57 protein-coding genes and 1 riboswitch (2 of these 58 cut by a window edge) are annotated in these 56,306 nt (G+C 68.3%); of the genes, 34 read left to right on the top strand and 23 right to left on the bottom strand.

Annotated features, from left to right (window positions below; translation table 11 throughout):
- Positions 1-895, top strand: the 3' portion of a protein-coding gene (locus MAY35_RS10115) for an XdhC family protein (protein WP_238421171.1). 200 nt of this gene lie to the left of the window's left edge; only the last 895 of its 1,095 coding nucleotides appear in the window; the start codon falls outside the window, past its left edge; it ends in the stop codon at positions 893-895.
- 6 nt (positions 896-901) lie between these two features.
- Here the strand turns inward: MAY35_RS10115 and MAY35_RS10110 are convergent, their stop codons facing one another.
- On the bottom strand, positions 902-1,633 hold the full coding sequence (locus tag MAY35_RS10110; protein WP_238421170.1) for an enoyl-CoA hydratase: 732 nt from the start codon (positions 1,631-1,633) through the stop codon (positions 902-904).
- 70 nt (positions 1,634-1,703) lie between these two features.
- Between MAY35_RS10110 and MAY35_RS10105 the strand changes: the two genes are divergently transcribed.
- From MAY35_RS10105 to MAY35_RS10085, 5 genes are read left to right on the top strand one after another with little or no spacing between them, the layout of a single operon-like run.
- Positions 1,704-2,873 carry an NAD(P)-binding domain-containing protein gene (locus MAY35_RS10105; protein WP_238421169.1) on the top strand — a complete coding sequence of 390 codons (1,170 nt, stop codon included), beginning with the start codon at positions 1,704-1,706 and terminating at the stop codon, positions 2,871-2,873.
- A gap of 46 nt (positions 2,874-2,919) precedes the next feature.
- Positions 2,920-3,243 (top strand): helix-turn-helix transcriptional regulator, encoded by a 324-nt coding sequence (locus tag MAY35_RS10100; RefSeq protein WP_238421168.1) that lies wholly within the window; start codon positions 2,920-2,922, stop codon positions 3,241-3,243.
- Positions 3,240-3,854 (top strand): hypothetical protein, encoded by a 615-nt coding sequence (locus MAY35_RS10095; RefSeq protein ID WP_238421167.1) that lies wholly within the window; start codon positions 3,240-3,242, stop codon positions 3,852-3,854. The genes MAY35_RS10100 and MAY35_RS10095 overlap by 4 nt, the downstream gene beginning before the upstream one ends.
- Positions 3,851-4,747, top strand: a complete 897-nt coding sequence (locus MAY35_RS10090) for an ABC transporter ATP-binding protein (protein ID WP_238421166.1) — start codon at positions 3,851-3,853, stop codon at positions 4,745-4,747. Before MAY35_RS10095 ends, MAY35_RS10090 begins: the two co-directional genes overlap by 4 nt.
- Complete coding sequence (locus MAY35_RS10085; RefSeq protein ID WP_238421165.1) at positions 4,744-5,973, top strand: ABC transporter permease; 1,230 nt, start codon at positions 4,744-4,746, stop codon at positions 5,971-5,973. The genes MAY35_RS10090 and MAY35_RS10085 overlap by 4 nt, the downstream gene beginning before the upstream one ends.
- 119 nt (positions 5,974-6,092) lie before the next feature.
- On the opposite strand, the gene MAY35_RS10080 is transcribed toward MAY35_RS10085, so the two are convergent.
- The 4 genes from MAY35_RS10080 to MAY35_RS10065 all read right to left on the bottom strand — a co-directional run bounded on the left by MAY35_RS10080 (position 6,093) and on the right by MAY35_RS10065 (position 10,184).
- The gene (locus MAY35_RS10080; RefSeq protein ID WP_238421164.1) at positions 6,093-7,379 is read right to left on the bottom strand and encodes a deoxyribodipyrimidine photo-lyase; all 1,287 of its coding nucleotides are present in this window, start codon (positions 7,377-7,379) and stop codon (positions 6,093-6,095) included.
- 17 nt (positions 7,380-7,396) lie between these two features.
- Positions 7,397-7,765, bottom strand: coding sequence for an FKBP-type peptidyl-prolyl cis-trans isomerase (locus tag MAY35_RS10075; RefSeq protein WP_238421163.1), 369 nt, complete (start codon positions 7,763-7,765; stop codon positions 7,397-7,399).
- A gap of 84 nt (positions 7,766-7,849) precedes the next feature.
- On the bottom strand, positions 7,850-9,172 hold the full coding sequence (locus tag MAY35_RS10070; protein ID WP_238421162.1) for a citrate synthase: 1,323 nt from the start codon (positions 9,170-9,172) through the stop codon (positions 7,850-7,852).
- A 61-nt stretch (positions 9,173-9,233) separates the two neighbouring features.
- Entirely contained in the window at positions 9,234-10,184 is a 951-nt protein-coding gene (locus MAY35_RS10065) for a carbohydrate kinase (protein ID WP_238421161.1), read from the bottom strand.
- A 154-nt stretch (positions 10,185-10,338) separates the two neighbouring features.
- Between MAY35_RS10065 and MAY35_RS10060 the strand changes: the two genes are divergently transcribed.
- The 6 genes from MAY35_RS10060 to MAY35_RS10035 all read left to right on the top strand — a co-directional run bounded on the left by MAY35_RS10060 (position 10,339) and on the right by MAY35_RS10035 (position 14,133).
- A complete protein-coding gene (locus tag MAY35_RS10060) occupies positions 10,339-11,025 on the top strand; it encodes an allophanate hydrolase subunit 1 (protein ID WP_238421160.1) in 687 nt (228 codons plus the stop codon).
- Complete coding sequence (locus MAY35_RS10055) at positions 11,022-11,894, top strand: biotin-dependent carboxyltransferase family protein (protein ID WP_238421159.1); 873 nt, start codon at positions 11,022-11,024, stop codon at positions 11,892-11,894. Before MAY35_RS10060 ends, MAY35_RS10055 begins: the two co-directional genes overlap by 4 nt.
- A gap of 122 nt (positions 11,895-12,016) precedes the next feature.
- Positions 12,017-12,412, top strand: coding sequence for a phage holin family protein (locus MAY35_RS10050; RefSeq protein ID WP_238421158.1), 396 nt, complete (start codon positions 12,017-12,019; stop codon positions 12,410-12,412).
- The gene (locus MAY35_RS10045; RefSeq protein ID WP_238421157.1) at positions 12,413-12,670 is read left to right on the top strand and encodes a DUF3618 domain-containing protein; all 258 of its coding nucleotides are present in this window, start codon (positions 12,413-12,415) and stop codon (positions 12,668-12,670) included.
- Between the two features lie 39 nt (positions 12,671-12,709).
- The gene (locus MAY35_RS10040) at positions 12,710-12,979 is read left to right on the top strand and encodes a DUF4235 domain-containing protein (RefSeq protein ID WP_238421156.1); all 270 of its coding nucleotides are present in this window, start codon (positions 12,710-12,712) and stop codon (positions 12,977-12,979) included.
- A gap of 44 nt (positions 12,980-13,023) precedes the next feature.
- Positions 13,024-14,133, top strand: coding sequence for an oxygenase MpaB family protein (locus MAY35_RS10035; protein ID WP_238421155.1), 1,110 nt, complete (start codon positions 13,024-13,026; stop codon positions 14,131-14,133).
- A gap of 69 nt (positions 14,134-14,202) precedes the next feature.
- Here MAY35_RS10035 and MAY35_RS10030 read toward each other — a convergent pair whose 3' ends face one another.
- A complete protein-coding gene (locus MAY35_RS10030) occupies positions 14,203-15,471 on the bottom strand; it encodes an MFS transporter (RefSeq protein ID WP_238421154.1) in 1,269 nt (422 codons plus the stop codon).
- Between the two features lie 217 nt (positions 15,472-15,688).
- Between MAY35_RS10030 and MAY35_RS10025 the strand changes: the two genes are divergently transcribed.
- Positions 15,689-16,135 carry a hypothetical protein gene (locus tag MAY35_RS10025; protein ID WP_238421153.1) on the top strand — a complete coding sequence of 149 codons (447 nt, stop codon included), beginning with the start codon at positions 15,689-15,691 and terminating at the stop codon, positions 16,133-16,135.
- Positions 16,136-16,156: 21 nt separating this feature from the next.
- Here the strand turns inward: MAY35_RS10025 and pdxH are convergent, their stop codons facing one another.
- On the bottom strand, positions 16,157-16,852 hold the full coding sequence (gene pdxH / locus MAY35_RS10020; RefSeq protein WP_245403910.1) for a pyridoxamine 5'-phosphate oxidase: 696 nt from the start codon (positions 16,850-16,852) through the stop codon (positions 16,157-16,159).
- Positions 16,853-17,018: 166 nt separating this feature from the next.
- On the opposite strand from pdxH, the gene MAY35_RS10015 reads away from it, so the two are divergent.
- The 5 genes from MAY35_RS10015 (at position 17,019) to MAY35_RS09995 (ending at position 22,509) form a co-directional block, all read left to right on the top strand.
- Positions 17,019-18,146, top strand: coding sequence for a citrate synthase 2 (locus tag MAY35_RS10015; protein WP_238421151.1), 1,128 nt, complete (start codon positions 17,019-17,021; stop codon positions 18,144-18,146).
- Positions 18,147-18,320: 174 nt separating this feature from the next.
- A complete protein-coding gene (locus tag MAY35_RS10010) occupies positions 18,321-19,217 on the top strand; it encodes a hypothetical protein (RefSeq protein WP_238421150.1) in 897 nt (298 codons plus the stop codon).
- Between the two features lie 154 nt (positions 19,218-19,371).
- The gene (serC, locus tag MAY35_RS10005; protein ID WP_238421149.1) at positions 19,372-20,517 is read left to right on the top strand and encodes a phosphoserine transaminase; all 1,146 of its coding nucleotides are present in this window, start codon (positions 19,372-19,374) and stop codon (positions 20,515-20,517) included.
- Between the two features lie 234 nt (positions 20,518-20,751).
- Complete coding sequence (sepH, locus tag MAY35_RS10000) at positions 20,752-21,747, top strand: septation protein SepH (RefSeq protein WP_238421148.1); 996 nt, start codon at positions 20,752-20,754, stop codon at positions 21,745-21,747.
- Complete coding sequence (locus MAY35_RS09995; protein ID WP_238421147.1) at positions 21,748-22,509, top strand: hypothetical protein; 762 nt, start codon at positions 21,748-21,750, stop codon at positions 22,507-22,509.
- A 43-nt stretch (positions 22,510-22,552) separates the two neighbouring features.
- Here the strand turns inward: MAY35_RS09995 and MAY35_RS09990 are convergent, their stop codons facing one another.
- Positions 22,553-22,867: a DUF2537 domain-containing protein gene (locus MAY35_RS09990; protein WP_238421146.1), complete on the bottom strand. Its 315-nt coding sequence runs from the start codon at positions 22,865-22,867 to the stop codon at positions 22,553-22,555.
- The gene (locus MAY35_RS09985) at positions 22,864-23,718 is read right to left on the bottom strand and encodes an RNA methyltransferase (protein WP_238421145.1); all 855 of its coding nucleotides are present in this window, start codon (positions 23,716-23,718) and stop codon (positions 22,864-22,866) included. Before MAY35_RS09985 ends, MAY35_RS09990 begins: the two co-directional genes overlap by 4 nt.
- Positions 23,719-23,867: 149 nt before the next feature.
- On the opposite strand from MAY35_RS09985, the gene MAY35_RS09980 reads away from it, so the two are divergent.
- On the top strand, positions 23,868-25,091 hold the full coding sequence (locus tag MAY35_RS09980) for a GNAT family N-acetyltransferase (RefSeq protein WP_238421298.1): 1,224 nt from the start codon (positions 23,868-23,870) through the stop codon (positions 25,089-25,091).
- Positions 25,092-25,125: 34 nt separating this feature from the next.
- Here the strand turns inward: MAY35_RS09980 and MAY35_RS09975 are convergent, their stop codons facing one another.
- Together MAY35_RS09975 and MAY35_RS09970 are read right to left on the bottom strand one after the other, a co-directional pair.
- Complete coding sequence (locus MAY35_RS09975) at positions 25,126-25,590, bottom strand: MarR family winged helix-turn-helix transcriptional regulator (protein WP_238421144.1); 465 nt, start codon at positions 25,588-25,590, stop codon at positions 25,126-25,128.
- A 107-nt stretch (positions 25,591-25,697) separates the two neighbouring features.
- Positions 25,698-27,200, bottom strand: a complete 1,503-nt coding sequence (locus MAY35_RS09970) for an NCS2 family permease (protein ID WP_374237938.1) — start codon at positions 27,198-27,200, stop codon at positions 25,698-25,700.
- A gap of 24 nt (positions 27,201-27,224) precedes the next feature.
- Here MAY35_RS09970 and MAY35_RS09965 point away from each other — a divergent pair, with 24 nt between their 5' ends.
- Positions 27,225-27,473: a DUF2530 domain-containing protein gene (locus MAY35_RS09965; protein ID WP_238421143.1), complete on the top strand. Its 249-nt coding sequence runs from the start codon at positions 27,225-27,227 to the stop codon at positions 27,471-27,473.
- Here MAY35_RS09965 and MAY35_RS09960 read toward each other — a convergent pair.
- Genes MAY35_RS09960 through MAY35_RS09950 form a run of 3 tightly spaced genes read right to left on the bottom strand, consistent with a single transcriptional unit; the run spans position 27,470 to position 31,313 of the window.
- A complete protein-coding gene (locus MAY35_RS09960) occupies positions 27,470-28,954 on the bottom strand; it encodes an APC family permease (protein ID WP_238421142.1) in 1,485 nt (494 codons plus the stop codon). The two genes, MAY35_RS09965 and MAY35_RS09960, sit on opposite strands and share 4 nt — an antisense overlap.
- A gap of 22 nt (positions 28,955-28,976) precedes the next feature.
- Complete coding sequence (locus MAY35_RS09955) at positions 28,977-30,047, bottom strand: phosphotransferase family protein (RefSeq protein ID WP_238421141.1); 1,071 nt, start codon at positions 30,045-30,047, stop codon at positions 28,977-28,979.
- A 15-nt stretch (positions 30,048-30,062) separates the two neighbouring features.
- The gene (locus tag MAY35_RS09950; RefSeq protein WP_238421140.1) at positions 30,063-31,313 is read right to left on the bottom strand and encodes an acyl-CoA dehydrogenase family protein; all 1,251 of its coding nucleotides are present in this window, start codon (positions 31,311-31,313) and stop codon (positions 30,063-30,065) included.
- Positions 31,314-31,705: 392 nt separating this feature from the next.
- On the opposite strand from MAY35_RS09950, the gene MAY35_RS09945 reads away from it, so the two are divergent.
- Complete coding sequence (locus MAY35_RS09945) at positions 31,706-32,965, top strand: HNH endonuclease signature motif containing protein (protein WP_238421139.1); 1,260 nt, start codon at positions 31,706-31,708, stop codon at positions 32,963-32,965.
- Positions 32,966-33,078: 113 nt separating this feature from the next.
- Here MAY35_RS09945 and MAY35_RS09940 read toward each other — a convergent pair whose 3' ends face one another.
- Positions 33,079-33,663 (bottom strand): phosphatase PAP2 family protein, encoded by a 585-nt coding sequence (locus MAY35_RS09940; RefSeq protein WP_238421138.1) that lies wholly within the window; start codon positions 33,661-33,663, stop codon positions 33,079-33,081.
- 232 nt (positions 33,664-33,895) lie between these two features.
- Between MAY35_RS09940 and MAY35_RS09935 the strand changes: the two genes are divergently transcribed.
- A complete protein-coding gene (locus MAY35_RS09935; protein WP_238421137.1) occupies positions 33,896-34,609 on the top strand; it encodes a hemerythrin domain-containing protein in 714 nt (237 codons plus the stop codon).
- A 28-nt stretch (positions 34,610-34,637) separates the two neighbouring features.
- Here MAY35_RS09935 and MAY35_RS09930 read toward each other — a convergent pair whose 3' ends face one another.
- Complete coding sequence (locus tag MAY35_RS09930) at positions 34,638-35,777, bottom strand: acyl-CoA dehydrogenase family protein (protein ID WP_238421136.1); 1,140 nt, start codon at positions 35,775-35,777, stop codon at positions 34,638-34,640.
- Between the two features lie 110 nt (positions 35,778-35,887).
- On the opposite strand from MAY35_RS09930, the gene MAY35_RS09925 reads away from it, so the two are divergent.
- The gene (locus tag MAY35_RS09925; protein ID WP_238421135.1) at positions 35,888-36,478 is read left to right on the top strand and encodes a TetR/AcrR family transcriptional regulator; all 591 of its coding nucleotides are present in this window, start codon (positions 35,888-35,890) and stop codon (positions 36,476-36,478) included.
- Here MAY35_RS09925 and MAY35_RS09920 read toward each other — a convergent pair.
- Complete coding sequence (locus tag MAY35_RS09920) at positions 36,441-39,260, bottom strand: sacsin N-terminal ATP-binding-like domain-containing protein (RefSeq protein ID WP_238421134.1); 2,820 nt, start codon at positions 39,258-39,260, stop codon at positions 36,441-36,443. The two genes, MAY35_RS09925 and MAY35_RS09920, sit on opposite strands and share 38 nt — an antisense overlap.
- Positions 39,261-39,307: 47 nt before the next feature.
- Positions 39,308-40,099, bottom strand: coding sequence for a DUF3027 domain-containing protein (locus MAY35_RS09915; RefSeq protein WP_238421133.1), 792 nt, complete (start codon positions 40,097-40,099; stop codon positions 39,308-39,310).
- Between the two features lie 230 nt (positions 40,100-40,329).
- Between MAY35_RS09915 and MAY35_RS09910 the strand changes: the two genes are divergently transcribed.
- Positions 40,330-42,162, top strand: coding sequence for an MFS transporter (locus MAY35_RS09910; RefSeq protein ID WP_238421296.1), 1,833 nt, complete (start codon positions 40,330-40,332; stop codon positions 42,160-42,162).
- On the top strand, positions 42,159-42,671 hold the full coding sequence (locus MAY35_RS09905) for a DUF2771 family protein (RefSeq protein WP_238421132.1): 513 nt from the start codon (positions 42,159-42,161) through the stop codon (positions 42,669-42,671). The genes MAY35_RS09910 and MAY35_RS09905 overlap by 4 nt, the downstream gene beginning before the upstream one ends.
- A gap of 6 nt (positions 42,672-42,677) precedes the next feature.
- On the opposite strand, the gene MAY35_RS09900 is transcribed toward MAY35_RS09905, so the two are convergent.
- Positions 42,678-43,091, bottom strand: a complete 414-nt coding sequence (locus tag MAY35_RS09900) for a cold-shock protein (RefSeq protein ID WP_055477138.1) — start codon at positions 43,089-43,091, stop codon at positions 42,678-42,680.
- A gap of 227 nt (positions 43,092-43,318) precedes the next feature.
- On the opposite strand from MAY35_RS09900, the gene MAY35_RS09895 reads away from it, so the two are divergent.
- The 5 genes from MAY35_RS09895 to MAY35_RS09875 all read left to right on the top strand — a co-directional run bounded on the left by MAY35_RS09895 (position 43,319) and on the right by MAY35_RS09875 (position 46,509).
- Positions 43,319-43,528 carry a hypothetical protein gene (locus MAY35_RS09895; protein ID WP_238421131.1) on the top strand — a complete coding sequence of 70 codons (210 nt, stop codon included), beginning with the start codon at positions 43,319-43,321 and terminating at the stop codon, positions 43,526-43,528.
- A gap of 5 nt (positions 43,529-43,533) precedes the next feature.
- Positions 43,534-44,079: a flavin reductase family protein gene (locus tag MAY35_RS09890; RefSeq protein ID WP_238421130.1), complete on the top strand. Its 546-nt coding sequence runs from the start codon at positions 43,534-43,536 to the stop codon at positions 44,077-44,079.
- A gap of 13 nt (positions 44,080-44,092) precedes the next feature.
- On the top strand, positions 44,093-45,181 hold the full coding sequence (gene moaA / locus MAY35_RS09885) for a GTP 3',8-cyclase MoaA (RefSeq protein WP_238421129.1): 1,089 nt from the start codon (positions 44,093-44,095) through the stop codon (positions 45,179-45,181).
- 11 nt (positions 45,182-45,192) lie between these two features.
- Positions 45,193-45,441, top strand: a complete 249-nt coding sequence (locus MAY35_RS09880) for a MoaD/ThiS family protein (RefSeq protein WP_238421128.1) — start codon at positions 45,193-45,195, stop codon at positions 45,439-45,441.
- Positions 45,442-45,665: 224 nt separating this feature from the next.
- Positions 45,666-45,882, top strand: a riboswitch (cyclic di-AMP (ydaO/yuaA leader).
- A gap of 6 nt (positions 45,883-45,888) precedes the next feature.
- Entirely contained in the window at positions 45,889-46,509 is a 621-nt protein-coding gene (locus tag MAY35_RS09875; protein ID WP_238421127.1) for a transglycosylase family protein, read from the top strand.
- Positions 46,510-46,596: 87 nt separating this feature from the next.
- Here MAY35_RS09875 and MAY35_RS09870 read toward each other — a convergent pair whose 3' ends face one another.
- Genes MAY35_RS09870 through MAY35_RS09855 form a run of 4 tightly spaced genes read right to left on the bottom strand, consistent with a single transcriptional unit; the run spans position 46,597 to position 48,344 of the window.
- Complete coding sequence (locus MAY35_RS09870) at positions 46,597-47,043, bottom strand: molybdenum cofactor biosynthesis protein MoaE (RefSeq protein ID WP_238421126.1); 447 nt, start codon at positions 47,041-47,043, stop codon at positions 46,597-46,599.
- Positions 47,043-47,531 (bottom strand): molybdenum cofactor biosynthesis protein B, encoded by a 489-nt coding sequence (locus MAY35_RS09865; protein WP_238421125.1) that lies wholly within the window; start codon positions 47,529-47,531, stop codon positions 47,043-47,045. Before MAY35_RS09865 ends, MAY35_RS09870 begins: the two co-directional genes overlap by 1 nt.
- On the bottom strand, positions 47,524-48,066 hold the full coding sequence (moaC, locus tag MAY35_RS09860; protein ID WP_238421124.1) for a cyclic pyranopterin monophosphate synthase MoaC: 543 nt from the start codon (positions 48,064-48,066) through the stop codon (positions 47,524-47,526). Before moaC ends, MAY35_RS09865 begins: the two co-directional genes overlap by 8 nt.
- A 5-nt stretch (positions 48,067-48,071) precedes the next feature.
- Positions 48,072-48,344, bottom strand: coding sequence for a hypothetical protein (locus MAY35_RS09855; protein ID WP_238421123.1), 273 nt, complete (start codon positions 48,342-48,344; stop codon positions 48,072-48,074).
- A gap of 101 nt (positions 48,345-48,445) precedes the next feature.
- On the opposite strand from MAY35_RS09855, the gene MAY35_RS09850 reads away from it, so the two are divergent.
- The 4 genes from MAY35_RS09850 to MAY35_RS09835 form a co-directional block, all read left to right on the top strand.
- On the top strand, positions 48,446-50,599 hold the full coding sequence (locus MAY35_RS09850; RefSeq protein WP_238421122.1) for a protein kinase: 2,154 nt from the start codon (positions 48,446-48,448) through the stop codon (positions 50,597-50,599).
- A gap of 114 nt (positions 50,600-50,713) precedes the next feature.
- Entirely contained in the window at positions 50,714-53,077 is a 2,364-nt protein-coding gene (locus MAY35_RS09845) for a protein kinase (RefSeq protein WP_238421121.1), read from the top strand.
- 113 nt (positions 53,078-53,190) lie between these two features.
- Positions 53,191-54,669 carry a hypothetical protein gene (locus MAY35_RS09840; RefSeq protein ID WP_238421120.1) on the top strand — a complete coding sequence of 493 codons (1,479 nt, stop codon included), beginning with the start codon at positions 53,191-53,193 and terminating at the stop codon, positions 54,667-54,669.
- A gap of 72 nt (positions 54,670-54,741) precedes the next feature.
- Positions 54,742-56,306 carry the 5' portion of a helicase-associated domain-containing protein gene (locus MAY35_RS09835; RefSeq protein ID WP_238421119.1) on the top strand. Its footprint extends 790 nt past the window's final position, so 1,565 of the gene's 2,355 nt are visible here — the first part of the coding sequence; the start codon lies at positions 54,742-54,744; the stop codon falls past the right edge of the window.

Raw genomic sequence — 56,306 nt, 5'->3', positions numbered from 1 at the left:
GGTCCTGACGAGCGGGACCGCCGTCGTCGAACACTACGGCGTGGACGATCCGGACGATCCCGCGCCAGGCCTCACCTGCGGCGGTCAGATCGAGGTCCTGGTCGAGCCCGTCGCGCCGACCGAGGAGCGTCGCCGGCATCTGTCACGGCTCGCCACGGCCCTCGACGCCGACGAGCCGGTCGCCTGGGCGACGACTCTCACCGACGAACCCGACTGGCACCTCGCGACCCAGGCTGCCCGCACGCCCTGGCTGCGCCTCGACCGCGACGTCGCCGACCTCCTCACCACCGGCCGCAGCGGCCTGATCGGGGTCGACGACTGCGACGCCCCGTCCGGCGAACGCCCCCGGACGTTCGTGCAGACCTTCGCGCCGCCGGCACGGCTGATCCTCGTGGGCGCCAACGACTTCGTCCGAGCTCTCAGTTCGCTCGGCGCGAGTCTCGGCATGCGGGTGACCGTCGTCGACGCTCGACCGGTGTTCGCCACCGCCGCACGGTTTCCCGACGCCGACGAGGTCGTGGTGGCCTGGCCCGATCGCTACCTGACCGATCAGCTCCGCGAGGGTTCGATCAGCTCCACCACGTCCGTCTGCGTGATGACCCACGACCCGAAGTTCGACGTTCCCACCCTGGGAATCGCGCTCGCGTCGGAGCAATTCGGATTCATCGGGGCACTCGGCTCCCGGCGAACGGTCGACGATCGGAATCGTCGCCTGCGTGAGGCCGGCGTCGCGGAGACGCACCTCGCCCGCCTGCGCTCACCCCTCGGCCTCGACCTCGGCGGGCACACCCCCGGCGAGGTCGCCGTGGCGATCGCGGCCCAGCTCATCGCAGAGCGCCACGACGCCTCCGCGACACCTCTGCACACCGGGGACGGGCCGATCCACCGGCGCTGACCGGCCTCAGGAGCCGGTGAACCGCGGCGGCCTCTTCTCGACGCGGGCCGCACGCCCTTCCTGCAGGTCGTCGCTCTCCCAGGCGCGCATCATCGCGGCGGCCCGGTCCTCGGGAGCCGCCTCGCGCGCTCCGTCGCCGTTCAGGACGAGCTTGTAGTGCTGCAGGGTGAGCGGTGCGAGGTCGGCGATCGTCTGCGCCCAGTGCTGGGCATCGGCGAGGTCGCCGATCCGGTTCGCGAAACCGAGGTCGTGGGCACGGTCCGCGCCGAGCGGGTCGCACCCGATCAACATGCCGCGCGCCTGCCCGGCACCCACCAGCGACACGAGGCGGCGAATCGTCCATTCGTCCACCGCGACGCCGATCTTGGCCGCCGGGATGCCGGCGATCGCATCGGGGGCCATGATCCGAAGGTCGGCGGCCATGGCCAGCTGTAGGCCCGCGCCGATCGCAGAACCGTTCAACGCCGCGATGACCGGCACCGGCGCGGTCTCGATCTGCTGAAGTGTCGCCACCAGCGTGTCGAGAAAGCCCTTGTCGTACACCGGCCCGGACAGATCGGCACCCGCACTGAACACCGGTCCCCTGCCCGTCAGCACGATGGCGCGCGCACCGGCGTCGAGTGCGGCGGCGAACGCCTCTGCCAAGCCGGTCAGCATGTCGTCGTTCAGGGCGTTGCGCTTGTCGACCCGATCCAATTCGATGGTGACAACCGGGCCGTCCGTCGTGGAGTGGATCATGGCCCCGACCCTACCGATGACCGAGCCCTGCCGACGACACCGCGCGCGCGGGTCGTGACAAGGTGGTCTGGTGCAGATCTCGTCGGCCGCCGCACGCCCCGCGCCACATTCTGATGTCTTGATCATCGGCGGCGGTCAGGCCGCGTTGTCGGCGGCGTACTTTCTCCACCGCTTCGGGCTCGGCGATCGGTACCAGATGCTCGACCACGCACCCGGGCCCGGCGGGGCGTGGCAGTTCCGTTGGCCCACGCTGACTCTCGCGACCGCCAACCGTGTGCACGATCTCCCGGGCTGGGGGCTGGTCGAGGCCGTCGGACTCGACTGCGACCAGTTGCCCGCCGCGACAGCCGTCCCCGACTACTTCGGCCGGTATGAGGAGAAGTTCGGGCTGCACGTTCATCGGCCCGTCCATGTACGGGCCGTGCGCCGGGAGGGTGACGGGTTCCGCGCCGAGCTCGGAGACGGCAGTTCGGTGACGTCGACGCTGATCATCAATGCCACCGGCACATGGGATCGCCCGTTCATCCCGCACATCCCGGGAGCGGCCGACTTCCGCGGGCGCCAGCTGCACACCCATGACTACGCATCCCCCGCCGAGTTCGCCGGCAAGCGGGTGCTGGTGGTGGGGGCGGGCATCTCGGCGATCCAGCTGCTCATCGAGATCGCCCGCGAGGCGCCCGGGAGTCAGACCTTCTGGTGCTCGCGACGTGAGCCGGTGTTCAGCACCGGACCCTTCACCCCCGAGCAGGGACGCGAGGCCGTCGCCCGCGTCGAACGACGAGTGCGTGCCGGGCTCCCGCCCACATCGGTGGTGTCGGTGACCGGGTTGGCGCTGACGCCGGCCATCGCGGCCGCCCAGCGCGACGGCATCCTGGCCTGGCGGCCGATGTTCACCCGCATCACCGAGACAGGTGTGTGCTGGGACTGCGGCACGAACACCCGGGCCGGAGACGGTTCCGACAGCACTTCAGAACATCTCGACGTCGACGTCATCTTCTGGAACACCGGATTCCGCAGCGCCATCGATCATCTCGCACCATTGCGCCTCCGCGCGCCGGGCGGCGGCATCACGATGACCGGCAGGCTCGCCACCGTCGTCGACGCCGACCCCCGCATCCAGCTGCTCGGCTACGGACCGTCAGCCTCGACCATCGGCGCCAATCGTGCCGGACGGGAGGCGGCCAGGGTTGCCGCGGACCTCCTCGGTGCATCCCCACACCGTCAGCCGGTCAACAAATAGTTGCCAGCACTTGACATGTTGTTGTGTTTTCACAACACTAAGTCACGTGAGTCCAATACGCCGTGGGGAAAAGCTCCCCATCTACAACCGCATCGGCGTGCTTCGCGCCGAACGGCGGATGTCGAGGGCCGAGCTCGCCGAGCTCGTCGGCATCAATGTCCAATCGGTGGGCGCACTGGAACGCGGCGACAACTACCCGAGTCTCGACCTGGCGTTTCGGATCTGCGGCGTCTTCGACCTCCCCGTCGAAGCCGTGTTCAGCCGAACCGAGTTCGGGGCGATGTCGTCGGCGCTCTACCGCCGCGACCTGCCGTCGGCTCCACATGACCCGCATCTCGCCCACACCGACGACACCGGAGGTGAACGATGACCGACCCCTACTCGACCATCCCCGAGGAGGCCACACCCGCGCTCTGGCGACGCTATGAACACTGGCGCGGTCAGCGGCATCAGGAATTCAATGCCAAGAACTCCCACCTACTGACCTCGTGGCGCACCCGGCGCACGTTCCGGCGGCTCGTCCTGGCGCAGGTGTTCTTCGCGACCGTGCTCCTCATCAGCTCGATCATCGCGTTCTTCACGTCCGGGTGGTTTCTCCTCCCGTTCATGATCGGCCTGTTCGGGATCATCACAACGCTCTACCTGCTCCGCATCGTCACGGGCTCCATCGCCGACACACCGGTGACGGCCCTCGACGAGATCCAGGTGGCGCAACGCAACTCGGCACGCTCGATCGGCTTCACCGTGCTGTACTGCCTGATGTTCATCCCGTATGCGGTGCTGATCGTCCTCAGCTTCCGCGACGAGGTACCCGGGCAGGCCGTCTACGGCTCGGCGGTACTGCTGATCACCCTCGTACTGTCCGCCATCTGCGTGCCGACCATGCTGACCGCCTGGTGGATGGCCGATCCCGATCCCGAAGACCTCGAAGCACTGTCATCCGACCCGACAACCATCCCCAGTGAGGAGGGTGCGCCGTGACCGCACCACTGATCGTCGACGGGCTCCACAAACGCTATGGAGACCTCGTCGCATTGCAGGACATGACCTTTCATGTCGAGCCAGGCGAGATCTTCGGCTTCGTCGGCAGCAACGGCGCCGGCAAGTCCACGACGATGCGCATCATCCTCGGCGTGCTGGCCGCCGACTCCGGCGAGGTGCGGCTCGGCGACCGCCGCATCGACCTCGACCTGCGCCGCCGGATCGGGTACATGCCCGAGGAGCGCGGCCTGTACCCGAAGATGAAAGTCGGTGAACAACTCACGTTCTTGGCGCGCCTGCACGGCATGTCCGCCGCCGAGGCCGAGGAGTCGGTCCGGCGCTGGACCGACCGGCTGGGCGTCGGCGCGCGCTACGACGACAACGTCGCCGATCTCAGCCTCGGCAACCAGCAACGCGTCCAGCTAGCCGCCGCATTGGTCCACGATCCCACCGTCCTCGTGCTCGACGAGCCGTTCTCGGGCCTGGACCCGGTCGCCGTGGACGTGATGAGCGACGTGTTGAAAGAAAAGGCAGCCGAGGGCATTCCGGTCCTCTTCTCCTCGCACCAGCTCGACCTGGTGCAGCGGCTGTGCAATCGCGTCGGCATCATCGCCAAGGGCCAGATGCGTGCCCTCGGCAGCGTCGACGACCTTCGCGCCCGCGACGGGGTCAGCCTCGAGATCACCGGGCCGCGTGCCGACATCGCCTGGGCCGAAGGCCTTCCGGGCGTGCGGAACGTGGAGTACGGCGAGACGACCCGCCTCCTCATCGACCCGCAGGCCGCCGACGATCAGCTGATCCTCTCCACCGCGCTGCAACACGGTCCCGTCCACCGCTTCGCGACCTCGACCCCGTCCCTGACCGACCTGTTCCGAGAGGTGGTTTCCGCATGACCACGCTACGCGACACCCCGCCGACATCCACCACCGGTGACACCAGAGCCACTGCCGCACAGGCCGTCCGTCTCGTCGCCGGCCGCGAGATCACCACGCGCGCCAAGACCAAGTCCTTCGTGGTGAGCACCGCACTGCTGATGGTCGTGATCATCGCCGGCGCCATCATCATCAACCTGTTCTCCGGCGGGGACGACACCGAGAAGGTCGCCGTCGTCGGTCAGCCGTCAGCGGTCACCGAGTCCATCGTGTCCGTCGGCGAGGCGTCGGGCACCACCATCGCGACCGAACCCGCCGACACCGTCGAGCAGGCGCGGGACCGCGTGAACAGCGGCGATGTGGCCGCCGCGCTCGTACCCGGTGAGGCACCCGGGTCGTACGTCATCATCACCAAGGACAGCCTCGAGCCCGCGCTCGAGGGGCCCATCAGAACCGCGGTCTCGCAGGCGAATCTGACGGCGGCACTGTCCGAACGCGGCGTCGACGCCACCACCCTGCCGACCGTCGACATCAGCGTGACCCAGACCGAGCCGGACAAGCCCGATGAGGGACAGCGTCTGCTCATCGCCATGGTCGGCGTGGTGTTGCTGGTCACGGCGATCATGATGGGCGGCACCATGGTCGCCGTCGGCGTCGTCGAGGAGAAGACCTCCCGTGTGGTCGAACTGCTGCTCGCGACGATCAAGCCGCTGCACCTGCTGTGGGGCAAGATCATCGGCATCGGCGTCGTCGCCCTGGGCCAGGTGGTGCTGCTCGGGGCGACAGCCCTGATCGCCGGTACCGCGACCGGGATCCTCACCCTGCCGGGCGCCGCCCTCGGGATGTTCGCGGCGGTGATCGCGTGGTTCCTCCTCGGATTCCTGTTCTTCTCCTCCCTCTACGCGGCGACCGGGGCCATCGTGTCCCGACAGGAAGAGCTGAACTCGTCGTCGGCTCCGCTGACGTTCCTCGCGGTCGCGGTGCTGTACTCGGGCATCTTCGGTGTCCAGGCGATGGATTCGACCCTGATCGAGGTGCTCAGCTGGATTCCGCCGTTCAGCGCGGCCCTCATGCCGATGCGCATCGCCACCGGCGACACCGATGCCGTGCAGATCATCGTGACGTTCGGCCTGATGGGCGCGGCCTGCGCGGCGGCCACCTGGGTCGCGGCCCGCATCTACCAGCGCTCGATCCTGCGCACCGGTTCGCGCATCGGGTGGGGCGAGGTGCTCAAGCTCGCCCGCTGAGCGACTCGCCCCCTGAGGTGCGAGCGAAGCGAGCCACGAAGGGCCTGGTGACATACTCGCCACGCCCTTCGTGGCTCGTCGCTATCGCTCCTCACACCTCAGGGAGCGATGAACGAGTGTCAAATCTCGCCGAAACGCCGGAGCGCTTCCTCGCGCTCGGCCTTGTGGTCGACGATGGGCTCGGGATAGTCCTCGGCGTCGATGTCGCCCACCCACCGTCGGACGTACTCGCCTTTCGGGTCGAACTTCTTGGCCTGTGCTTCGGGGTTGAACACCCGGAAGTACGGCGCCGCATCGGTTCCCGTGCCTGCGGCCCACTGCCAGCCGTGGTTGTTCGACGCCATGTCACCGTCGATGAGTTGGTCGAGGAACCATTCCGCTCCCCACCACCACGGCAGGTGGAGGTCCTTCACCAGGAACGACGCGGTGACCATGCGAACACGGTTGTGCATGTACCCGGTCTCGGCCAGCTGACGCATCCCGGCGTCGACGAGCGGGTAACCCGTCCGGCCCGCCTTCCACGCCTCGAACCGCTCGTAAGCCTTCTTGTCGGTGTCGAGGTCGATGTCGTCGAACTGCCGATTCCAGTTGTGCCACAAGCTGTGTGGCCAGTGATAGAGGACGTCGGCGTAGAAGTCGCGGAACGCGAGTTCGCGGAGGAACGCCTGGGCGCCCTCGCCGTTACCCAGGTCGGCGGCCAGGGTTCGGGGGTGGATGTTGCCGTACTTGAGGTACGCCGACATCCGGCTCGTGCTGTCGCCTGCCGGGTCGTTGCGCCCGGAAGCGTAGTCCGCCAGCCCGTCGTCGACGAATTCGGCCCACTTGGCCCTGGCCGCCTCCTCGCCGGCCGGCATGGACAGTGTCGTCGGGGCGGGCGGGATGTCGATGCGTCGGGACTTTGCGATGTCCGACGGGTCGAGAGCCGAGGCGGCCGCGCGGGCCGAGTCCGCGGGCTTGCGCCAGCCGTGGTCGCGCCAACGCCTGTAGTAGGGCGTGAACACCTTGTAGGGTTCACCGTCGTCCTTGGTGACCCTGCCCGGTGAGACGAGGTAGGGCGAACCGGTGGCCTCGAGCGGGATGTCGCCGAGCTCGTCGGTCACCGCCTCGTCGCGACGGCGCCCGAACGGCGCGAAGTCCTGCGAGATGTGCACCCGCTCGGCGTCGACGGCTCGTGCGAGCCGCGGGATCTCGACCTCCGGCCGTCCGCGCACCACGAGCAACTTGCCGTCGAGCTTGTCGTCCAGTTCACGCAGGGAATCGAACAGGAACGCGAGTCGCCGCTCGCCGGAGGACTCCTCGAGTCTGGGGTCCAGCACAAAGCACACGAGGACCGACGAATCGGTCCCCGAGGCGGCCGCGGAGAGCGGCGGGAGGTCTCTCAGGCGCAGATCGCGCCTGAGCCACACGAGCGACGTTCCGGACGTCAGCCCACTCCGAGCAGATCGATGACGAACACCAGGGTGCGCCCCGACAGGCGGTGCCCGGCGCCGGCCGACCCGTAGGCGAGCTCCGGCGGAACGGTCAGCTGGCGACGCCCGCCGACCTTCATCCCGGGGATGCCCTCCTGCCAACCGGGGATCAGCCGGTCGAGCGGGAAGTTGGCCGACTGGCCGCGATCCCACGAGGAATCGAACTCTTCGCCCGTCTCGTAGTCGACACCCACGTAGTGGACGTCGACGATGCCGCCGCGTGCGGCCTCGGCACCGTCGCCGACGATGATGTCGGCGATGGTGAGCTCGGCCGGCGGGGGGCCCGCCTGGAACTCGACTTGTGGCTTCTCGGTGCTGGTCACTGGACTCTCCTTTGAGTCGGGTGTTCGGCGGTCAGTCGTGTCCGGGGAGACGATCGTCGACGATCGTCCCGTGGAACCCGAGCGCTAGCGATCGCCCATCTGGACGTAGTCGCGTTCGGTGTAGCCGGTGTAGAGCTGACGCGGACGGCCGATCTTCGTGGTCGGGTCCTCGTGCATCTCACGCCAGTGAGCGATCCACCCCGGCAGGCGGCCCAACGCGAACAGAACGGTGAACATCCGCGTCGGGAAGCCCATCGCACGGTAGATGACGCCCGTGTAGAAATCGACGTTCGGGTACAGCTTGCGCTCGATGAAGTAGTCGTCGGAGAGGGCGACCTCTTCGAGACCCTTCGCGATGTCGAGCAGGTCATCTTGCACGCCAAGCGATTCCAGGATCGTGTCGGCGGTCTTCTTCACGATAGCGGCGCGCGGATCGTAGTTCTTGTAGACGCGGTGACCGAAGCCCATGAGCTTGACGCCGGCTTCTTTGTTCTTCACCCGCTTCATGAACTCCTTGGTGTCGCCACCGTCGGCGCGGATGTCGTCGAGCATCTCGAGGACGGCCTGGTTGGCGCCGCCGTGCAGCGGACCCCAGAGTGCGTTGATGCCACCGGAGATCGAGGTGAACAGGTTGGCCTGCGACGAGCCGACGAGACGGACCGTGGAGGTCGAACAGTTCTGTTCGTGATCGGCGTGGAGGATGAACAGCATGTCGAGGGCCTTGGCGACCTCGGGGTTGACCTCGTAGGGCTCGGCGGGGAACCCGAAGGTCATGCGCAGGAAGTTCTCGACCAGGCTCAGCGAGTTGTCCGGGTACAGGAACGGCTGCCCGGCCGACTTCTTGTATGCGTAGGCCGCGATGGTCGGCAGCTTGGCCAGCAAGCGGATCGTCGACAGCTCGACCTGCTCGTCGTCCTTGGGATCGAGCGAGTCCTGGTAGTACGCCGACAGGGCGTTGACCGCACTCGACAGCACCGGCATCGGGTGTGCGTTGCGGGGGAAGCCGTCGAAGAAGCGCTTCAGGTCCTCGTGCAGCAGGGTGTGCCGCTGGATCTTGGTGGTGAAGTCCTCGAGCTGCGACGGGGTCGGGAGCTCGCCGTAGATGAGCAGGTAGCTCACCTCGATGAAGGTCGACTTCTCCGCCAGCTGCTCGATGGGGATGCCGCGGTAGCGCAGGATGCCCGCGTCGCCGTCGATGTAGGTGATGGCCGACTTGGTCGACGCGGTGTTCACGAATCCACCGTCGAAGGTGGTCAGATTGGTCTCGGCCAGGAATTTGCCGAGCGCGACCGAGTCAGTGCCCTCGGTGGCCTTCAGGATCGGGAGCTCCAGCTGTCCACCGGGGTAGGTGAAGGTCGCTGAGGCCGTGTCGGACGCCTGGTCGGCTGGGACTGTTTCAGCAGACACACGAACCCCTTATTCAGATCAGAGTTTTTACAGTGTCCGGGTAGGACACACAGGTAACAACCTAGTCGCTTCGCAGCTCGCCCGCCCACGGAGGGTCGGCGCCGGGGCGGGACACCGTCACAGCAGCCACCTGAGCTGCGAATTGAGCCGTTTTTCGCCATCCGTCGACGTCCAGCGAGCGTAGCGCTGCGGGGGTCAGCCAACCGTGCCGATCGAGGTGGTGCACGAGCCCTCCCAGAACGCTGTCGCCGGCGCCGATGGTGTCGACGACGTCGACGGCCGGGGCGGGGATGCTGACCTCGTCGGCGGTGGTGCGGACGGTGATCCCCGACGATCCGGCGGTGGTCACCACCGCTGCCACTCCGTCGGCCAGCCAATCCTCCGCGGTGCTGCCCGCGGGCCCGTCGGCCAGCCACGAGGCGTCCTCGTCGGACAGTTTGACCAGGTCGACGTCGGTCATCCAGCCACGGAACCGCCGACGATAATCGTCGGGATCGTCGATGACGGCGGGCCGGATGTTCGGGTCCAACACGACGACTCGCCCTTCGGCACGTGCGCGTCGCATCAGGTTCTCGTACACCGAAGCCCCTGGCTCCAGGACCAGCGACAGCGTTCCGAAGGTCATCGCGGAGACGGTCGGCGGCAAGTCGCCCGGGTCGGCGACGGCGCGGTCGGCCGTGCCCTCGACATAGAAGGAGTAGCGCGCGGAACCGTCGTCGGCGATGGTCGCGACCGCCAATGAGGTCGGTTGGGCGCGGCGCTGCACCCACGTGGTCCCCACCCCGGCGGACCGCAGTGCGTCGACGATGGCATCGCCGTAGGTGTCGGTGGACACCGCGGACAGCAGGGAGACCGCACTTCCCAAGCGCCCCAATGTGATCGCCACGTTGAAGGGTCCACCGCCGAGCGCCGGCTGCAGGGGCGCCAACCCGTCGGGAGCCGAACCTCGCGCATCGTGTCGCTGCTGCACGACGTCGACCAGCGCCTCACCGCAGACGACGATCTCTCTCATCGGTCTCTCCTCGTGCCGCGCCGTGATGACCATCGGGTTCCTCGCCCAAGTGTGCCATCGCACGGCGTGCGCCCAGGCGGATCGACCTGTCCCCCATCGCCCCCTCGCCGTTCACCACGGCGGTCGCACCGGATGACGGGGGTAGATTCAGCTCATGCACGAGTTGCCGGCGGGCCCGGATGCGGTGGCCCTCGACTTCTCGGCCGAGGCATCCCCGTCGGCCGCGGTCCTGGCCGCGACCGATGCGTTGCGGGATGCCCGTGCCCGCGGTGAACTCCCGGAGGTCACCGACCTGATACCGAGTGCCCACACGCTTCTGGTGCAGGCGCGTCCCGGTCGCGGACTGGACGAACTGGGCATTCGGCGCGCGTTACGGCGGCGCCACGCCGACCCGGACGCCGACCCCGGCCTTCTCGACGACATCGTCATACCCGTCGTCTACGACGGCGCGGATGTGGCCGATGTTGCTGCGACCCTGCGGATCACGCCGGAGGAGGTCGTCGACCTGCACTCCCGCACCCGCTGGCGGGTCCAGTTCATGGGCTTCGCACCGGGTTTCGGCTACCTCGTCGCCGATGACCCGTCCCCACACCCCTTCGACGACGTCGGGCGCCGGCCCGAACCGCGATCACGGGTACCGGCGGGCGCGGTGGCCATCGCAGCGGGGTACAGCGCCGTCTATCCGAAGCAGAGCCCCGGCGGGTGGCACCTGCTGGGACACACCGAGATTCAGCTGTGGGACGAGCATGCCGATCCGCCCGCACTGTTCGCCGCCGGGCGGATCGTCCGTTTCGTCGACGCCGAGAGCTCCGTTCCCCACACGGACGGAGGCCGCGGATGAGTGGCCTGAACGTACTGGCGCCGGGCCCGCTGGCGACGCTGCAGGATCTCGGCCGCCACGGCTACGCGCACCTCGGCGTTCCCGCCTCGGGCGCGGCCGATCGCGGAGCTCTCGCGTTGGCCAACCGCCTTGTGGGCAACGAGGAGTCGGCAGCGGCGATCGAGACGACGATGGGCGGTCTGCGGGTCGAGGCCGTCGGCGATCTACTGGTCTCGGTCACCGGGGCGCAGACGACGGTGCGCCGCAACGGCGTGCCGGCGGGGCTGGCGGCCGCCCTGGTTCTCCGGGCGGGCGACGAGCTGGTGCTGGACACCCCGGATCGGGGCCTGCGCAACTATGTCGCGGTGCGCGGGGGCATCGACGTCGAACCCGTGCTCGGTTCCCGAGCCACGGACACCCTGTCCGGGCTGGGGCCGGACGCCCTGTCCGCGGGATGCGTGCTGCCGGTCGGTCGTGCCGCCGGCGACTGGCCCCCGGCGTCGCAGGCACCGCCGGACACTTCGCATCCGTCGGTGACCGTGCTGGAGTGTCACCCCGGGCCTCGCGAAGACCATCTCCGGTCGTCGTCTGACCTGTACCGGGGCACGTGGGTGGTCGGCGCGGACAGCAATCGCGTGGGGGTCCGGCTCGACCGGGCCGCGGATTCGGGCGATCCCCTGCTGACCCATCGCGACGATGTTCCCGAGCTGCGCTCGGAGGGGATCGCGCATGGGTCTGTGCAGGTTCCGCCGAGCGGGCGTCCCGTCCTCTTCCTCGCCGATCACCCGGTGACCGGCGGGTATCCGGTGGCGGCGGTCCTGACGGTGGGGGCGGTGGATCTGGCGGCGCAGCTCGTGCCCGGATCGGAGATCCGTTTTCGAAGGCGCTGATCGGAGATCCGTTTTCGAAGGTACTGAGCGGCTCCTGACGGGCCGTGCGTCCGAAGCGCTCCCACGTTTGGGATTCACCTGCTGAGGGAACGCGATCGGGGTCCCGATAGGAGGTACCGAACGTGAGTGAACCGTCTGTGAACGACTTGTCGACCGTGCAGCTCGTCGAGCGTCTCCAGAGTCAGACGACGACGCTGGTGAAGACCGAACTGCAGCACGCGGTTGCCGAGATGAAGGGCAAGGGCACCCGGATCGGCGTGGGTGCGGGGATTTCCGGTGCCGGCACGCTGCTGGTGCTGTTCGGCCTCGGCACCCTCGTCGCCGCCGCGGTGCTGGGGTTGGCCAACGCGGTCCCGGCATGGCTGGCGGCGGTGATCGTGGGCGTCGTGTTGCTGGCCATCGGCGGTGCGGCTGCCGCGATAGGCGCCAAACGGGCGAAGTCGGCCATCCCGCCGGCGCCCGAACACACCGTGGAGAGCGTCCAGCGGGACGTCGCGACCGTGAAGGAGCACCTCTAGATGAGTGAGACACACCCGGAGAAGACGCCGGCCGACGAGCCGCCGCCCATCGAACAGCAACGCCAGGAGCTCGCCGAGACGGTGGATGCGCTGGCGGCCAAGCTGGACGTGCCGGCGCGCGTCAGCGAGGCGGCGTCGGAGACCGCACAGACCGCGAAGGTCAAGGCGCAGGAGAACCGGACCGTCGTGATCGGCGCAGCGGTGGCGGCCGTACTGGCCGTCGGCGCGATCATCATCGTGCGTCGTCGCCGCGGCTGATCCCTGTTTCATCAGTCCGTCTCGATAGAGGAGCTTCCCATGAGTGCTGTGTCCAAGGCGATGTACAAGCCGATGTCCCTCGCGACGAGTGTTCTCGGCGGTATCGCCGCCGGCGCTGTCTTCGGTCAGATCTGGAAGCGGATCTCCGACGATGAGTCGGCGCCCGATCCGAAGGATCTCGAGCGCAGCAACACCGAGGTGCTGATCGCCGCCGCGCTGCAGGGACTCGTTTTCGGCCTCGTGCGCGCGGCCGTCGATCGTGCCGGCGCGCGCGGCTACAAGGCGGTGACGCACGAGAACCCCGAGTGACACACGGTTGACAGAGCCGTGAGACGAACCTAGGGTTCCGTCTCATGACCGAGGTTATGGACGATGCGCAGGAAACCTGTCCCGTTCACGCCGAGGATGGCGCGCCCGTCGGCGCCGCCTGCCCTGCCGGCGCGGAGTTCTCCGATGACGGATACGAGACCGGCAGCGCAGGCGTCAAGGCGGCCCATGAGTACGAACCGCTCGGGCCCGACTCGCTGACGTGGCAGATCTGGGGCACGTGGACCGGCATGTTCCAGGGACTGTGGGCCGGGTCCATCCAGAACATGCATCCGAAGCTGGGCGCGGCGGTCTGGGATCACTCGGACTTCTTCGGCGAGCGCTGGGAGCGCCTGATGCGTTCCCTTTATCCCATCAGCGGCGTCGTCTTCGACTCGATCGTCCCCGGGGCGCAGACAGGTCTGGAGGTGCGGGACTACCACCGGACCGTCAAGGGCACCATGGAGGACGGATCTCGTTACCATGCACTGGATCCCGATGTGTTCTATTGGGCGCACGCCACGTTCTGGTACGGCAACGTCCGCCTCTGTGAGCGCTTCGGACCGTTCCTGAGCGAGGACCAAAAGCGTCAGCTCTTCGAGGAATCCAAGGCCTGGTACGCCCAGTACGGCGTGTCGATGCGTCCGGTGCCCGAGACCTACGAGGACTTCCTCGAGTACTGGGATCACATGTGTCGCAACGTTCTTCGCGACCACGTCTCGGTACGCACCGTCCTCGACATCACGCAGCTCCCACCGCCGCCGTTCCTCTCGTTCATCCCGAAGTGGTTGTGGGACCGGTATCTCGTCCCGCAGAACCAGAAGCTCTTCATGTGGCTGACCACCGGCTTCTACGACGAGCCGGTCCGCGAGATCCTGGGTCTGTCATGGACTGACAAAGACGAGCGTCGATTCCGCCTGGTGGGCAAGGGCATCAATCTGGTGATGCACAAACTGCTGCCCACCCGGGTTCTTCGGCACCCCCGACCACGCGACGCCTACGATCGGCTGTCCGGCAAGGTCGCCGTCGACGCACCGCTCGTGCACACCCCCGCACGCAATCTGCCGCCGCAGGATCAGCGCGACAATCCGATGCACTACTGCCCGGTGACCGCGGCACGGCGGGCGACCTATCCCGGGACGCTCACCTCGGACTGAGACGTCGGAGACCTGTCGGGGGCGGGACCCGTCTCGGGCCTCACGGTCGCGCTGAGCTCGACACCGACCTCAGGTCCGCTGGCCGGCGCGGTAGTGCACGAACGCGGGGATCATCAGGGCGGCGACGATCGTCGCGATCACCACGGCGACTCCGCCGTAGGCCGTGGCCGCGGCGACGCCGATGGATGCGGCGGCGGTGCCGTGTGCGACGTCGGCGATCCGCGGCCCGCCGGCGACGACGACGATGAACACGCCCTGCAGCCGTCCGCGCACCTCGTCGTTGGCGGCGGCGAGCAGGATCGTCTGCCGGAACGCCGCCGAGGCCATGTCCGCGGCACCGCCGATCATCAGCAGCACGACCGCGACGATGAGCATCGGCATCGCCGTACCGTCGGCGAAAGACACCGCGATCCCGGTCCCGGTGATCGCCAGACCCCAGACGATCACGCACACGATGACTGCGAGACCCTGGCGCTCCACCCGCGTCACCCAGCCCGAGAAGATGCCGCCGATCACCGCACCTGCCGAGATGGCCGTGAACAGCAGCGCGAACGCCAGACCGCCGCCCTCGGGACCGCCGAAGTTCTCGTGCGCCATCTGCGGGAAGAGCGCGCGTGGCATACCGAACACCATGGCGATGAGGTCGACCAGGAACGACGCCATCAGGATCTTGTGTCCGGCCAGGTAGCGCAGACCGTCGAGCACCGAACGCAGACCCGCCACCTTCGGCGCGGCGTCGCTCTCCGGGCGCAGCGACGGCAGCATGATCACGGCGATCAGCGTCGGCAACAGGAACAACGTGTCCACGAGGTAGAGCAGCGAGTACCCGAGCACCGGGATCAGTGCACCACCCACGAGAGGGCCCGCGATCGCGCCCGCCTGCATGACCGTCATGTTCAGTGACAGCGCTGCGGGTAGGTCCTTGGCGTCGAGCAGCCGAGGCAACACCGCGGTGCGTGTCGGCTGGTTGATCGCGAAGAACGCCTGCTGTAAAGCGAAGAGCGCCAGGACGATCCACACGTTCTGACCGCCCACGGCAGCCTGGACCCAGAACAGTGCGCTGCACCCGATCAGTCCGGTGGTGGTGACGATGAGCAGTGTCCGCCGGTCGACGACATCGGCCAGCGCCCCACCCCACAACCCGAAGACCACGAGTGGAACGAGTCCGAACACGCCGGTCAGGCCGACGTAGGCCGAACTCCCGGTGACCTCGTAGATCTGCGCGGGCACCGCGACGACGGTGAGTTGCGCTCCGATGACGGTGACGATGTTCGCCAGCCAGAGCCGTCGGAAGTCGTGATTGCGCAACGGCGTCGTGTCGGCGAGGAAGCGGGCCATTTCCACGATGCTATGACCGTCGGCGAACCGGTCGCGATCCAGGCCTGTCAGCGCCTACGCCGGTGTCCGTTGTGCACCAATTGTCGTGTCGCAGCACGTCTCGGGACCATTCGGGTGGCACCTGTGGACAGTGAGGGCGATCTGCTCGACGCCGTGGGCTATCGTCTTTTTCGCTCGGGCGGGTCCGCTCCGGGTCGGGGTTCGAGAGGGGTCGCACATGGGTATTCGACGCTGGGTTCTGATCATGACGACGGCTGCGGCAGTCGTTCTCGGCGCGGCGTTTCCGGGGACCGCGGAGGCCAGTCCGCGCTTCCCCACCGCCGGGGATCGCATCACGGTGCAGGTCGCCTCGGATCAGCGGAGCACATACAGCTACTGGTGGATCGACGGCCGCAACGCGATGGCGCCACGCACCTCCGGCGTGGGTATGACCCTGCGCGACTACAACCCCCGCACCCGCCTGTGGTCGACGACGACCACTTTCGTCGCGCAAAAGAAGCGGCAGCAGACCGCTGCGAACATCACCTCCTGGGGCGGCTACGCGCAGTGCACGATCTGGGTCAACGGCGTCCGTGTCCGGCACCACGTGTACCGCGCGCCGATCTTCGCCCAGGCACAGTGCGGTATCAACACGCTCGACGCGAACCGTATCGACCACCGCTGACGGGCGGCGGTCGCCGACGGCTCAGGGCTGCAGGCGTTCCGCGCGCCAAGAGTGGTCGACCTGGGTCAACCGGACGCGGTTGTGCAGCCGGTTGGCCCGGCCTTGCCAGAACTCGACCTCGACGGGCGTGATCCGGTAACCACCCCAGGTGGGCGGGACGGGCACTTCCGCACCGCCGTCGAACCCGCCGAGCTGCTCGGCCAGGCCGGCCGCCTTCTGTTCGAGTTCGACTCGGCTCCCGATCGGCCGGGACTGCTCCGAGGCGGCGGCCGACAGCTGCGATCCCCGTGGCCGCAATTCCCAGTACGCCTGGGTCTCGGCAGCACTGACCGGCTCGACCGGCCCGCGGAAGTGGACCTGACGCTCGAGGGCGATCCATGGGAACGTGACCGACGCATACGGATTCGCGGCGAGGTGACGACCTTTGTCGGAGTCGTAGCCGGTGAAGAACACCACCCCGTTCGCGTCGACACCCTTGCACAACACGGTGCGGGTCGACGGCCGCCCGTCGGCATCGGCGGTGCCGAGCACCATCGCGTTCGGTTCGGCGATGCGGGCGTCCAGCGCCTCACGGAGCCACACGTGGAACAGATCGAGCCACGGCGGGTCACCGCGCAACCAGCTCGGGTCGAGGTTTTCGCGGATTCCGTCGGCACCCGCTGCACGGTCGCCTTCACCGATGTTCGGCGGGATCCCGCCGCCGTAACCGACGCGCATGTTCGGCAGGTCGATGGGGTCGCGCGACTCGTCCAACACGTCCCCGACGCTACTCCGGGCGACCTCGTTACTCCTGGGTACACGCGGGGCGTCGTGCTGATCTACAGTTCGTCCTGGATCGCATGCATGCGTATGCACGACACGGATGTCGAATGAGGTGGTTGTCATGGCCAACACAGTTCCCGAGGACTTCGTCACCGGACTCGAAGGCGTGGTGGCGTTCACCACCGACATCGCCGAGCCGGACAAGAACGGCGGCAACCTGCGCTACCGCGGCGTCGACATCGAGGATCTCGTCGAGAACAAGGTGACCTTCGCCGACGTGTGGGCGTTGCTCGTCGACGGCCGGTTCGGCAACGGACTGCCGCCGGCCGAACCGTTCCCGCTGCCGATCCACACCGGCGACGTGCGCGTGGATGTGCAGGCCGCACTCGCCATGCTGGCCCCGATCTGGGGTTATCAGCCGCTCCTGGACATCGACGACGAGACCGCCCGCGACAACCTCGCCCGCGCGTCGGTGATGGCGCTGTCCTACGTCGCGCAATCCGCGCGCGGCATCCACCAGCCCGCCGTCCCGCAGCACGTCATCGACGAATGCGACACCGTGACCGAGCGTTTCATGACGCGCTGGAAGGGCGACCCCGACCCGCGGCACATCGCCGCCATCGACGCCTACTGGGTGAGCGCCGCCGAGCACGGCATGAACGCGTCGACCTTCACCGCCCGCGTCATCGCCTCGACCGGCGCCGACGTCGCCGCCTCGCTCTCCGGTGCCATCGGCGCGATGTCGGGACCGCTGCACGGCGGCGCACCCGCGCGCGTCCTGCCGATGATCGAGGAGGTCGAGAACACCGGGGACGCACGCGCTCTCGTCAAGGGCATCCTCGACCGCAAAGAGAAGCTGATGGGCTTCGGCCACCGCGTGTACCGCGCGGAGGACCCCCGCGCCCGCGTGCTTCGGCGCACCGCGCAAGAACTCGGCATCCCGCGTTTCGAGATCGCGGCCGCTCTCGAGCAGGCCGCCCTCACCGAACTCCGCGAACGACGCCCCGACCGCGCGATCGAGACCAACGTCGAGTTCTGGGCCGCGGTCATTCTCGACTTCGCCGAGGTGCCGACACACATGATGCCGGCCATGTTCACCTGCGGCCGCACCGCCGGATGGTGCGCCCACATCCTCGAACAGAAGCGTCTCGGCAAACTCGTCCGCCCGGCCGCCATCTACACCGGCCCGAGCCCCCGCCGACCCGAGGACGTCGAGGGCTGGGGCGACGTGGTGAAGCCGGGTCTGTAGGCCGGGGTTCGCAGATGCGCTGGTTCGGGCGACGATTCGCAAGCTGTAAGTAGCGCAGCTGTTGGCGAAGTAGCGCTACTGCGATGGCCGCGCCGCTGTGGACAGGACCGTTCACACTCCACAAACGGGCACCGACGCTCGCAGTCCGGAGGAGACTCGGGTCACGCTGAGGCGATGACGGAACACCACGTGGTTCGACGATCCGCTCTCGCAACAGTTCTCGGCGAGCACGAGGTACGGCTGCGCCAAGAAAGCGGCGCCTTGCACAGCGTGTGGCGCGGTGCGGTCCATCTCGGACCGTCACCCGACGGCGAGCTCGAGCGCTATCGCCTCAAGATCCGCGGCGCCGCGGCCGTCGGCGGGACCGGACGAGTGATCAGCCACGAGTCCGCAGCGGCGATCCACGGGATCCCCCTCCTCAGACCGGACATGAACAAGGTTCACTTCACCAGTTCGAAGACCGGCCGTACCGGTGGCAACATCCACGTCCACCGCGACAACCTTTTAGCCGCGCACGTGACGGTTGTCGACGACCTGCGCCTCACGACGCCGGCCCGCACAGTCGCCGACATCGCCCGTCTCGGGACCTTCGAGCAAGCGGTCTGCGCCCTCGACAGCGGCCTCCGGTCCGGCATCACGCACGCCGAGATCGAGTCTGTCGTGGCCGCGAGCACCAAGATGAAGGGCGTCGGCAGGCTGCGCCAGACGCTGGCGGTCGCGGATGCACGATCAGAGAGCATCGGCGAATCCCTCAGTCGCGCAGCGATGATCGCCGCCGGAATCCCACTCCCCGACCTGCAGGTGACGATCGTCGACTCCGACGGCCGGTTCATCGCCCGCGGCGACTTCGGCTGGGACGACAAGGTGATCGGTGAGTTCGACGGCAAGATCAAGTACTCCGGGCAGTTCGGCACGTCGGCGCCGCAGACGGTGTTCGACGAGAAGCGGCGCGAGGACGCGATCCGTCGCACCGGCCGGATCGTCGTACGTTGGACGTGGCAGGACCTGCTCGACACTGCACACTTCCGCAGCCTCATCGTGGACGCGCTACGCGAGGCCGGGCTCGCGTGACCCGCGGCGTCCGAGCACAGAAGCGCTATCTCATCCGAAGATGCGCTACCTGCAGCCTGCGCATCTTCGATGAAAGTAGCGCTCCTGTGGCCGAGCCCGCACGTTCTGGGGACCGAAACCCGGGTGTCGGGGGCCACTCCCTAGAATTGCGGGCATGAGCGAAGCCGCCACCGCACCGATCACCCTGCCCGCCGACCTGCTGCCGTCGGACGGCCGCTTCGGTTGCGGGCCGTCGAAGGTACGCCCCGAGCAGTTGCAGTCCCTCGTCGACACGGGCGCGTCGGTGTTCGGCACCAGCCATCGGCAGGCGCCGGTGAAGAACGTCGTGGGGTCGATCCGCGAGGGTCTCTCGAACCTGTTCTCCCTGCCCGAGGGCTACGAGGTCGTCATCTCCAACGGCGGCACCACCGCGTTCTGGGATGCTGCCGCGTTCGGCCTGATCAAGCAGCGTTCCCTGCACCTCACCTACGGCGAGTTCTCGTCGAAGTTCGCGACGGTCGCGAAGAAGGCCCCGTTCCTCGATTCGCCTGCGGTCATCTCGACCGATCCGGGCACCGCCCCCGACCCGTCGGCGCTGACCACCGACGACTTCGGCGGCGTCGACCTCATCGGCTGGGCACACAACGAGACCTCGACGGGTGTGGCCGTTCCCGTCGTCCGTCCCGCCGGTTCGGATGACGCGCTGATCGCCATCGACGCCACCTCCGGCGCGGGCGGCCTGCCGGTCGACATCAACGACGCCGACATCTACTACTTCGCACCGCAGAAGTGCTTCGCCGCCGACGGCGGGCTGTGGGTCGCGCTCATGAGCCCGCGTGCGCTGGCGCGCATCGCCGAGATCGCCGAGACCGATCGGTGGTGCCCCGAGTTCCTGTCGCTGCCGACCGCCGTCGACAACAGCAGCAAGAACCAGACCTACAACACCCCCGCGGTCGGATCGCTGCTGCTGTTCGCCAACCAGATCGAGTGGATGAACAACAACGGCGGCCTGGACTGGTGCGTCTCGCGCACCGCCGATTCCAGTGCGCGCCTGTACGAGTGGGCCGAGGCCAGCGAGTTCGCGACGCCGTTCGTCACCGATCCGGCTCATCGCAGCCAGGTCGTGGGCACCATCGACTTCAACGACGAGGTGGACGCGGCCGCGGTTGCCAAGACTCTGCGCGCCAACGGCGTCGTCGACACCGAGCCGTACCGCAAGCTGGGCCGTAACCAGTTGCGCGTGGGCATGTTCCCGGCGATCGAGCCCGAGGACGTCACCAAGCTCACCCAGTGCATCGACCACATCGTCGAGCGTCTCTGATCCACGTCCGCCAGACGACTTCCCGGCGCGTCGCAGGCTCGTCCTGCGGCGCGCCGGCGTCGTTTCACCGAGCGGGTAGCCTGGTTCCCACAGACCACATCTGACGCACCATGCGCTGCCGTCGCTTGCGTCTCACGCGTGCTGAACTGCGGTTTTGCCGCGTGTCCCACAGTGAATCGGCAGATCGGTGAGTTAATGTGACCCCAATGCGTGCACCGACCGGAGGAGGAGCAGATGCGTGAGCTCCGTGTCGTAGGAGTCGACTCCGACGGCTCCCATGTCATCTGCCAGGACGCCCAATCCGGCGAGAAATTCCGGATCGCCTCCGACGAACGCCTCCGCGCCGCAGCCCGCGGCGACATCTCACGACTGGGACAGATCGAGATCGAGATGCAGAGTGCTTTGCGGCCCCGCGAGATCCAGGCACGTATCCGAGCGGGCGCCACGGTCGCCGAGGTGGCTGCCGCGGCCGGTGTCGGAACCGACAAGATCGAACGCTTCGCTCACCCGGTGCTCCTCGAACGCACCCGCGCCACCGAACTCGCCGGCGCAGCCCACCCCATCCGCCACGACGGCCCGGCCGTCGCGACGCTGGTCGAGTCGGTCAACGAGGGCATTCTCGCCTACGGTCACAATCCGGCCGACGTCGAATGGGACGCGTGGAAGGGCGACGACGGATACTGGATCGTCCAGGTCGCCTGGAGTGTCGGCCGCACCGACAACCTCGCGCACTGGCGCTACCAGCCCGGTTCGCACGGGGGCAGCGTCGATCCGCTCGACGATCTCGCCGACGAGCTGACCCACCCCGAGACCATTGCTCCGCGCCGTCGCCTCACACCGGTCGCGGCACCCCCGGTCGCCACTCCGTCGGTCGCCGTGGAGACCACGCCGGACGGGCGCGAAGAGGTCACCATGGATGCGAACTCGATCATCGGTGCGCAACGCGCCCGCCACGACCGTCGAATCCCGGCCGTCGAGGACGACGGGACCGTGCCGTTCGACTTCGGATTCGACGACGAGCCGACTGACCGGTCCGAGCCCGAGCCTCCCGTGGCCGGCACATCCGCCGACGACGCACCCGCGGAGGCCGACACCGACGTCGACGACGATGCACCGGCACCGGCGCAGACCGCCGGTGTCGAGCGCCCGCGCCGCAAGAAGGCGCGCAAACCGGCTGTGCCTGCGTGGGAGGATGTCCTGCTCGGCGTACGCAGCAACGGGAACAGCTGAGTGTCGTCGGCACGGGCGGCCACCGTCTGGTTCATCGACACCGACGATCCCGCATCGATCCTCCGCGCCGAGGCTCACAACGACTTCCAGCACGCTCGCCAGGTGGCGACCGCCATCTTCGGCGACAGCGTCCTGGTACCACTCGTCGACACCGACCTCGCGACGGCCGCGTCCGCCAAGGACACCCACGTGTACGCGGGCTTCTACGGTCCGCTGGCCGTGGTCTCGTGCTCGCTGTTCGAGACAACGGCCCCGTCGACCCTGACCCGAACGTTGGCGTCGATCCGTAGAAGCGCCGCGACCACCCTCCTCTACACCGAGCCCGAGACGTCACTCGGGGTGTTCGCCCGGTGGGAAGCCGGCACACTACGACGCTCGTTCGCCGCCGACCCGGTGACCATCCACGAAGACCACGGCCTGCCGTTCACCTTCGAAAAGCCGTTCTGGGGTGGCGAGTACCCGCTGAACTATGCCGACGGGGTGCCGACCGCACCGATGTCGTTGCCGTTCCACCCCGCGCAGCTGGCCGAGGAGGCGAACCGCGAGTGGCTGGGCTTCCGCTACACCCATCCCCTCGCGCCATCGGACGTCGACCCCGCACGCATCACGGTCACCTGCTTCGCGCTGCATCCGGCCGAGTACGAGCCGACCGCTGCCGACTACGACAACTATCGGGAGGCCACGGCCGCGCGGGCTCGGACGCCGCGGCCCGAGGAGACGCCTCCCAAGCGGGGGCGCATCCGGGAGTACTTCGGGTTCTGAGGACCGGGACCCACCCGCACCCTGCAGCATCCCGGAGAACGCGTCAGGTCGGGCGGCCCAGCGCCAGCAACGCGATCGACGACGACACCCCGGCGAGAAACCCGATCAGCAGACCCCATACGACCCAGCGCCACACCGGCCGCATCCGGAACTCCCACAGCGTCCATCCGAGACCGCCGGCGACGACGAGGACCGCGGCGATCCCGAGGAAGCGCAGCACGCCACCGATCAGGAAGTACACGCCCACCAGGACGAACGCGGCGAACAGCGCAGACACGACGCCGACGACGATGCCGAGGACCCACGGCGTCGGTTCCGGGCGGCTGTCGTCGTTCCGCAGCGATTCGGGAGCGGTCACGTCTCCATCGTCCCCGACCGTGCGCGCTCGTAGAATGCGACGGCCGCCGCGGTCGCCACGTTGAGGGAGTCAGTTCCTCGACTCATGGGGATGCGTGCTTTCACGTCGGTCGACGCCATCGCGGAGGCGGTCAGACCCGGCCCCTCGGCACCGACGAGGAACCCGACCTTGTCCGCGGTGACCGCCTCGGCCAGGGTGACCGCCGACGGGTCGGGCGTCATCGAGACGAGTTGGAAGTCGCGGTCGCGAAGGAGGTCGAGTCCGCGCGGCCATTCGTCGAACTTCGCGAACGGCACGAGCAGCGCGTGCCCCATGGACACCCGGACGCACCGGCGGTACAGCGGGTCCGCGCAGCCCTGCCCGAAGAGCACGGCGTCGACGCCGAGTCCGGCGGCGTTGCGGAAGATCGACCCGATGTTCTCGTGGTCGTTGACCCCTTCGAGGATGGCGACCGTCCGGGCGGTGTCGAGGATGTCCGCCACCGACAGGACCTGCGGTCGGCGCGACACCGCGAGCACTCCTCGGTTGAGGTGGAAACCGACCACCTCGGCCATCACCTCGGCGGTGGCGCGGAAGAACGGGACCCCGGCCAGAGTGGGATCGAGCAGATCATCGCCGAGTTCGTCGAGTCGTTTGTCGACACCGAGGAAGGCGTGGGTCTCGAAGCGCGAGGCGATCATCCGGCGGGCGACGAGCACGCCCTCGGCGATGACCAGGCCGCGCCCGGGTCGGCCGCCGGGCAGCACCGGCAGGTCGGGCCGTCGATCCACCGAGTTCAGGTCGCGGAAGTCATCGACGCGCGGATCCGCCGGATCGTCGATGTCGATCACGTCCACTGCGAGCCCGGGCACCGCAACAGTGTGCCACCTCCGGGGCTCGCTGCCAGACGGCGGTACACGTCCGAGCGTCGACGAGACGCGGTCGCCGCCAAGCGGACCCGAGACGTGGCGCGGCACCCGGGTATGACACGGTAAAGGGCGTGACCAGCGATTCGACTCCCATGTCACGTCTGTCCATGAAGCGCGCGACCGACGCCGACTGGACCGACATCATCCTCACCGACGCCCGCGCGTTCGCCATGCGCAACCCGCTGCCCGACGACGAGGTCGCCGATCTCCGCGGGAAGGTCGCCGACGACGACGTCGTCCTCGTGCGCGACACCGGACTCGACACCCAGCCGCTCGTGGGCGTGTCGATGTTCTACCGCATGTCGATGTCGCTGCCCGGCGGCGGTGTGTCCGACGCCGCCGGCCTGTCGTGGGTGTCGGTCGCGTCGACCCATCGGCGACGCGGAATCCTGCGCCGCATGCTGACCGAACTCGTCGAGCAGTGGGAGTCGGAGAAGTACACGTTCGCGATCCTCACCGCGAGTGAGGGCACCATCTACGAGCGCTTCGGGTTCGGCCCGGCCTCGTTCGCGAACAGTGTGTCGCTGAGCCCCGACGCGGCCATGCGGGCCGAGCAGCCCGCGGATGCGACGGTCCGTTACGCCGACGCCGACGCGGTCGCCGCCGCGATCCCCGACCTGCACGCGCGCTGGACCGTCACCACGCCGGGCGCGCTCACGCGCACACCCGCCTGGTGGAACCCGATCCTCGCCGACCGCGCGTCGGAACGCCCGATCTCGGCGAGCGGTCTGCACTACCTGCTGCACGACGACGGCTATGCGAGCTACCGCATCTACAAGGACGAACGGGGCGCGGTACGTGGCGAGGTCTACGAGATCTTCGCCGTGACCGACGCCGCGCACACCGACCTGTGGCGCGTCCTGATCAACCTCGACCTGATCCCCTCGATCACGGCGAGCATCCCGGTCGACGATCCGCTGCCCCAGAAACTGGTCAACCCGCGATCGGTGTCGGTGACGGGGACCTCGGACACGATGTGGCTGCGGATCCTCGACGTCCCGGCCGCACTCGGTGCCCGCCACTACGGCGCGGACCTCGACGCGGTCATCGAGGTGACCGACGAATTCCGTGGCCACGGAGGCGTTTTCGACATGTCGGTGCGCGAGGGCGGGGCCATCGTCGCACCCGCGGCGGCAACGGCCACACCGACCGTCCGCCTGGACATCTCGGTGCTGTCGAGCATCTACCTGGGCGGCATCCGACCCTCGACCTATGCGGCGGCGGGACGTCTCCACGCCGACTCCGCGGCGACGCTACGGGCTCTCGACCATGCGTTCATGACCGACCGCGCACCGTTCTCCGGCACGTTCTTCTGACCCGCGGGCGGTGAGCCGGCCTCGCGCCGACGCCCTAGATCGCCCGCGACTTCGGGACGTCGGTGTCGGCCTGTCCGAGAATCGAATTCACGATCAGGACGGCGTCTCGCAGGGTGTCGCGTTCTTCTGGGGTCAGTTCCGCGAGACGGTCACTCAACCACGCCTTGCGCGCGGCGAGTTCTTCGGTGACCACCTCGACCCCCTCCGGCGACAGCGTCACGATCGCCTGGCGCCCGTCGGTCGGGTGCGGTTCGCGTCTGATCATGCCCAGGTCCGACAGCGACGCGATGACCCGCGTCATCGACGGCGGGCGAACCCGTTCGGCGGCGGCGAGCGCACCGGGCGTCATCGGACCTTCGTGGTGCAGGGTGTTGAGGGCAGACAGTTGAGTGAGCGACACCAGCTTGTTCTCGCGTCGCCCGCGTAGGCGCCGGGCGAGCCGCACGACGGCGAGGGACAGGTCGCCCGACAGGCTTCCGTCACCATAGGGAGAATGCATCCATCAAGGGTAGGTCAGTTGACCAGCATGAAACCCTACGCAAAGCGAAATTGAACTGTGTGGACGACACGGGCCCATCATCCGGACGGCGAAGCCGAGGTGTCGGCTCACCCGATGAGGTCGGAGATGGGTCCGCGCGCGAAGTAGGCCACGAACACGGCCGCAACCAGCCACAGCAACGGGTGCACGGTACGCGCCTTGCCCGCGGCGGTCGCCATCACCACCCAGCTGATGAACCCGATGCCGATGCCGTTGGCGATCGAGTAGGTGAACGGCATGCTGACGACGGTGAGGAAGGCCGGCAACGCGTAGTCGAAGCGACGGAAGTCGACCGCGGTCAGCTGGCCGATCATCATCGCGCCCACCACAACGAGTGCCGGGGTGACGGCTTCGAGCGGGATCACCTCGTAGATGGGTGTCAGGAACATCGCCACCAGGAACAAGACGCCCGTCACGACGTTCGCGAGGCCGGTCCGCGCACCTTCGGCAATGCCGGATGCCGACTCGACGAAGACCGTGTTCGACGATGCCGATGCGGCACCGCCGGCGATTGCGCCGGTGCCCTCGACCACCAGGGCGCGGCCGATGCCGGGCAGGTTTCCCTTCTCGTCGGCGAGTTCGGCTTCCTTGCCGAGGCCGGTCATCGTGCCCATCGCGTCGAAGAAGTTCGACAGCACCAGGGCGAAGACCAGGACCGACGCCGCCAGGACACCGATGCGTGTGAACGCGCCGAACAGGTCGACGTCGCCCACGAGGCTGAGATCGGGAAGCCCGCCCAGGGTGTTGGGGATGTCCGGGACGCTGAGTCCCCAACCCGACGGGTTGTCGATGCTCGACCCGTAATCGAAGATCCGCTCGAGCACGATCGACAGAACCGTGGTGATCGCGATGCCGATCAGCAGCCCGCCGGGGACCTTTCGCACCACGAGGACCCCCATCAGCAGGACGCCGATGGCGAAGATGAGGGTCGGGATGGTCGCGATCGAATTGTCGGTGCCCAGTTGGACCGGCACGGTGGTACCCGCGGCGTCGGGGATGCGCTTGACGAACCCGGCGTCGACGAAGCCGATGAACGCGATGAACAAACCGATGCCGGCCGCGATCGCGGCTTTGAGCTCGGTCGGCACCGCGTTGAACACCGCGGTGCGGAATCCGGTGACGGCCAGCAACACGATGATGATGCCGTCGACGACGACCAGGCCCATCGCCTCGGGCCAGGTCACCTGCGGGGCGATCGACACCGCGAGCAGACTGTTGATGCCGAGGCCTGCGGCGATCGCGAACGGATAGTTCGCGACCAGGCCGAACAGGATAGACATGACGCCCGCGACCAGGGCCGTGACCGCCGCGACCTGAGCGAGCGGGAGCACGTTGCCCAGCACATCGGCGTTCTTGTCGCCGCCGGGGATGCCGCCGATGATGATCGGGTTCAGCACCACGATGTAGGCCATCGTGAAGAAGGTGACGAGGCCACCGCGGAATTCGCGGTTGATCGTCGACCCCCGTTCGGAGATCTTGAAGAACCTGTCGAGGGGGCCGCGCGGGCCGGGGTCGCTCGGTGTCGTGGAGGACCTCAGATCGCGAGACTCACTGGGCACGTCGTTTGGCACGTTCCGAAAGCTACCCTGTTGTCCATGTCCGTGACAGTCGAGATCCCCGAACTCCCCCGCGCCCTGCGCGCGCCCGAGCCGGTGATCGTGGTCGGCATGATCGCGTGGGTCGTGGCGACCGTGATCGTCGCCGTGACCGATCTCGGCGGTGACCGCACGCTGACCATCTGCCTGGTGGGCCTCGGCGTCGGACTCCTGGGCACGACGATCGTACTGGTGCAGCGCGCCGGCGTCCGACGCGGCGCCCGCGGTGCGCAGGAGGGTCTCGACTAGTCCTTCGGTCCGTCGCCCGCCGGAGCGAATTCGTCGACGCCGGGCTCGTGGTCGAGGACGTCGCGATTCCACACCATCATCACCGCGAAGTACACCGCCCCCGCGGCGATCAGACCCAGCACCACGAAGGTGGGCACGGTGGCGTCGTCGGGAGTGACCAGGACGAACAGCGCGAACACCACCCAGATCAGCGCGGCGACCGCAATCGGCAGTTCCATGCGTCCGAGGCTGAACCCGCCTTCCTTGCGCTCCAGTCGCTTTCGGACGACGAGATAGAGAACGACGATCCCGCCGTAGATGAGGGCGGGAAGGATAGTCGAGGCCACGATCAGTTCGATGAGGGCCGAACCCGGCAGCGCGACCATCAGCACCACGCCGACGCCGAGGATGAGAAGGGTCGCCGGGACCGGGGTCTGGGTGCGCGGACTGACCCGTCGCATCAGCCGATGCGCCGGGAACCGGCCGTCCCTGGCCATCGCGAACACCTGCCGGGCGCACGCGGCCATCACCACCATGCCCGCGCCGAACATCGCGAACGCGATGCACACGAGCAGGACCCGTTCGGCGACCGACCCGAGCTGGCCCCGGATGATGGCCGCGACCGGTGAGCCGTCCCGGCTGATCGCGGCGACGTCCTCGATGGCCACGGTCAGCACGATGAGGAAGACCAGCCCGACCACCGCGGCCGCAACCACCGAACCGACGATCGCGCGAGGAACGCTGCGGAACGGGTCCTTCGCCTCCTCGGCGAGGTTCGCCGCGGAGTCGAAACCCACCAGGGTCGTCAGGCCCATGACCATCGCGGCCATCACTCCCCCGCCGATGGCCCAGTAGTCCGCTGCGCCCGCCGCGATGCCGCGCGAGCCCAGGTTGCCGGGGTGCCCGCTGCCGGTCACCACCATCACCACGGCCAGTCCGACGACGAGGATCGCGACGATCGCGAGTTCGACGGCGACGGCGCCCGAGGTGAACAGACCCAGCAGTCGGGTCGACGCGATGACGAGGATGGCCTGGACGACGAGGATGACGACGGTCATGATCCGCGCCACGGACTCGTCCTCGGCCATGCCGAACAGGGGCATCAACGCCTGGCTGGCCAGCGCGTTGTCCATCGCGACCACGGCGATGGCCAGGTACCAGAAGCTCAACCAGCCGAACATCCAGCCGACCCTGGGGTTCGCGAGCCTCGACGCCCACTGGTACGACGACCCGCTCAGTGCGATGCGGGCGGCGAATTGTGCGACGACCAGCGCGATCAGCGTCTGCCCGATGGCGGCGACGATCCACAGCCAGATCCCCACGGGGCCGGCGGTGGCGAGCACGTCACCGTAGGTCGCGAAGACGCCCACCGCGACCGAGATGAACGCGAAGGAGATCGCGAACACCGCGAACCCGCCGAGCGTCCGGCGGAGTTCGGGGCGGTAGCCGCCGGTGCGGAACTCATCGTCCGCGCTGGATGGGGTGAGCACTTCGTCGGCCATGGCGGCCCTTCTGTACAGGCGGCTACACGACCAGGTCGTCCAGTCGCTGAGCGATGATCCCCACCGCGTACCCGAGGCGCTCGAACGCCTTGTTGGTGGTCTGGCCGTGGTAGTAGCGGTAGTAGATCTGCTGGGCGATGGCGCCGGCACGGAACAGCCCGAACACCTCGTACCAGCGCCACCGCTCCGGCGACATGTCAAAACCCATTCGCTCGCAATACATTTCGACGAACTCGGCGCGACTGATCATGCCGGGTAGGTGCGTCGGAACACGGCGCATCAACTGCATGGCTTCCGGGTCGTCGGCCTGGATCCAGTACGCCATCGATCCCGCCACGTCCATCAGCGGGTCTCCGAGCGTCGCCATCTCCCAGTCGAGGATGCCGATCACGCGCGTGGGGTCGTCCTTGTCGAGCACCACGTTGTCGAGCTTGAAATCGTTGTGGATGACGCAGTTCGCGACATCGTCGGGCTGATTCTCGGCCAGCCACACCATTGTCCGCTCGAAGTCGGGCACGTCGTCGGTGTGTGCGTTGCGGAATCGTGTGGTCCAGCCGTCGACCTGGCGGCGGACGTACCCACGGCCCTTACCGAGGTCGCCGAGCCCGGTCTCATCCGGATCGACGGAGTGGACCTCGACGAGGGTGTCGACGAAGTTCGAGCACAGTTGTCGCGCCTGATCCGCGTCGAGCGGCACGTCGGAGGGCCATTCGGTGCGCGGGATGACGCCGTCGATCCGCCCCATCACATAGAAGTCGGCACCCAGCACCGACGGATCGTCGCAGAACGCGACCATCGGTGCGATGTAGCGGATGGCACCCGCCAGCTCGGATTGAATCCGGTACTCCCGTGCCATGTCGTGCGCGCCGCGCGCCTTGGTGCCCCGTGGCGCCCGGCGCAGGATCAGGTCCTGGGTCGGATAACGCAGCAGATAGGTGAGATTGGAGGCGCCGCCGCCGAACTGGCGCACCTCGGGCACAGCGTCGAGCCCGGCGGGGTCCGCGGCATGAGCCTCGAGCCACTTCGCCACCGTCTCGACGTCGAACGCATCTTCGGTGCGGACCTCTCCCGCGCCGGCGACCTCGTCAGCCATTCGTCTCTCCCTGTCTCAGCGGTACTTGCCGAATTCGATGCGCGCAACCACGTTGCGGTGCACCTCATCCGGACCGTCGGCGAGCCGGAGCGACCGCGCCCCGACCCACGCCGAGGCGAGGGGGAAATCGTCGGTGAGGCCGGCCCCGCCGTGGAGCTGGATGGCGAGGTCGATGACGTCGAGGGCCATGTTGGGCACCTCGACCTTGATCTCGCTGACGGCCGAGAGCGCTTCGCGGGACATCCCCTGGTCGAGGAGCCACGCGGCGTGATGGACGAGCAGGCGCGATCGGTTGATCGCGATCCGGGCGTCGGCGATACGTTCGCTGTTGCCGCCCAGGCGCGCGAGTTGCTTACCGAAGGCCTCACGCGAGAGTGCGCGCCGCACACCGAGTTCCAGCGCCCGCTCGGCGAGACCGATGGCCCGCATGCAGTGGTGGACGCGGCCCGGTCCGAGCCGTCCCTGCGCGATCTCGAATGCCCGGCCGGGTCCGAGCAGGATGTTCGACGCCGGGACGCGGACGTTGTCGAAGCTGACCTCGCCGTGGCCGAACGGCTCGTCGAAGTAGCCCATGGTGGTGAGCATCCGGTCGATGGTGACGCCCGGCGCGTCGATGGGGATCAGCACCATGGTGTGGCGCGCCTTGCGGTCCGCCTCCGCGTCGGTGACGCCCATGAAGATGAGGACCTTGCAGTCGGGGTGGCCGACGCCGGTGGAGAACCACTTGGTCCCGTTGATGACGACGTCGTCGCCGTCGAGCACCGCGGTCGCGGCCATGTTGGTGGCATCCGACGACGCGACGGCCGGCTCGGTCATGCAGAAGGCACTGCGGATCTCCGCGGTCAGCAACGGCTCCAGCCACTGCTCGCGCTGCTCATCGGTGCCGTACCGGAGCAGCACCTCCATGTTGCCGGTGTCGGGCGCATTGCAGTTGAAGATGACCGGCGCGAGTCCCGACGACCCCATCGCCTCGGCGATCGGCGCGTAGTCGATGTTGCTGAGCCCGGCACCACCGTCGGTACCGAAGTCCGCCGCGTAGCGACCGGCGTGCTCGGCAGGGAGGAAGAGGTTCCACAGACCCTCCGACCGGGCCTTCTTCTGCAGCTCCGCGATGATGGGCGAGGGCGCCCACGGATCGCCCTTCTCGTCGCGCCTGGTCTTGATGTCCCGATGGATCTCGGGTTCGACGGGCTCGATCTCGTTGGTCACGAAGGTGCGCACGCGTTCGGTCAGGTCGGCCGAGCGCGCTGACGGGGAGAAATCCATACCCGACCGTATCGCGGCGTACCGACGAATCGTCAACATTCCGGGCAAACCGGCACGGACGTGCATCGACGGGTGGGGCGTCAGACTCGCCGGGGTACATACGAGGACGGGGCACGAACGCCCGCCTGGGTCACCACGAAGAGGTACAACGCTGCGCCGTCGTCCTGGGAAGTGTCAGGCGGCCGCCGGAAACGCAGGCAGGTCGTCTGCGACTCGCCCGTGTCGGCCGACGCGGCTTCGCGCACCAAAACCACCCCATTTGGCGCAGAAGTCGAGACGGGTGTGACTGGAGTTCACCGGTGTTACCGACTGACGCGCACTTCGTCGAATATTGTTGTCTGGCAGCTACATTCGACATATTTGGCTTCGCGACAGCTCTTGCTCTCGCCAGTATGTTCGAGTACCTTGGAAACATGGCAGCGCTCGACACCCTCCTCGAACGGCTCATCGAGACCACCCCGCCCGCCGACGATCCCAGCGGCCGAACGACATTCGGCGCGCTGGACACCCTGCGGTTGATTCGCAACGCAGCCGATCACCAGATCGTCTTCTACACAATGCGACTCGATGAACTGGGCGTCGCACAGAAGGCGGGCAGCACCACCAAGAAGTTGTTGATCGAGATGGGTTACGCGCCCGCTGCCGCCCACCGGATCATGCGCATCGTCGACGCCCTACCAGCGCGGCCTACTCTCGCCCGCCACGCCGGCGACGGACGACTGTCCACCGAGATCGTCGACGCCATCGTCCGCGGCGTGACGCACATCGACAAACGCTGTCCTGAAAAGCTTTCGGATGACGGCAAGGGTTCTCACGAGATCGAACTGCTCGGCCAAGCACTGTCAGGTGCGACGCCGGCACTAGTACTCGAGCACGCCCGCACCATCGGCAACACCCTGGCCGACGCCACCGACACCAGTATTCCCGCCGCCGACGATTCGACTCTGAACGCGGTCAACGCCCACACCACCGACGACGGACGCGTCGACATCCGCGCCGACCTCACACAGACCATCGGCGAGAAGTTCCTCACCATGATCGACGAACGAGCCTGCCCACGCCCCGAACCCGACGGTGCCGACGACCGCCGCACCGCAGAACAACGTCGCGCCGACGCTCTCGAACTCATCCTCGACCAAGCAGCACTGGGCGCGACCATCGACAGCATCGGCAGCCCACGCACGCAGCTGATGGTCACCATCCCCGCCACCGGCGACCCGGCGGCCCTGCCATGGACCGGATCGATCAGCCAGGCGACCGCCAAACAAGTGTCCTGCGACGGATCACTCACCGAGATCGTCCTCGACGGCGAAGGCGTGCCGCTACAGATGGGACACACCAGGCGCTTGTTCCCCGCCCACCTCCGTAAAGCCGTTGTCGTCCGCGACCGGTGCTGCATCAAATGCGGTGCACCACCATCACACACGCAGGTCCACCACATCGCCCACTGGGCCGACGGCGGCACCACCGACCTCGACAACGGCTGCCTGCTCTGCCAACGCTGCCACACTCAAGTCCACCACCACGGCTGGGACATCGTGATGGGCTTCGACCGGCATCCCTGGCTCATCCCGCCCGCCACCATCGACCCACACCGCCGCCCACTACCCGCCCACAACCGACGCACCATGCGACTCGACCACGCCGCCTGAACACGCCGCGCAGCACCTTCCGCACCCGGCAACCCCGGGACCGCATCCGTACCTTGACAACTCCACAGTGAAACCGCCGCCGGGGCTGCGGCGCTGTCTGGTTCAGGGAACGTTCAGCGACCTGGCGACCCCGACGTGGAGTCGGCGCCCCGTCGCGTTTCGTATCGGAGCAGGACCCAGGTGCACAGCACGACCCAGATCGCGCCGAACAACCAGCCCGACACCACGTCGGTAGTCCAGTGCACCGCGAGTTGGATTCGGGTGAGTCCCACCAGGATCGACAGCAACGGCGCCAAGGCCAGAACCCAGCGATGCGTCCGCACCCACGCCGAGGCGCGGTACGCCGCGACCGCGCACAACCCGAACACGACCATCGTCATCATCGCGTGGCCCGAGGGATACGAGAAGGTGTCGATCTCGAGCAACCGGTCCTCGAGGGGCGGGCGATCCCGGGCGAAGGAGAATTTGAGTGTCTGCATGAGTGCGTACCCGACGAGCACTCCGAGGCCGAGGAACACCGCGTCCGCACGCCGACCCAGATAGGCCAGCGCGATCACCGCGACAACGGTGAGCGCAGTGAGGGTCAGGGTGTTGCCGAGCAGCGTGATGACCTCGGCGATCGAGATCCACGGTTCGGAACGGTTCGTCACCACCCAGTTGAGGATGTTCTCGTCGATCGTCGTCGGGGAGACAATCATCAGCCTCGGACTCCTCTCTCGTCGTGCGACGGCGCACGACCCGAATCCGTCGCCACCCTAGTCGAGTTCGACATGTCGTCTGTTCGACCGATACACCCCGCTTCGGAAGCGCGCGCACCGTCGACGGACCAAGTCGCCTACAAGTACGTCACAAGCCTCGTCGCTGACAGTGGTCACCATCACCGCTCGACCCGACCATATGACCACCCGACCACATGACGAGGACACGACCATGACCGCAACCACCGGGCACCCCACCCAGCTCCTGCTCCCCGGCCAGGCCGCCGCACCCGACGGGCCCATCGACCCGTTCATGATGTACGTGCTCCACCACACGTTCCGGCGCGATCTCGCCGATTTCGCCGCGAGCGTTCCGGTGACCCCGATCGACGACGCGGGGACGTGGCGCGCACTCGCCGATCGTTGGACGATGTTCGCCGAAGCGCTGCATCATCACCACAGCGGCGAGGACGCCGAACTGTGGCCGCTGCTCCTCGCCCGCTGCGACGAGGACGAGAAACGCGTCCTCGACGCGATGGAAGCCGAGCACCATCGGATCGATCCCCTGCTCGCGGAATGCCAGGCCGGCTTCACATCGATGGCCTCGTCCGCCGACACCGGAACCCGCACCACCCTCGCAGACGCCCTCGTCCGCGCTCGACAGATTCTCGGCGAACACCTGGCACATGAGGAGACCGACGCCATAGCGATCGTGCAGCGTCACATGACCACCGCCGACTGGGATGCCTTCGAGGAGAAGATGGGTAAGCAGGCCGGACTCCGCCACACGCTACGGGTCGGCCCGATGATGGCCAAAGGCCTTCTCCCCGACGACCGCGAGCGAGTGTTCACCCGCCTGCCCGGAATACTCAAAGTCCTCGTCACGCTGGGCGGCCCGAGCTTCCGTCGACTCGACGGCCGCGCCTTCTACTACATCGCGAGCTGAGACCGTCACCACCCGGAGTCGAGCGTGATCACCGCGCCAGCGCGCGTCCGATCACCAGACGCTGAATCTGGTTGGTGCCCTCGAAGATCTGCGTGATCTTGGCTTCGCGCATGTAGCGCTCGACCGGGAAGTCGCGGGTGTAGCCGTACCCGCCGAACACCTGCACCGCGTCGGTGGTGACCTTCATCGCGGCGTCGGTGGCGACGAGCTTGGCAGTCGCGGCGGCACGCGTGTAGTCGACGCCGGCGTCGCGGCGTCGAGCCGCGTCGAGATAGGTGGCACGGGCCGAGTCGACGGCGGCAGCCATGTCGGCCAGGACGAACGACAAGCCCTGATGATCGATAATCTTGCGGCCGAACGCACTTCGTTCTTGCGCATAGTCGACCGCGGCGTCAAGGGCGGCCTGCGCGAGGCCCGTGGCCACCGCCGCGATCCCGAGGCGGCCGGAGTCGAGTGCAGAGAAGGCGATCTGGAGTCCTTGACCCTCGGTTCCGAGTCGCCGGCCCTCGTCGACGAAGGCGTCGTCGTAAGAGGCGCCGGTCGTCGGGACCGCGTGCAGTCCCATCTTGTCCTCCGGCTTGCCGAAGGTGAGGCCCGTCGTGTCACGCGGCACGAGGAAGCAGCTCACACCCTTCGACCCCTCCCCGGTCCGCGCGAAGAGGTTGTAGACATCGGCGATGCCACCGTGGGTGATCCACGCCTTGGAGCCGTTGACGATGTAGCCACCGTCGGCCTGCGCGGCCCGGCAGGTGAGCGCGGCGGCGTCGGAACCCGCCTGCGGTTCACTCAGGCTGTACGCACCGATCAGCTTGCCGTTGAGCAGATCCGGCAGCCACTGCTGCTTCTGTTCCTCGGTGCCGAAGTTGAACAGCGGATGGCAGGCCAGCCCGTGGACACTCACCGCCACCGCGACGGCCGCCCACCGGGCGCCGAGTTCTTCGAGCACCTGCAGGTACACCTCGTACGACTGGCCGCCGCCATCCCACTCGACCGGGTAGGCCAGGCCGAGCAGACCGGCCTCACCGAGTTCGGCGAACAAGCCGTCAGGGTAGGTCTGGTCCTTCTCGTGCTGGTCGACGATCGGCGCCATGCGCTTGTCGGCGATGTCGCGGACCAGCGCGATGAGGTCGCGCGCCTCGTTGTCGGGTAGCAGGCGATCGACCGGCATCACAAACCTCCAGGTAACAGAACTAGTACTCAAGTCCTCTGCACAGTACTATTTCGACGACGCTCCGTACAGTCACAGCGTCGTCAGCCGTTCCGACCGCGAGGAGCCTCATGCCAGCTCAGGGATTCGCCACGCGTCGTCGTGCGGTGTTGTTCGACGCGCTTCTCGAGCTGATCCTGCGCGAAGGATTCGCCCATCTGTCGATCGCCGACATCGCCGCCGAGCTACGGTGCTCCAAGTCGACGCTGTACACCCTCGCCGCCAGCAAGGAACAGCTGGTCACGGCGACCGTGACGCACTTCTTCCGCACCGCCACCGATCAGGTCGAAGCACAGGTCCAGGCGACAGAGAGCCCGCGTGAACGCGTCATCGTCTACCTGGTGGCGGTCGGCGAAGCGCTCTCACCCGCGTCGGAGACGTTCATGCGCGACCTCGACGCCTTCGGCCCGACACGTTCCCTGTACGAACTGAACACCGCAGCCGCGTCGTCCCGGGTCCAGGCACTCATCGCCGACGGCGTCGCGTCGGGCGAGTTCCGTGACGTCGACGCCGCATTCGCCGCAGACCTCGCGACCTCGATGATGAGCCGCATCCAGCGTCGCGAGGTCCTGGCCGCCACCGGGCTCGACGACGCGGCCGCCTACCGGCAGCTCGCCTCGATCCTCACCGCGGGGATCGACGCAGGCGCTCCAGGTGCGTGACCCCCACGTCGTCGATCCACCAGGACACCCGCACCTCACGCTCGGAGTGGTTGCCGCGCACGTCGACCCACAGCTCGTCGTGCAGCCGAACCGTCCCGTGCGCGACGGCCGCACCGCGAACGGCCCCGAAGCGGACGGCCTCGGGGTCCGCCCATGTGACCGCGTCACCGGGATCGCGGACGGTCGCCGTGTACTCCTCGGACGCCAGCGGCAGGTCGAGCAGCGTGGCCAGCACGTCGGCGTCGTCCGAGATCACCGTCGGCCCGGCGAGCACCGACTCGTCGTCGGACAGCACCTGCAAGAACCAGGCCCGGTCGACGACCACCGCGCGGTCGGTCACGGTTCCGGCGAGGCTACGCACCCGGTCGGGCACCTCCACGTCGGCCGGATCGATCGCACCGCGCCGGCATGCCGCGACCACCGCCGCGTGGACGGCCACCGCTGCGCCGGCGCTGATCTCGCGGGAGGGATCGCCGAGTCGCGTCACCAGCAGCGCCGCGTCGTCGGCGTCGTCGGGTTCGAGTCGCGCGAGCGCGCCGGACAGCCCGTCGGCATCGGGGTGATCCAGCGGATCGATGATGTTCGCGAGGATCTCGTCCGACGGCGCGCGGTACTCGCCCAGCAGCAAGCCGTCGATCTCGGCGTGCCGACGCAACCACCAGGCCGTGTAGCCAGAACGGTCGGTCAGCAGCGGGGCGATCTGCTCGTCGCCGGCCAACATCGTCAGCGCCTGCGGCCAACGGGTCTCGTCCACGAGGTCGAGGTCGCGTACCGCGGAGAGCGTCTCGGGCGCTTCGGGTAGCGAGTCCCACCAGTCCTGTTCGTCCGGCAGGTCGTGATCGGGCCCCACCGGCAGGTCGTCGTCGACGGTGACGAAGCCCCACCCGACGCCGATCCTCCGCAACGGCTCGGCACCGCACTCGTCGACGACGCTCTGGTCGACGACTCCGAACGGGTGGTCGTCGACGAGGACGGTCAGCAGCGGGCTGCCGGGCAGGAGGAGTTCGTCGGCGGGCCGCAAGTCGCCCTCGGCATCGGTCAGGGCGAGTGCCGAGAGCCACGGCGGCACCGGCGCATCCGGGTCGGCGCGCACGACCGCACACACCTCGGCGGCCAACCCGTCGTCTCCCACGTCGTCGAGATCGGCATCTTCGACGAGCACACGCAACGCCGGGTCGGCGAGCGCCTCCGGCACCGAGAGATCCTGGACTCCCAGACGTTCGAGCAATTCGTGGCGAGCCTCCGGGTGGACGGTCGGAATCCAGCGCATCGGAGTGGAGATCCGATCGCTGACGAACAGTCCGCGGGGACCGATCGCCATTCGGCCGTCCGAACGCGGAATCGGCAGGGCGCCCAACTCCTCGATCTCCCGGCCGGTCGACACCAGCGGGGCCAACGCATCGTAGAGGTCATGCCACCACGACGGATCGCGCCGCACCCCGGTGAGCCGCTCGGCCGTCGCCGCCAGTCCGAGCTCCTCGCCACCGAGCCGCCCCAGCGTCGGAAGGTTCTGCGCGAGAGAAAGATCCGGGTGAACGAGATCTCCGAAGAGCTCCCCCAGGATGTCCGCCAACCGATCCGTCAGGCCGACGAGCACGACCGCGCGGGGCGGGATCAGGTCGTCGCCGGCCGCGGCCGGGAGCCAAGCCGCGTCGCGGAGTTCCCGACGGACGGCTTCGATCAGGCGGGCGTCGTCGGGATTGCGCGCAAGATGCAACTCGGGCACGAGACGGAGCCGTCGAGCAGGGTCGACCAGTCGAACCAGGTCGACGTAACCTGTGGCGGCATCGGCGATCTCGGCTTTCGGATGCAGATGCCGGCGATCCGGAGTGAGTGCCAGATCGGTGATACACCGGCACGGCAGGCTCAACTCGATGTCGGTCGGAGTGGGGGCACGAAGCACGTCATGTGCGGGCGCCGGGCCATCGTCGGCGTCGACGAGCCATCGGGTTCCGCCGCGCGCGACCTCGAGCCACCGCCGCGGCGCGGGCAGCGTCTCCATGGCGGACGCATCCCCCACGACCGACACGGTCACCAGGGTCGACCGGGCGGCGACATCGTCGAGCTCCGGGCCGGGGACCCGCGCCACCGACACATCGACACCGGATACGGCGATTCGTTGCAAGGCAACGAGTTCCACGACGAGGTCGGGCGCCTGTGCCAGCATCGCCTCGACCAGCGGGCCGGGCTGCTCACGCAGGTGCAGCACCACCTCGGTGTCGTAACCGTCGGCGGGCGCGTGTTCGGACGGCCACACCAGTCGCAGGACCGGGACCGCGGGCGACCCACCAGCGGTGGTTGGCGTGATCCCCGCTGCCCGCACCGCCTCGAGCGTCGCCTCCCGGTCGAAGACCACCGACCCGGTACGCGAGCGCACCTCGACGCGATCGGCCACCGTCGCGGTGGCAGTGAACCCGACGCCGAACCGGCCGATCTGACCTCGGCCGGCATCCCCGGAGTCCGTGACCTCACCGTCGGCCGGTTTCGCCGAGACCCGCAGCGCGGCGAGCGATCTGACGCCGTCGCGGGTCAGCGGGGCGCCGGTGTTGGCGACGTGGAGCTCCGAACCCTCGACCCACACCGCGAGTTCGCCGTCGACACCGGCAGCGGCCGCGGCATCGGCGGCATTCGCGGCCAACTCGGTGAGCAGCCGATCGCGGTAACCCACTGTCACCAGGTCGGATTCGGCCGCCGCGTCCTCGGCAAGGCGTGTCGGCGACGACGCCCAGCCATCGAGCGTCGATGATCGCAGCGCGGCCGTACCGAACGGATCGTCACTCACGGCTGAGGTGTCCTGGAGGTCGGGCCCCGGCGATCGGGCAGGGTGGGTCAGGAACGGGCCGGCTCTGCGTCCAGCGCAGCCCTCGCGATGATCTCCACGGCGCCGTCGTCGTAGGCGTCGTAGGCCGGCGAGCCCTCGCCCTTCGGGGCCTGGACATCGGAATGTGCACCGCAGCCGTATTCCGCCGACACAACGCGGCCGTCCGCGGCGTACTCGTTGGTGCACGCGCCGAAGCCGACTCGCAACGCGCCCGCGAGGGGAACGTAGAAGCCGCAGGTGCAGCATGCGAACGGAGCCGCCTGGGCCATCTCGGAACCGGGACCGAAGTCGCCGTCGTACCAGCGCTGCGCCGCGTCGGCTCGACCCTCGCGGCTCAGCAGACGCTTACGTCCCAGACCGAGTTCGCCTGCCACCTGGCCGATGTCGTCGGGTTCCGCTGAATCGGACTCGAACCGGAACTCGTCACCGGTGTCGATCTGATTGGGAACCAGACGCGGATCGTCGGGTTCGGCGGCCAGCAGGTCACCGGCACCGAGGTCACCGGACGCGACACGCTCGGACCAGGGCACCCACGGCGGCGCGAGCAGCGACCCGTCGCCCGGCAGCAGCACCACCTCGCTGAGGGTGATCTCGTCGCTGCCCGGGGAACCCGCCAGCACGACACACCACTGCCATCCGCGATAACCGGTGAGTTCGGCATCGAAGTAGTGCGCGGCGGCCCAGTCGCCCTCGGCGACGCTGCGCCGATGCGCGCCGGGCTGCTGACCTTCGTCGAGCAGCGCGGAGCGTGCGATGTCGACGGCCGCCAGGAGCCGTTCGCCGTCACTTACCTGAGTCACCGTTCCAGTGTGCAATATCCCCGACGTGTGCCACACAACGACCCGCTTCAAGCGGGTGCGGCCGGAGATGAGGAACAATCGTCTCCGTGATCCCACGGAGTTCCCGACACGACGAGGGGCGCGGGGCCCCCAGGGGTCCGGCGAACCACCGGCCACCACCCGACGACACCGCGCGACGGGCCGCGCAGCATCCCGGTTCGACGAACTACCCGGTCGACGAGACGCGCCAGATGAGAGCGCGACGTCCGGCCCCCGGCTGGGGACCGCCGAGCGGCCCGGGCCCCGGACGCAACGCCTACCTCCCGCCGCCCACCCACAATCCACATCTGCCGCCGCTCGACGACCGCGGTCAGCCCCCGCATGACGAGCAGACGCGCGCCATGCCGACAGAACACGGCCCCCGCACGCCCAAGAAGCTGACCGTGATGCGAGTCGCCGCGATGCGCAGCCGAGAGCTCACCGGCAAGGGCATCGGCAAGATCCACCAGGCCGCGACGGCCGACGGCGCCGATCAATCGGGGCTGACCGCGCTGACCCTCCCGGTGATCGCCAACTTCGCCGCCGACGCCGCCATGGCCGTCGCGCTGGCCAACACCCTGTTCTTCGCCGCCGCGACGGGCGAGTCCAAGACGAATGTCGCGCTGTACCTGGCACTCACGATCGCGCCGTTCGCACTCATCGCGCCGCTCATCGGTCCGCTCCTCGACCGGCTGCAGCGTGGGCGTCGCATAGCGATGGCCGCGACCTTCGGTCTCCGCGTCGTCCTGGCTCTTCTGATCATGGCCAACGTCCAGTGGAACGACGTGACGCAGCAGCTCGAATACGACCCGTGGGTGCTCTATCCGTGCGCGCTGGGGCTGCTCGTGCTGTCCAAATCGTTCGGCGTGCTCAAATCCGCGGTCACCCCGCGCGTGGTGCCGCCGACCATCGATCTGCCGCGCGTCAACTCACGGCTGACGACCTTCGGTCTGATCGGCGGGACCATCGTGGGCGGCGCCGTCGCCGGCATCATCGAATTCCTGCTCGGCCAGCTGCTGCCGATCCATCTGCCGGGCGCGATGGTGTGGCTGGCGATCGTCGCCGCCGCCGGCGCCTACCTGTGCATGCGCATCCCGTCGTGGGTCGAGTCCACCGAGGGCGAGATCCCGACCACGCTGACCTACCACGGCGAGCCGGCCAGGTCCGGCCCCGATCCCGATGCGTCGACGAGCGCGCGCGACGGCGCGAAGATGCTGGCCGCGAAGATGCGCCAGCCGCTGGGCCGCAAGGTGGTCGCGGGTCTCTGGGGCAACGGCACGATCCGCATCCTGACCGGCTTTCTGACCCTGTTCATCGCGTTCTATGCCAAGGCGCAGCAGGGCGACGCCTCGGACTGGACCCAGTTGCTGTTGCTCGGCGCCGTCGGTGCGGCTGCTGGTGTCGGCAACATGATCGGCAACGGCGTCGGCACCCGACTCGAGCTGAAGAACCCGCCGGCCATCGTCGTCTGGGCAACCGCCTCGTGCTTCGTCGTCGCCGTGCTCGCCGCCATCTTCGGCAACATCGTTGCCGCCGCGGTCGCCGCCCTGGTCGCCTCCGGCACGAGCGCGATCGGCAAGGTGTGCCTCGACTCGTCGATCCAGGACGACCTGCCCGACGAGTCGCGCGCATCGGCGTTCGGTCGCTCGGAGACGGTGTTGCAGCTGTCGTGGGTCTTCGGTGCCTCACTCGGAGTGCTGCTGCCGCCCACGCTGTGGATCGGGTTCACCGTTGTCGCCGTCCTGCTCGGCTTGGGCCTGGCGCAGACGGTGATGACCACGCGCGGCAAGTCGCTGGTTCCCGGGCTCGGCGGCAGCCGTCCCGACCACGCCGCGCCCACCGTGGCGTTCCGGGCCGCCGGTGGGTCGCAGGCCCGGAGGAGTCCCGCGACGGCCGACACCCGCCCCCACCCGCAGCGTCCGTCGACCGCTCAGATGCCGACTCCGCACAAGCCGACGACCGCTCCGTTCGAGAATCGGGGTGACCGTCCGTACAGCCACGGCGATCACCCGCCGCACAACCAGACAGGACAACGTCGTCAGTGATCAGCAGTGGTGAGAAGAAGGCTCTGTCGATCATCGCGATCGTGGTGGTGGCGTTCGTCGCCGTCGTCGGGACCTCGGTGTACCTCCTGACCCGCAACGCGCAGCACACCGACCAGCCCTACCTGCACATCGCAGTCGGCGACGAGCTGCACAGCGTCGAACCCCGCTGGTGGTGCGACCTGATGCTCACCGAGTGCGACCCGGAGATCACCACGCCGCGGGAAACCGCGGACATCCCGGTGCCGGTGGACACGACGATCATGGTGACCGTGTCGAGTGAGATCGCGCAGGGCCCGTGGAACCTCGCGGCCGTCTACCAGACCCCCGGCGGGCTCGTCGAAGACGAGCAACCCCAGGCACCGGACAGCACGTACACACTCACCCTCCGGTCGACGCCGGAGAAGGAGCTCATCGGTTTCACCGTCATCGCCGCGTCGGCGCGGCTGTCACCGGCCGACGAGGTCCTGCCGCGGGGCGAGTTGGCCGTGCAGACCGCGCCCGCCCAGTAGCGCGACTCAGGAATCGAGCTCGCGGGCCACCGCGCGCACGACCTCAGAGATCCGCTGGGCGGTCTTGCGATCGGGATAGCGCCCCTTGCGGAGATCCGGCTGGACCTTCCCCTCGAGCAGGGTGATGAGATCGGCGACCATGCCGTGCAGCTCGTCGGGCGAGTGGCGCTTGACGTCCTTGCGGGCCGCCTCGCGGACGTTCTTGGACACGCTCGGGGCCGGCTCGAGGACCTTGACGCTCAACGCCTGCGGACCGCGGCGTCCGGCGGCCATGCCGAACTCCACGCGTTGTCCGGGCTTGAGAGCCTCCACCCCGTCGGGCAACGCTGCCGAACGCACGTAGACGTCCTCACCACTCTCCTGCGAGAGGAAGCCGAAGCCCTTGTCCGCGTCGTACCACTTCACCTTGCCGGTCGGCACTGTGCTCACCCTCATCTGTTCTTGATCCGTCGAAAAACGACCTGTCACGACAAAAGACGCCATCACCCATCTCGACGACCCGACGGCGTGTGCCGTACGAGCCCAGACGGATGCAAGGCGCCTGCTACGACCATCGTAGCCAACACCGAACCCCGCGGTCACACCATTACCCGCCGCGGCAGATCGGCCGACGCCGCACCCGCTGCCGGTGCACTACCGTGGGAGTCATGCAGAAGACGTCGTCCCCGCGATTGCTGCAGGCGGCCGGGGTTGTGTTCGCAGTCGGAATTCTGGCGGTCGTGGCGTTGTTCATCACACCATTGGTGACCGGCGGCGACACCGCGCCGACCGCCGTCTACCTGCTGACCATGTGCGCGCCCCTGGGATTCGTCCTGGGCCTGGTGTACGCACTCCGTGCCGGACGCCGAGCCAGGTGAGGACCGTGACCACAACCATCGACACCACCCCCGATCTCGCCCCGGTATCCGACGGCAGGGCGCTTCGCGAGGCCTACAGCTGTTTCCCGTCCGGCGTCGTCGCGGTGTGCTGCCGAGAGGGCGACGGGGATTCGGCCACGCTGATCGGAATGGCCGCGAGCTCGTTCACGACGGTCTCCCTCAATCCTCCGCTCGTCTCGGTATGCGTGCAGAACACGTCGACGACGTGGCCCAGGATCCGGACCGCCCCCGCGATCGGCGTGAGCGTGTTCGCCGGCGACCAGATCGAGGTGTGCAAGCAGCTCGCCGGGCCGTCGGAACATCGGTTCGACGGCATCACCCCGCTCAGTACCGACGCAGGCGCCGTGTTCGTGCCCGATGCGGCCGCGCACCTGTCGTGCACCATCCACAACGAGATCCAGGCCGGCGATCACACGGTCGTCCTGCTCGAGATCGAGACCCTGCGCGCCGATCCCGGCGTCGAACCACTGGTGTTCCACGCCAGCACCTTCCGTGCCCTCGAAGCACGCAAGGACCTGAACCGGAAGTGAGCCGCATCGCAGCATGACCATCGTCGGCCTCGGAGTGCCCCTCCCGCGACCTCCGCACGCGGGGGCGCCTTCCGACGTGCCGACCGACGGCCCGCTGCGTGACACCTTCGGTCGGGTCGCGAAGGACCTGCGGGTGTCGGTCACCGACCGATGCAATCTGCGCTGCGCGTACTGCATGCCCGCCGAGGGCCTCGACTGGATGCCCACCGATCAGGTGCTGACCACCGACGAGCTGGTCAGAGTGCTCACTGTGGCCGTGCGTGATCTGGGCATCGAACGCATCCGGTTCACCGGGGGCGAGCCGCTCCTGCGCCGCGACCTGGACGAGATCATCGCGGCGGTGGCGGCCCTGCCGGAGTCCCCCGAGATCGCGATGACGACCAACGGGCTCGGGCTGCCCCGCCGGGTCGACGGTCTCGTCGCCGCCGGACTCGACCGCATCAACGTCTCGCTGGACACCATCGACCGTGCCCGCTTCGCCGCCATCACCCGACGCGACCGGCTCGACGACGTCCTCGACGGTCTGGCCGCGGCACGGGCGGCGGGGTTGAACCCGGTGAAGGTCAATGCCGTGGTGCCCGAGCGTGCCGACCTGGCCGGCGTGCCCGACCTCCTGGCGTTCTGTCTGGAGCACGGGTACGAACTGCGCATCATCGAACAGATGCCACTCGACGCCGACCACGCGTGGCAACGGGCCCAGATGGTGACGGCCGACGAGATCCTCGCGACCCTGCGCACCCGGTTCACGCTGTTGTCCGACCCTGTCCCGCGCGGTAGTGCGCCGGCCGCGACGTGGCTCGTCGACGAACACCACGGGCCGTCCGGTCCGGCTCGCGTCGGGGTCATCGCGTCGGTCACCCGCCCGTTCTGCGGGGACTGCGACCGCACCCGGCTCACCGCGGACGGGTCGTTGCGCAACTGTCTGTTCGCCACGTCGGAAACCGACCTGCGTTCCGCGCTCCGCACCCTGCCCGATGACGAGATCGACGCCGCGGTCGCCGAACTGTGGCGGGGCAGCATGTGGGCCAAGGCAGCCGGCCACGGGGTGAACACCGAGGGCTTCCGGCAACCGACCCGGCCGATGTCGGCGATCGGCGGCTAGGCTCGCCCTCGATGCAGCTCACAGTCCGCTTCTTCGCCGCCGCTCGTGCCGCGGCCGGCACCGAGGAGAGTGTCCTCGACATCGATCCGTCGATCACCCTCGGCGACCTCGAACAGTCCCTCGCATCCGGAAACCCTTCCCTGGCGACGGTTCTCGAACGGTGTTCCTATCTCCGCGACGAGATCGCGTTCTCCGACCGCACGCGCACGCTCGGCACCTGCACGACCCTCGACGTCCTCCCCCCGTTTGCCGGTGGTTGACACCACACACCGCTTGTGACCTTTGTCACATAACGGCGGGGTAACAGGATGGGCACGGGACGGCCACTAACCCGTTGAACTGGGATGACGCCCGAAGTGGGTCGAGAGACCCGGATCCGGGCCGAAAATCGGTTGCGTGGAGCAGGTGATTCGGTCCCCCGAACGACGTACTGTACGAATCGTCCTCCTCGGAGGTCACGACACAGCAACCAAGACATAACGTCCCACCGGCCGCGCCGAGCCTCGTTCCGCCGGTGGGAACGACAAGCAATCTAGGAACGAGGACGGGGGACCCAACCTCAGTCCCCTGAGACCGGACACCACACCAGGTGTCCTCGGGGTTAAGTCCCGGAATCCTTGGCCACCACCAAGAGGACCGGGGCCGAGCACCTCTCGCTCGAACCCGACAGCTGACTCCGTAGGCGCGTGGAGAGAGGAAATACATTCATGTCCGGACGTCATCGCAAGCAGACGACCAGCACCACCGCCAAGACCATCACCAAGGTCGCCCTCACCGGCGCGGTCCTGGGTGGCGGAGCAGCCCTCCTGGGCACCGGAACCGCCAACGCGGCCACCGACGCCGAGTGGAACCAGGTCGCGCAGTGCGAGTCCGGTGGCAACTGGGCCATCGCGACCGGCAACGGCTACCACGGCGGCCTGCAGTTCTCGCCGAGCACCTGGACCGGCCACGGCGGCGGCGAGTTCGCCCCGACCGCCGATCAGGCCTCCCGCGAAGAGCAGATCGTCGTCGCCGAGCGTGTGCTGGGTTCGCAGGGCAAGGGCGCATGGCCCACCTGCGGCACCGGCCTCTCGGGTTCGACCCCGCGCAGCGCGCCGACCGACACCCCGCGTGAGATCGCTCCGGTCCTCCCCGGCGGCAACGGCAGCGTCGACCTCGCCAAGACCACCGAGGACGTCGCCGAGCAGGTCACCGATGCCCTCACCAAGGCCGGCGTGAGCCCCGAGGTGCAGAACCTCTGGAAGGCCGCCGCCGAGAGCGGTGTCACGCTGAACCAGGACCAGATCAAGATGTTCAACGACAACAAGCACCTGTTGCCGCTTCCCTGATCCGGGACACAGACGAAGGGCCCCGCACGATGAATCATCCGTGCGGGGCCCTTTTCCATGTGGTTTCGACAGGCTCAACCGCCAGGATCAGGCCGAATTGACCCATTCGTCGGTGCCGTCGTCGAAGAACTGGTGCTTCCAGATGGGCAGCCGCGCCTTCACCTCGTCGACGAGGCGCGAGCACGTCTCGAAGGCCGCGCGGCGATGGTCGGCCGCGACGGCCACCACGAATGCGACGTCGCCGATACGAAGGTCGCCGACCCGGTGCGACACGGCGACCGCGCGTACCCCGTCGACCGCGGACACCTCGTCGACCACCTCGGCGAGAACCTTCGGCGCGGTCGGATGGCCGGAGTAGTGCAGTGCCGTGACCGACCGGCCGCCGTCGTGGTCGCGGACCGCCCCGACGAATCCGACGACTGCGCCCGCCTTGCCCCCGGCGGCGTCGACGACCATCTGCTCGTGGGCGGCGAGACCGATCTCCTTCTCCGACACCGCGGTGTGCACGACCCTCGAGCCGGTTTCCCCGACCATCAGTGATCGCCTCCCCGGATCTGGTCAAGTGCGTGGTGGACGACCCCGGCGAGCACCTCGAGGCCGTCGCGGACGCCTCCCGTGGAGCCGGGCAGGTTCACCACGAGGGTGGAACCCGCGATGCCCGCCAAGCCGCGCGACAGCACTGCGGTCGGGATCTTCGGCAGACCCGCGGCACGGATGGCGTCGGCGAGTCCGGGGATCTCGCGGTCGAGCAGCGGTCGGGTTTCCTCGGGCGTGCGGTCGGTGGGTGTCAGGCCGGTTCCACCGGTGGTGATGACGAGGTCCACATCGGCGTAGACGGCGGCTCGCAGCGCCTCGCCGACGGGCGGCCCGTCGGCCACCACGTCGCACTCGTCGACCTCGAAACCCTGCTCGATGAGCCAGCTCTCGATGATCGGCCCGGTGCGGTCGGCGTAGACGCCGCTGCTCGCCCGGTTCGACGCGACGACGATCCGGGCCACGCGGACGCGTGTCTGCTCAGTCATCGTCGGAATCGGCGACGTCGCGGTGCCAGTCCCCTGACTTACCGCCGGTCTTCTCGAGCAGGCGGATGGCGTCCATGTGCGCGCGCCGGTCCACGGCCTTGACCATGTCGTGCAGCGTCAGGCCCGCGACGGCGACCGCGGTGAGTGCCTCCATCTCCACCCCGGTCTGACCCGAGGTGGCGACCGTGGCGGTCACGTCGATGGTGTCGGTGCCGATCGAGAAGTCGACCTCGACCGATGACAGCGCCAGCTGATGGCACAGCGGGATCAGTTCGTCGGTGCGCTTGGCGGCCATGATCCCGGCGATGCGCGCGGTGGCGAGGACGTCGCCCTTGGGCAGCTTCGACTCGCTGAGCAGGCCGATCACCTCGGCAGAGGTGTGGAAAGTGCCACCGGCGACGGCCCTGCGCCGCGTGGTCGCCTTGGCGCCGACATCGACCATGCGGGCCGTGCCTGCACTGTCGATGTGTGTCAGCCGGGCGCCGTCGGCTCCGCGGGGGTCCGACCCACCATCGTCAGGTCCGGTGGGCGGCATCGGCGTCAGCGGTTGACGACGGTCTTCGACTGCACGAACGGCAGCTGATCGGCCGGGATCGGGAACTCGGTCTCGCCGAACGGCGACAGCGCGCCGGAGATGTGGGTCGCGAGCTCGGACACGGCGTGCTCCGCGGCGTCGCCGTTGTCGTCCTGCGGCCAGCCGTTGTCGACGTAATGCTTCTTACGGACCTTGCCGGTGCCGGCGCCGGCCTCGCCGGGGCTGGTCGTGCCGGTGCTTGCTGCGTCAGCGCCAGATTTGTTTGCCACGTCGAGCATTGTGCCATGTCGTTCGGATGAACAAGTGCCGTGTCCAGGGCAGGAGGGCCGTCCTGGGGCTATCGTCGTCGCATCAACGGGCACGCCACCAGGAGGCACCGATGGCCCCCCAGCCAGACCAGGTCGCCGGATACCGCGTGATCACCCGTCTGGGCTCGGGCGGGATGGGGACCGTCTACCTGGTCGAGAACCCTCAACTACGACGCCGGGAGGCGCTCAAGGTCATCTCGGTGGCCGACACCGTCGACGACGAGTTCGCCCGTCGGTTCAGTCGCGAGGCGCAGACCGCGGCCGCGCTGGACCACCCGAACATCGTCACGATCTATCACTACGGGGTGAGTGACGGCGACCCCTGGTTCACCATGGCCTACCTCGACGGCGCCGACCTGCGTCGTGCCTCGTTCCGGCCGGAGGAGGTGGCGGCCGTCGTCGGCCGGGTCGCCGACGCCCTGGACCACGCCCACGAACGCGGGGTGATCCACCGGGACATCAAACCCGCCAACATCCTGGTCACGCGCAGGGCGACGGATCACGCCCTCGACCGAGTGGTCGTGCTCGACTTCGGGATCGCGAAACTCACCACCGCCACCACGTTGACGGCGCCGTCGTCATTCGTCGGAACGCTCGTCTACGCCGCGCCGGAGATCCTCGACGGCAGACCGGCCGGACCCGCCTCCGATCAGTACTCGCTGGCATGTACCGCTTACGAATTGCTCTCCGGTGCAACCCCCTTCGACGCCGACACCCAGACCCGGCACATCGTCGCCAAGTTGACGACGTCGCCGGCCCGGATCAGTGAGCACCAGCCCGGACTCGCCACCCTCGACCCGGTGTTCGATCGCGCGCTCGCCCGCGACCCGATGGACCGCTATCCCACCTGCCGCGCCTTCGCGGACGACCTGCGAGCCGCCCTCGCCGGTCCCGGGCCGGATTCCGTCGGCGAGGCCGCCACCAGCGTGATCCCCCCACCACACGGCACCCGGCATCTCGCATCACCGCCGGGCATCACCCCGCCCCTCCCGGCCGGGGCCGTCACGAGGGTCCCGCCGACACCTGCCGCGCCGGTCCCCCCGAAACCGACCCGGAGCCGATGGCCGCTGCTGATCGGGGCGGTATGCGCGGTGGTGGTCCTGCTGGTGGTCGCCGCGATCGCCGTGCTCACCCTGCGCGGCAACGACAATGACCCCGACGACCCCGCCGCACCGGCTCCGCAGGCGTCGAGCGCAGCCGGGGCCCAACTCAGCGCCGGCCTCGGAACGACGTGTTCGCTGCAGGACGGGAACGCCTACTGCTGGGGACTCAACGACAACGGGCAACTCGGCGACGGCACGACGACCGACCGCTCGACCCCGACCCGCGTCGCCGACCTCACCGACGTCACCGCCATCACCACGGGCGGTCCGAACACGTGCGCGGTCGCCGGGTCGAATGCGTACTGCTGGGGCAACAACGATTACGGGCAGGTCGGTGACGGCACCACCGATGCGCGTCTCGTCCCCACCCGTGTCGCCGGTCTCGCCGACGTCACCGCGGTCTCGACGGCCAACTGGGCCACGTGCGCCATCTCCGCCGGGTCCGCATATTGCTGGGGCACCAACGATTTCGACCAGGTCGGCGACGGCTCGACGGCCAACCAGTACCGCCCGGTGCGGGTCGAGGGGCTCGACGACGTGACCGCCATCAGTGTGGGGGTCAATTTCACCTGCGCGATCGCCGGCGGCGACGCCTACTGCTGGGGACTCAACGACAACGGGCAGATCGGCGACGGGACCACCACCAATCGGGCGCGACCCACGCGGGTCGCCGATCTCGACGCCGCCACCGACGTCTCCGCGGGTGCGGCAGCGGCCTGCGCCGTCGCCGGCGGCAGCGCATATTGCTGGGGCAACAACGCCTTCGGTCAGCTCGGCGACGGCACCAAGGAGTCACGGACCGCCGCGACGCTGGTATCCGGGTTGAGCGACGTCGGTGCCATCTCCACCGGGTCGTCGAGCACGACGTGTGCCATCGCCGGCGGGACAGCCCACTGCTGGGGCGCGAACGCCTGGGGATCGGTCGGCGACGGCACCCTCGAGGACCGCCCCGCGCCGGTTCGCGTCGACGGATTGACCGAGGTCGACGCGGTGTCCGCGGGGGAACGGACCACGTGTGCGTTCGCGGCGTCGACCCTCTACTGCTGGGGGTTCAACGCCACCGGTCAGCTCGGTGTCGGAGGCACCGACGACCGTCTCGAACCGACCCCCGTGTCCTTCTGACAGCGCGGCCGGGTCATCCGGTTGAAGGGTGCCCGAGGCCTCCGGGGCCTCGGTATCGTCACTGCGTACGTCTGTGAGAGCAGCCAATTGTGACCCCCAGGAAGAGGTGACGCCGTGCCGTTGAGTCCTGGCACCCACATCGCCGGTTATCGCGTGATCTCACAGATCGGCGCGGGCGGTATGGGCGAGGTCTACCTCGTCGAGAACCTCCAGCTCGAGCGACGTGAGGCACTGAAGGTCATCTCGACCGCGGTCAGCGCTCAGCCCGGGTTCAACCAGCGGTTCACCAATGAGGCCCGCACCACCGCGAAGCTCGACCATCGCAGCATCATCACCATCCACCAGTACGGCATCGAAGACGGCTCGCCCTGGTTCTCGATGAGCTACGTGGAGGGCAAGGACCTCACCGAGGAACGCCTCACCCCACCCGAGGCGGCCACGGTCGTCGCGCAGGTCGCCGATGCCCTCGACTACGCGCACCGCCATCACGTCGTCCACCGGGACATCAAGCCCGCCAACATCTTGGTGACGCGCGACCCGGCGACCAATGCCGTCGAACGCGCCCTCGTCCTCGACTTCGGTATCGCCAAACTCGCCGGCTCCGCCAATCTGACCGGTACGCATTCGTTCATCGGCACCGTCGCGTTCTCGGCCCCGGAGACACTCGAGGGCGCCGACGCCACGGCACGGTCCGATCAGTACTCACTCGCCTGCACCGCGTATGCCATGCTCGCGGGTCAGCCGCCGTTCGTCGGACAGTCCGAGCCGTCGGTGATGCTCGGACACATCCAGCGACCGGTCCCCCACATCGGTTCGCTCCGTGGGGATCTCGCCCATCTCGACCCCGTCTTCCAGCGGGCGCTGTCCAAGGATCCCGCGGCCCGCTACCCCGACTGCCGCAGCTTCGCCTCGGCTTTGCGTTCAGCTCTCGAATCCCCTGCGGCGCAGAGCAACACGATGATCGCGGGTGCGGTGCCACCGCCGACACTCATGGGCGGCAACACCGGCGGGCCCTCCGCACCGCACCAGCAGTTCGGACCGCAGTACGGTCAGTACACGCCGCCGCCCCAGCCGACGATGACGGGGCCGTCGGGACCGCAGCCCCTGATGAGCAAGCCGTCGGGGCCGCAGCCGCTGCACACCTCGGCTCCGCACAACTCACCACCGCACATCTCGGGACCACATGCTCAAGCCGGCCCCCCGGGATATCCCGGAATGCCGCCGGCACCGCCGAAGAAGAAGCGGACCGGACTGATCATCGCCGGCGTCCTCGGCGCCGTCCTGCTGCTCGTGGTCGCCGCGGTCGTCGGACTGGCCGTCATCGGCAGCACCGTCGACGACCCCGAGAAGGCTCCGGTCGCCCAGCCGATCGTGACCACGAACTTCGGCAGCAGCTGCGCTGTGGTCACCGGCGCCGTGCACTGCTGGGGCGACAACGACACCGGCCAACTCGGTGACGGCACGACGACCCCGCACACCCGCCCGGTCGCGGTCACCGGCGTCTCCGACGCCACCGCGGTCACCACCGGCGGCTACCTCACCGGCGAGAACGCCTACGTGTCGACCGCGTGCGCCATCGCGTCCGGCAGCGCCTACTGCTGGGGCAACAACCATTACGGCGAGGTCGGCAACGGGACCAGTGGCACCTCGGTGGACACCGCAGCCAAGGTCGGCACGATCACCGACGTCAAGGCCATCTCCACCGGTTGGGGCACGACGTGTGCCGTGTCCGGCACCGACGCCTACTGCTGGGGCAACAACGAGTACGGCCAGCTCGGCACGGGCGGCGGCACCGATCCGGTCTCGGCACCCACGAAGGTCCCCGGGCTCGGCGTCGTCACCGACATCGCCACGGCCTACGGAACGACATGTGCGGTCTCCGACGGTTCGGCATTCTGCTGGGGCGCCAACGACAACGGCCAGATCGGCGACGGCAGCACGACGTCGCGTTCGGCCCCGACCAAGGTCGGCTCACTCACGGACGTGACCGACATAGCGATCGGCGGCTACCACGAGGCCGCCGAGGACGACGACCCCGACACCAACACGAGCACCTACTTCCAGACCGCGTGCGCCGTGGCCGGCGGCGACGCCTACTGCTGGGGCTCCAACGCCTACGGCCAGATCGGCGACGGCACGACCGAGTCCCGCCAGACCCCGGTGCAGGTCAGCAACCTCTCCGGCGTCAGCGGCATCTCGACCGACTGGGGCACCACCTGCGCCGTGTCCGACGACAAGGCGTTCTGCTGGGGCGACGACGACCGCAGCCAGCTGGGGTCCAGCGGCGGCTCGGTCAAGATCCCCCGCGAGGTCACCTCGCTCACCGACGTCACCGCGATCTCCACCGGCAACGGGACATCGTGTGCGATGGCGGCGTCGTCGGTCTACTGCTGGGGTTTCAACAACGACGGACAGATCGGCGACGGCTCCAGCGGCGACAGCGCCAACCGCACCACCCCCACGAAGCTGACGATCTAGCGGAGCCTGAGCCGGCGACGAGCGGGCACTCGGTCTGATCCGACCCGTGCCTGCACCGCGCTGCAAGCAGTCAAGTCGGGCGTGACGCACCGCACAGATGATTGACTGAGCGCATGGCAGATCGTGGTCGTCGCGAGGCTCTGGTGTTGTTCGCCCTCATGGCGACCGCAGTACTGGTGTTCGGGGTTGTGACGGTGCTGCGCGGCGGGGAGGAGACCGAACAGCTCTCCGCCGCTCCGACTCTGGAACCGTTGCCCACGCTGCCCGAGGTTCGGTGGAAGGTGGATGCGGCATCGTCTTTCGGCAGGGAATTCCGCGATGCGTACGTGCGTGTGATAGCCGCCGACGATACCGCTGTGATCGTCACCGCCACTCCGAGGTTGGGTAAGCAAGGGGCTTTACTGGCCGTGGACCCGAACACCGGGCGGCCGCTGTGGAATGCACCCAGGATGGGATGGGACAGCGAATGTGCGATCAGTCATGACGGTCGACTGGCCTGCACTCGACAGGTCCTCGACGAGGGCGCCGTCGCAACCAGGGTGTCGTTCATCGATCCAGGCACCGGCAAGGACGAAACCACTGCGACCATCCGCGCTGACGGTTGGTCGACCATCAAGCGCGCCGGTGACGGTTTCCTGGTCGAGACCGACGGTACGGAGAACATCGCTGTCTTCGAGGAGATCTCCGAGAGCGAAGCACAACGTCTCGAGCTTCGGATAGAGCGCGTGACCGATCCTCCTGACCGGCAGAAGTCGGTCACCAAGTTCGACTCGCGGGGTCACCAGAGCTGGTCGATCGCACCGCCTCTCAACCACGGAGAATCAGTCGTCTCCGAAGCCGGCAACCTGTTCGCGGTGCAAGACAGCTCGCACGGCGGTTTCGTCGTCTACCGGTTGGATACAGGGAAGTCCGTGTTCACGGCCCCGCGTCGCACGGCAGACGGGTCCGGCCCGACTACTTACAGCGTGGTCCTGCACCCGTCGGGTTTCGTCACGAGTTCAGGCTCCTCTTCAGCGGATCACCGGGTCGAGTTCTTCGACGCCGACGGCACGAGAACCGGCGATCTACCGGGTTGGCGTGTCACCACCGGCGAACTCGATCGGGTCATGACGATCGACGGTGACGACATCCCGCTGTCGTCTGGGTCCGTCGTCGGGGTCGGGTCGATTGCAGACCACACCGTGCGGTGGGATACCGACAAGTCACGATCCACGCTTGAACTCCTCGATGGGAGGTACGCGGTGGCCCCATCGGACAGAAACTACGGAATCGGTGTTCCGCAGGAGAACCAGACATGGACGGTGTTCGACACTCGAACCGGGGATCAACGGGGCGAGTCGATAGTCGAATCCAGACAGGACTTGTTCGGCTTCGACGGCACCAGAATGCTTTTCATGGGTGATGCGAATTCCGATCAATGGTCGGATCTCGACAGCCTGACTGCTTATGACGTCGAGACGGGCGGGGAGGCGTGGCGACTGTCGGCACCCACGGACAACGCCTTCTGGCAAGTCACCGGACCGTACCTCCTTCTCAGCGAGAACGGCACGGACGCCGTGCCCGGCTCGATCGCCCGGTACTCCTCCCGATGACAAGAACAGTGGCCTCGCGGAGCGTGGGCGGCAAGGGTGGTCAGCCGGCCGGGCCCAGGTAAGCTCGATCGAATGAGTTCGGATGACCAGCACAGCGGCCTGGCCGCCGAGTTGGCTGCACGTTCGGACGACGAGCTGACGGACCTGCTCCTCGAACGCCCCGATCTCGCGTCCCCGACGCCTTCGGGCACCCGGGTTCTCGCCCAGCGGGCGTTGTCGGCCGCCTCACTGGCCCTCGCCGGCGAAGATCTCGACGTCCTCGCGGTCGCCGTGCTCGAAGAGGTGGTCGGGGCGAGCACGGCCGACGGCCAACGCGAGCTACCCGGCCCCGTGTCGGCGTCGCACCTGCTCGACGCGCTCGATGGTCGCGCCGATCCGGCTCTGTTGCGCGACCGCATCGACCTGCTCCGACGCCGGGCCATCCTCTGGGGCGACGACGCCGGGTTGTACTCGGGCGCACACACGGCCTCGGCGATGCCGTGGAAGGCCAGGCATCTCACCGGTCCGCTGGCGGGCCGGTCGGCCGACGACATCGCCGCGATGCTCGCCGAACTCGACGAGCGTCCCCTCGGGTTGTTACAGACCCTCGCGCGCGGACCGGCACTGGGCCGGAGCCGCGATGCCGCACCCGACGCCGATCCCACCTCACCTGTGGCGCAACTGATCTCGTCGGGACTCTTGGCGCGTATCGATGAGCAGACCGTCGAGCTCCCACCCATGGTCGGCGCCGTGCTCCGCGAAGAACCGGCCTGGCGCACAGACGATCTGAACCCGCCGGTGCTACACGAGCCGCGCGCCAAACCACGTTTTCCGGCCAAGGCCGTCGACGCGGCCGCCGGGGGTGAGGCACTGGAGCTCATCCGCCACCTGAGCCAGTTGATCACCGTCCTCGGTGCCACCCCGGCCGCGGTACTCCGCTCCGGCGCGCTCGGCGTTCGCGAACTTCGGCGTCTCGCCAAGCTGACCGGGCTGGAGACGCAGCGTGTCGCATTCCTGATCGAACTCGCCGCGTACCTGCGACTCATCGACGCCGGATTCCCGGAACCGCCGCCGCCCAACGACTCCGGGGAACAGTCCTTCGCCCCCACGTCCACCGCCGACACCTGGCTGCACCAGCCACGTGAGCGTCAGTGGCTTGCGTTGGCTGACGCCTGGTTGCACATGCCGCGCCGCGCGTGGCAGGTCGGCGACCCCGATCGTGACGGCAACGCACTCGCCACACTCGCCGCCGACCTGCACGACGCCTACGCCCCGGTGCAGCGACAACTCATCCTGTCCACCCTCGCCGACGCCGACCCGGCAGTCGCGGTACCCACGGACACGGTGCTCGCCGCACTCCACTGGCACCGGCCTCGACAGATCCGACGCTTCAGCCGGCGCGTCGTCGCCGAGACCCTCCGTGAGGCAAGGGAACTGGGCCTGGTCGCGCATGACGCGCTCACCACGGTGGGGCGGGCCTACACCGTCGAGGAGCCGCCCGACACCGATCCGGCCGACGTCGATGCCGCGGTGCTCGCGGCCATGCGCAAGGCGCTACCGGCTCCGGTGGACCACTTCCTGACGCAGGCGGACCTCACCCTCACCGTCCCCGGACCGATGACCCCGGAACTGGCGGAGCAGGTCGAGCTCGTCGCCGA

It is taken from the genome of Gordonia sp. 'Campus' (genome assembly GCF_022206305.1).
Classification (GTDB): Bacteria; Actinomycetota; Actinomycetes; order Mycobacteriales; family Mycobacteriaceae; genus Gordonia.
This window is presented reverse-complemented; position numbering and strand designations above follow the sequence as displayed.

Excerpts from the sequence above, each read along its gene's own strand:
- MAY35_RS10110 (WP_238421170.1), bottom strand. The coding sequence starts at position 1,633 with ATGATCCACTCCACGACGGACGGCCCGGTTGTCACCATCGAATTGGAT.
- MAY35_RS10095 (WP_238421167.1), top strand. The coding sequence starts at position 3,240 with ATGACCGACCCCTACTCGACCATCCCCGAGGAGGCCACACCCGCGCTC.
- MAY35_RS10085 (WP_238421165.1), top strand. The coding sequence starts at position 4,744 with ATGACCACGCTACGCGACACCCCGCCGACATCCACCACCGGTGACACC.
- MAY35_RS10065 (WP_238421161.1), bottom strand. The coding sequence starts at position 10,184 with ATGAGAGAGATCGTCGTCTGCGGTGAGGCGCTGGTCGACGTCGTGCAG.
- MAY35_RS10060 (WP_238421160.1), top strand. The coding sequence starts at position 10,339 with ATGCACGAGTTGCCGGCGGGCCCGGATGCGGTGGCCCTCGACTTCTCG.
- MAY35_RS10055 (WP_238421159.1), top strand. The coding sequence starts at position 11,022 with ATGAGTGGCCTGAACGTACTGGCGCCGGGCCCGCTGGCGACGCTGCAG.
- MAY35_RS10045 (WP_238421157.1), top strand. The coding sequence starts at position 12,413 with ATGAGTGAGACACACCCGGAGAAGACGCCGGCCGACGAGCCGCCGCCC.
- MAY35_RS10040 (WP_238421156.1), top strand. The coding sequence starts at position 12,710 with ATGAGTGCTGTGTCCAAGGCGATGTACAAGCCGATGTCCCTCGCGACG.
- MAY35_RS10035 (WP_238421155.1), top strand. The coding sequence starts at position 13,024 with ATGACCGAGGTTATGGACGATGCGCAGGAAACCTGTCCCGTTCACGCC.
- MAY35_RS10030 (WP_238421154.1), bottom strand. The coding sequence starts at position 15,471 with ATGGCCCGCTTCCTCGCCGACACGACGCCGTTGCGCAATCACGACTTC.
- MAY35_RS10025 (WP_238421153.1), top strand. The coding sequence starts at position 15,689 with ATGGGTATTCGACGCTGGGTTCTGATCATGACGACGGCTGCGGCAGTC.
- pdxH (WP_245403910.1), bottom strand. The coding sequence starts at position 16,852 with ATGCGCGTCGGTTACGGCGGCGGGATCCCGCCGAACATCGGTGAAGGC.
- MAY35_RS10015 (WP_238421151.1), top strand. The coding sequence starts at position 17,019 with ATGGCCAACACAGTTCCCGAGGACTTCGTCACCGGACTCGAAGGCGTG.
- MAY35_RS10010 (WP_238421150.1), top strand. The coding sequence starts at position 18,321 with ATGACGGAACACCACGTGGTTCGACGATCCGCTCTCGCAACAGTTCTC.
- serC (WP_238421149.1), top strand. The coding sequence starts at position 19,372 with ATGAGCGAAGCCGCCACCGCACCGATCACCCTGCCCGCCGACCTGCTG.
- sepH (WP_238421148.1), top strand. The coding sequence starts at position 20,752 with ATGCGTGAGCTCCGTGTCGTAGGAGTCGACTCCGACGGCTCCCATGTC.
- MAY35_RS09980 (WP_238421298.1), top strand. The coding sequence starts at position 23,868 with ATGTCACGTCTGTCCATGAAGCGCGCGACCGACGCCGACTGGACCGAC.
- MAY35_RS09975 (WP_238421144.1), bottom strand. The coding sequence starts at position 25,590 with ATGCATTCTCCCTATGGTGACGGAAGCCTGTCGGGCGACCTGTCCCTC.
- MAY35_RS09965 (WP_238421143.1), top strand. The coding sequence starts at position 27,225 with ATGTCCGTGACAGTCGAGATCCCCGAACTCCCCCGCGCCCTGCGCGCG.
- MAY35_RS09960 (WP_238421142.1), bottom strand. The coding sequence starts at position 28,954 with ATGGCCGACGAAGTGCTCACCCCATCCAGCGCGGACGATGAGTTCCGC.
- MAY35_RS09955 (WP_238421141.1), bottom strand. The coding sequence starts at position 30,047 with ATGGCTGACGAGGTCGCCGGCGCGGGAGAGGTCCGCACCGAAGATGCG.
- MAY35_RS09950 (WP_238421140.1), bottom strand. The coding sequence starts at position 31,313 with ATGGATTTCTCCCCGTCAGCGCGCTCGGCCGACCTGACCGAACGCGTG.
- MAY35_RS09945 (WP_238421139.1), top strand. The coding sequence starts at position 31,706 with ATGTTCGAGTACCTTGGAAACATGGCAGCGCTCGACACCCTCCTCGAA.
- MAY35_RS09940 (WP_238421138.1), bottom strand. The coding sequence starts at position 33,663 with ATGATTGTCTCCCCGACGACGATCGACGAGAACATCCTCAACTGGGTG.
- MAY35_RS09935 (WP_238421137.1), top strand. The coding sequence starts at position 33,896 with ATGACCGCAACCACCGGGCACCCCACCCAGCTCCTGCTCCCCGGCCAG.
- MAY35_RS09930 (WP_238421136.1), bottom strand. The coding sequence starts at position 35,777 with ATGCCGGTCGATCGCCTGCTACCCGACAACGAGGCGCGCGACCTCATC.
- MAY35_RS09925 (WP_238421135.1), top strand. The coding sequence starts at position 35,888 with ATGCCAGCTCAGGGATTCGCCACGCGTCGTCGTGCGGTGTTGTTCGAC.
- MAY35_RS09910 (WP_238421296.1), top strand. The coding sequence starts at position 40,330 with ATGAGAGCGCGACGTCCGGCCCCCGGCTGGGGACCGCCGAGCGGCCCG.
- MAY35_RS09895 (WP_238421131.1), top strand. The coding sequence starts at position 43,319 with ATGCAGAAGACGTCGTCCCCGCGATTGCTGCAGGCGGCCGGGGTTGTG.
- moaA (WP_238421129.1), top strand. The coding sequence starts at position 44,093 with ATGACCATCGTCGGCCTCGGAGTGCCCCTCCCGCGACCTCCGCACGCG.
- MAY35_RS09880 (WP_238421128.1), top strand. The coding sequence starts at position 45,193 with ATGCAGCTCACAGTCCGCTTCTTCGCCGCCGCTCGTGCCGCGGCCGGC.
- MAY35_RS09875 (WP_238421127.1), top strand. The coding sequence starts at position 45,889 with ATGTCCGGACGTCATCGCAAGCAGACGACCAGCACCACCGCCAAGACC.
- MAY35_RS09870 (WP_238421126.1), bottom strand. The coding sequence starts at position 47,043 with ATGGTCGGGGAAACCGGCTCGAGGGTCGTGCACACCGCGGTGTCGGAG.
- MAY35_RS09865 (WP_238421125.1), bottom strand. The coding sequence starts at position 47,531 with ATGACTGAGCAGACACGCGTCCGCGTGGCCCGGATCGTCGTCGCGTCG.
- moaC (WP_238421124.1), bottom strand. The coding sequence starts at position 48,066 with ATGCCGCCCACCGGACCTGACGATGGTGGGTCGGACCCCCGCGGAGCC.
- MAY35_RS09855 (WP_238421123.1), bottom strand. The coding sequence starts at position 48,344 with ATGCTCGACGTGGCAAACAAATCTGGCGCTGACGCAGCAAGCACCGGC.
- MAY35_RS09850 (WP_238421122.1), top strand. The coding sequence starts at position 48,446 with ATGGCCCCCCAGCCAGACCAGGTCGCCGGATACCGCGTGATCACCCGT.
- MAY35_RS09840 (WP_238421120.1), top strand. The coding sequence starts at position 53,191 with ATGGCAGATCGTGGTCGTCGCGAGGCTCTGGTGTTGTTCGCCCTCATG.